The 51914-nt window shown below is 55.3% G+C and carries 51 protein-coding genes, 2 tRNA genes, 1 rRNA gene and 5 pseudogenes (1 of these 59 cut by a window edge); 23 read left to right on the plus strand and 36 right to left on the minus strand.

What is annotated here, in order from left to right; genetic code table 11:
- Positions 1-2: a 2-nt sliver of a glutamate 5-kinase gene (gene proB, locus PanJK_RS12050; RefSeq protein ID WP_256695717.1), read on the minus strand. 1102 nt of this gene lie to the left of the window's left edge; only 2 of the gene's 1104 nt are visible here; its start codon straddles the left edge of the window (only 2 of its three bases are visible, at positions 1-2); its stop codon lies off the left edge, out of view.
- Positions 3-248: 246 nt separating this feature from the next.
- On the opposite strand from proB, the gene ompC reads away from it, so the two are divergent.
- On the plus strand, positions 249-1340 hold the full coding sequence (gene ompC / locus PanJK_RS12055; protein WP_265299907.1) for a porin OmpC: 1092 nt from the start codon (positions 249-251) through the stop codon (positions 1338-1340).
- Positions 1341-1424: 84 nt separating this feature from the next.
- On the opposite strand, the gene crl is transcribed toward ompC, so the two are convergent.
- The 3 genes from crl to gpt form a co-directional block, all read right to left on the minus strand.
- Complete coding sequence (crl, locus tag PanJK_RS12060) at positions 1425-1826, minus strand: sigma factor-binding protein Crl (protein ID WP_256695716.1); 402 nt, start codon at positions 1824-1826, stop codon at positions 1425-1427.
- A 103-nt stretch (positions 1827-1929) separates the two neighbouring features.
- Positions 1930-3177 (minus strand): esterase FrsA, encoded by a 1248-nt coding sequence (gene frsA, locus PanJK_RS12065; protein WP_265299909.1) that lies wholly within the window; start codon positions 3175-3177, stop codon positions 1930-1932.
- A gap of 121 nt (positions 3178-3298) precedes the next feature.
- Positions 3299-3760 (minus strand): xanthine phosphoribosyltransferase, encoded by a 462-nt coding sequence (gene gpt, locus PanJK_RS12070; RefSeq protein ID WP_008108942.1) that lies wholly within the window; start codon positions 3758-3760, stop codon positions 3299-3301.
- A gap of 255 nt (positions 3761-4015) precedes the next feature.
- Between gpt and pepD the strand changes: the two genes are divergently transcribed.
- The 4 genes from pepD to PanJK_RS12090 all read left to right on the plus strand — a co-directional run bounded on the left by pepD (position 4016) and on the right by PanJK_RS12090 (position 9416).
- Positions 4016-5476, plus strand: a complete 1461-nt coding sequence (pepD, locus tag PanJK_RS12075) for a beta-Ala-His dipeptidase (protein ID WP_265300004.1) — start codon at positions 4016-4018, stop codon at positions 5474-5476.
- 347 nt (positions 5477-5823) lie between these two features.
- Positions 5824-7329: a sugar ABC transporter ATP-binding protein gene (locus PanJK_RS12080; RefSeq protein ID WP_265299912.1), complete on the plus strand. Its 1506-nt coding sequence runs from the start codon at positions 5824-5826 to the stop codon at positions 7327-7329.
- The gene (locus tag PanJK_RS12085; protein WP_256695713.1) at positions 7326-8324 is read left to right on the plus strand and encodes an ABC transporter permease; all 999 of its coding nucleotides are present in this window, start codon (positions 7326-7328) and stop codon (positions 8322-8324) included. Before PanJK_RS12080 ends, PanJK_RS12085 begins: the two co-directional genes overlap by 4 nt.
- Positions 8325-8351: 27 nt before the next feature.
- Positions 8352-9416: a sugar ABC transporter substrate-binding protein gene (locus PanJK_RS12090; RefSeq protein ID WP_265299915.1), complete on the plus strand. Its 1065-nt coding sequence runs from the start codon at positions 8352-8354 to the stop codon at positions 9414-9416.
- Positions 9417-9494: 78 nt separating this feature from the next.
- Here the strand turns inward: PanJK_RS12090 and dinB are convergent, their stop codons facing one another.
- Positions 9495-10547, minus strand: coding sequence for a DNA polymerase IV (gene dinB, locus PanJK_RS12095; RefSeq protein WP_265299917.1), 1053 nt, complete (start codon positions 10545-10547; stop codon positions 9495-9497).
- Positions 10548-10638: 91 nt separating this feature from the next.
- On the minus strand, positions 10639-11436 hold the full coding sequence (locus PanJK_RS12100) for an FkbM family methyltransferase (protein ID WP_265299919.1): 798 nt from the start codon (positions 11434-11436) through the stop codon (positions 10639-10641).
- A gap of 315 nt (positions 11437-11751) precedes the next feature.
- Here PanJK_RS12100 and dpaA point away from each other — a divergent pair, with 315 nt between their 5' ends.
- Complete coding sequence (gene dpaA / locus PanJK_RS12105; protein ID WP_154153769.1) at positions 11752-12495, plus strand: peptidoglycan meso-diaminopimelic acid protein amidase; 744 nt, start codon at positions 11752-11754, stop codon at positions 12493-12495.
- Here the strand turns inward: dpaA and PanJK_RS12110 are convergent.
- On the minus strand, positions 12466-13233 hold the full coding sequence (locus PanJK_RS12110) for a class II glutamine amidotransferase (protein WP_008108933.1): 768 nt from the start codon (positions 13231-13233) through the stop codon (positions 12466-12468). The genes dpaA and PanJK_RS12110 overlap by 30 nt on opposite strands.
- A gap of 48 nt (positions 13234-13281) precedes the next feature.
- Entirely contained in the window at positions 13282-13863 is a 582-nt protein-coding gene (lpcA, locus tag PanJK_RS12115; protein ID WP_256695708.1) for a D-sedoheptulose 7-phosphate isomerase, read from the minus strand.
- Positions 13864-14106: 243 nt separating this feature from the next.
- On the opposite strand from lpcA, the gene fadE reads away from it, so the two are divergent.
- Positions 14107-16551, plus strand: coding sequence for an acyl-CoA dehydrogenase FadE (gene fadE / locus PanJK_RS12120; protein WP_265299925.1), 2445 nt, complete (start codon positions 14107-14109; stop codon positions 16549-16551).
- Between the two features lie 36 nt (positions 16552-16587).
- Here the strand turns inward: fadE and PanJK_RS12125 are convergent.
- Together PanJK_RS12125 and PanJK_RS12130 are read right to left on the minus strand one after the other, a co-directional pair.
- Positions 16588-16977 (minus strand): annotated as a pseudogene (locus tag PanJK_RS12125) (IS4 family transposase); the annotation flags it as partial.
- On the minus strand, positions 16929-17069 hold the full coding sequence (locus PanJK_RS12130; protein WP_256695706.1) for a hypothetical protein: 141 nt from the start codon (positions 17067-17069) through the stop codon (positions 16929-16931). The gene PanJK_RS12130 and the pseudogene PanJK_RS12125, both read right to left, overlap by 49 nt.
- 215 nt (positions 17070-17284) lie before the next feature.
- Between PanJK_RS12130 and PanJK_RS12135 the strand changes: the two are divergent.
- The 4 genes and pseudogenes from PanJK_RS12135 to PanJK_RS12150 all read left to right on the plus strand — a co-directional run bounded on the left by PanJK_RS12135 (position 17285) and on the right by PanJK_RS12150 (position 18815).
- Positions 17285-17805: pseudogene (locus PanJK_RS12135) on the plus strand (DUF2778 domain-containing protein).
- The gene (locus tag PanJK_RS12140; RefSeq protein ID WP_256695705.1) at positions 17780-18052 is read left to right on the plus strand and encodes a hypothetical protein; all 273 of its coding nucleotides are present in this window, start codon (positions 17780-17782) and stop codon (positions 18050-18052) included. The pseudogene PanJK_RS12135 and the gene PanJK_RS12140 overlap by 26 nt, the downstream one beginning before the upstream one ends.
- Positions 18053-18544, plus strand: coding sequence for an Hcp family type VI secretion system effector (locus PanJK_RS12145; protein WP_101762526.1), 492 nt, complete (start codon positions 18053-18055; stop codon positions 18542-18544).
- Positions 18545-18587: 43 nt separating this feature from the next.
- A complete protein-coding gene (locus tag PanJK_RS12150; RefSeq protein WP_256695703.1) occupies positions 18588-18815 on the plus strand; it encodes a hypothetical protein in 228 nt (75 codons plus the stop codon).
- Positions 18816-18860: 45 nt separating this feature from the next.
- On the opposite strand, the pseudogene PanJK_RS12155 reads toward PanJK_RS12150, so the two are convergent.
- Positions 18861-19238: pseudogene (locus tag PanJK_RS12155) on the minus strand (IS4 family transposase); the annotation flags it as partial.
- A gap of 9 nt (positions 19239-19247) precedes the next feature.
- Positions 19248-20447: an S-methyl-5-thioribose kinase gene (gene mtnK, locus PanJK_RS12160; RefSeq protein WP_265299930.1), complete on the minus strand. Its 1200-nt coding sequence runs from the start codon at positions 20445-20447 to the stop codon at positions 19248-19250.
- A gap of 105 nt (positions 20448-20552) precedes the next feature.
- Between mtnK and mtnA the strand changes: the two genes are divergently transcribed.
- Positions 20553-21572, plus strand: a complete 1020-nt coding sequence (gene mtnA, locus PanJK_RS12165) for an S-methyl-5-thioribose-1-phosphate isomerase (protein WP_265299932.1) — start codon at positions 20553-20555, stop codon at positions 21570-21572.
- A 56-nt stretch (positions 21573-21628) separates the two neighbouring features.
- Here the strand turns inward: mtnA and PanJK_RS12170 are convergent, their stop codons facing one another.
- Genes PanJK_RS12170 through PanJK_RS12180 form a run of 3 tightly spaced genes read right to left on the minus strand, consistent with a single transcriptional unit; the run spans position 21629 to position 23467 of the window.
- A complete protein-coding gene (locus PanJK_RS12170; RefSeq protein WP_265299934.1) occupies positions 21629-22171 on the minus strand; it encodes a 1,2-dihydroxy-3-keto-5-methylthiopentene dioxygenase in 543 nt (180 codons plus the stop codon).
- 1 nt (position 22172) lies between these two features.
- Entirely contained in the window at positions 22173-22856 is a 684-nt protein-coding gene (mtnC, locus tag PanJK_RS12175; RefSeq protein WP_265299937.1) for an acireductone synthase, read from the minus strand.
- The gene (locus PanJK_RS12180; RefSeq protein ID WP_265299939.1) at positions 22853-23467 is read right to left on the minus strand and encodes a methylthioribulose 1-phosphate dehydratase; all 615 of its coding nucleotides are present in this window, start codon (positions 23465-23467) and stop codon (positions 22853-22855) included. Before PanJK_RS12180 ends, mtnC begins: the two co-directional genes overlap by 4 nt.
- A gap of 131 nt (positions 23468-23598) precedes the next feature.
- On the opposite strand from PanJK_RS12180, the gene PanJK_RS12185 reads away from it, so the two are divergent.
- Together PanJK_RS12185 and PanJK_RS12190 are read left to right on the plus strand one after the other, a co-directional pair.
- On the plus strand, positions 23599-24759 hold the full coding sequence (locus PanJK_RS12185; protein WP_265299942.1) for a pyridoxal phosphate-dependent aminotransferase: 1161 nt from the start codon (positions 23599-23601) through the stop codon (positions 24757-24759).
- A complete protein-coding gene (locus PanJK_RS12190; protein WP_265299944.1) occupies positions 24747-25517 on the plus strand; it encodes an amidohydrolase in 771 nt (256 codons plus the stop codon). Before PanJK_RS12185 ends, PanJK_RS12190 begins: the two co-directional genes overlap by 13 nt.
- Before the next feature lie 45 nt (positions 25518-25562).
- On the opposite strand, the gene katG is transcribed toward PanJK_RS12190, so the two are convergent.
- From katG to hpxU, 10 genes are all read right to left on the minus strand, one after another.
- A complete protein-coding gene (gene katG, locus PanJK_RS12195; RefSeq protein ID WP_265299946.1) occupies positions 25563-27761 on the minus strand; it encodes a catalase/peroxidase HPI in 2199 nt (732 codons plus the stop codon).
- A gap of 171 nt (positions 27762-27932) precedes the next feature.
- Entirely contained in the window at positions 27933-28268 is a 336-nt protein-coding gene (uraH, locus tag PanJK_RS12200) for a hydroxyisourate hydrolase (protein WP_265299948.1), read from the minus strand.
- Positions 28265-28759 (minus strand): 2-oxo-4-hydroxy-4-carboxy-5-ureidoimidazoline decarboxylase, encoded by a 495-nt coding sequence (gene uraD / locus PanJK_RS12205; RefSeq protein WP_265299950.1) that lies wholly within the window; start codon positions 28757-28759, stop codon positions 28265-28267. The genes uraH and uraD overlap by 4 nt, the downstream gene beginning before the upstream one ends.
- 2 nt (positions 28760-28761) lie before the next feature.
- Positions 28762-30027 carry an allantoate amidohydrolase gene (hpxK, locus tag PanJK_RS12210; RefSeq protein WP_265299952.1) on the minus strand — a complete coding sequence of 422 codons (1266 nt, stop codon included), beginning with the start codon at positions 30025-30027 and terminating at the stop codon, positions 28762-28764.
- Positions 30024-31259: a pyridoxal-phosphate-dependent aminotransferase family protein gene (locus tag PanJK_RS12215; RefSeq protein WP_061723594.1), complete on the minus strand. Its 1236-nt coding sequence runs from the start codon at positions 31257-31259 to the stop codon at positions 30024-30026. The genes hpxK and PanJK_RS12215 overlap by 4 nt, the downstream gene beginning before the upstream one ends.
- A 21-nt stretch (positions 31260-31280) precedes the next feature.
- Entirely contained in the window at positions 31281-32012 is a 732-nt protein-coding gene (locus tag PanJK_RS12220) for an amino acid ABC transporter ATP-binding protein (protein WP_007887180.1), read from the minus strand.
- Positions 31993-32649, minus strand: coding sequence for an amino acid ABC transporter permease (locus PanJK_RS12225; protein ID WP_097097590.1), 657 nt, complete (start codon positions 32647-32649; stop codon positions 31993-31995). The genes PanJK_RS12220 and PanJK_RS12225 overlap by 20 nt, the downstream gene beginning before the upstream one ends.
- Positions 32649-33314, minus strand: coding sequence for an amino acid ABC transporter permease (locus tag PanJK_RS12230; RefSeq protein ID WP_061717544.1), 666 nt, complete (start codon positions 33312-33314; stop codon positions 32649-32651). Before PanJK_RS12230 ends, PanJK_RS12225 begins: the two co-directional genes overlap by 1 nt.
- A gap of 3 nt (positions 33315-33317) precedes the next feature.
- Positions 33318-34103 (minus strand): transporter substrate-binding domain-containing protein, encoded by a 786-nt coding sequence (locus PanJK_RS12235; RefSeq protein WP_008105226.1) that lies wholly within the window; start codon positions 34101-34103, stop codon positions 33318-33320.
- Between the two features lie 192 nt (positions 34104-34295).
- Complete coding sequence (hpxU, locus tag PanJK_RS12240; protein ID WP_256698372.1) at positions 34296-35135, minus strand: MurR/RpiR family transcriptional regulator HpxU; 840 nt, start codon at positions 35133-35135, stop codon at positions 34296-34298.
- Between the two features lie 121 nt (positions 35136-35256).
- On the opposite strand from hpxU, the gene PanJK_RS12245 reads away from it, so the two are divergent.
- From PanJK_RS12245 to hpxZ, 4 genes are read left to right on the plus strand one after another with little or no spacing between them, the layout of a single operon-like run.
- On the plus strand, positions 35257-36843 hold the full coding sequence (locus tag PanJK_RS12245) for a gamma-glutamyltransferase family protein (protein ID WP_265299959.1): 1587 nt from the start codon (positions 35257-35259) through the stop codon (positions 36841-36843).
- A gap of 12 nt (positions 36844-36855) precedes the next feature.
- Positions 36856-37041: an oxalurate catabolism protein HpxX gene (gene hpxX, locus PanJK_RS12250; RefSeq protein WP_256695686.1), complete on the plus strand. Its 186-nt coding sequence runs from the start codon at positions 36856-36858 to the stop codon at positions 37039-37041.
- A complete protein-coding gene (locus PanJK_RS12255; RefSeq protein WP_265299962.1) occupies positions 37038-38435 on the plus strand; it encodes an AtzE family amidohydrolase in 1398 nt (465 codons plus the stop codon). Before hpxX ends, PanJK_RS12255 begins: the two co-directional genes overlap by 4 nt.
- 2 nt (positions 38436-38437) lie before the next feature.
- Positions 38438-38821 (plus strand): oxalurate catabolism protein HpxZ, encoded by a 384-nt coding sequence (hpxZ, locus tag PanJK_RS12260; protein ID WP_265299964.1) that lies wholly within the window; start codon positions 38438-38440, stop codon positions 38819-38821.
- A gap of 108 nt (positions 38822-38929) precedes the next feature.
- Here the strand turns inward: hpxZ and puuE are convergent, their stop codons facing one another.
- Genes puuE through PanJK_RS12275 form a run of 3 tightly spaced genes read right to left on the minus strand, consistent with a single transcriptional unit; the run spans position 38930 to position 41369 of the window.
- Positions 38930-39889, minus strand: a complete 960-nt coding sequence (gene puuE / locus PanJK_RS12265; RefSeq protein WP_265299966.1) for an allantoinase PuuE — start codon at positions 39887-39889, stop codon at positions 38930-38932.
- 29 nt (positions 39890-39918) lie between these two features.
- Positions 39919-40650 carry an allantoin racemase gene (gene hpxA, locus PanJK_RS12270; protein ID WP_265299968.1) on the minus strand — a complete coding sequence of 244 codons (732 nt, stop codon included), beginning with the start codon at positions 40648-40650 and terminating at the stop codon, positions 39919-39921.
- Entirely contained in the window at positions 40647-41369 is a 723-nt protein-coding gene (locus PanJK_RS12275; protein ID WP_265299970.1) for a GntR family transcriptional regulator, read from the minus strand. Before PanJK_RS12275 ends, hpxA begins: the two co-directional genes overlap by 4 nt.
- Before the next feature lie 145 nt (positions 41370-41514).
- On the opposite strand from PanJK_RS12275, the gene PanJK_RS12280 reads away from it, so the two are divergent.
- Positions 41515-43008, plus strand: a complete 1494-nt coding sequence (locus PanJK_RS12280) for an NCS1 family nucleobase:cation symporter-1 (protein WP_256695682.1) — start codon at positions 41515-41517, stop codon at positions 43006-43008.
- 180 nt (positions 43009-43188) lie between these two features.
- Here the strand turns inward: PanJK_RS12280 and PanJK_RS12285 are convergent.
- Both PanJK_RS12285 and dnaQ read right to left on the minus strand, forming a co-directional pair.
- Positions 43189-43265, minus strand: a tRNA-Asp gene (locus PanJK_RS12285).
- A 135-nt stretch (positions 43266-43400) separates the two neighbouring features.
- Positions 43401-44132, minus strand: a complete 732-nt coding sequence (dnaQ, locus tag PanJK_RS12290) for a DNA polymerase III subunit epsilon (protein ID WP_256695681.1) — start codon at positions 44130-44132, stop codon at positions 43401-43403.
- On the opposite strand from dnaQ, the pseudogene rnhA reads away from it, so the two are divergent.
- Positions 44086-44653 (plus strand): annotated as a pseudogene (rnhA, locus tag PanJK_RS12295) (ribonuclease HI). The gene dnaQ and the pseudogene rnhA overlap by 47 nt on opposite strands.
- Here the strand turns inward: rnhA and PanJK_RS12300 are convergent.
- Positions 44638-45372, minus strand: a complete 735-nt coding sequence (locus tag PanJK_RS12300) for a class I SAM-dependent methyltransferase (protein ID WP_008105214.1) — start codon at positions 45370-45372, stop codon at positions 44638-44640. The pseudogene rnhA and the gene PanJK_RS12300 sit on opposite strands and share 16 nt — an antisense overlap.
- Before the next feature lie 40 nt (positions 45373-45412).
- On the opposite strand from PanJK_RS12300, the gene gloB reads away from it, so the two are divergent.
- Both gloB and mltD read left to right on the plus strand, forming a co-directional pair.
- A complete protein-coding gene (gene gloB, locus PanJK_RS12305) occupies positions 45413-46168 on the plus strand; it encodes a hydroxyacylglutathione hydrolase (protein ID WP_265299975.1) in 756 nt (251 codons plus the stop codon).
- 71 nt (positions 46169-46239) lie between these two features.
- Complete coding sequence (gene mltD / locus PanJK_RS12310; RefSeq protein ID WP_036648534.1) at positions 46240-47613, plus strand: murein transglycosylase D; 1374 nt, start codon at positions 46240-46242, stop codon at positions 47611-47613.
- A 139-nt stretch (positions 47614-47752) separates the two neighbouring features.
- On the opposite strand, the gene PanJK_RS12315 is transcribed toward mltD, so the two are convergent.
- Both PanJK_RS12315 and PanJK_RS12320 read right to left on the minus strand, forming a co-directional pair.
- Positions 47753-48556, minus strand: coding sequence for an endonuclease/exonuclease/phosphatase family protein (locus tag PanJK_RS12315; protein WP_008105211.1), 804 nt, complete (start codon positions 48554-48556; stop codon positions 47753-47755).
- A 148-nt stretch (positions 48557-48704) separates the two neighbouring features.
- Positions 48705-49629 (minus strand): annotated as a pseudogene (locus tag PanJK_RS12320) (MFS transporter); the annotation flags it as partial.
- A gap of 97 nt (positions 49630-49726) precedes the next feature.
- On the opposite strand from PanJK_RS12320, the gene yafC reads away from it, so the two are divergent.
- Complete coding sequence (gene yafC, locus PanJK_RS12325) at positions 49727-50635, plus strand: DNA-binding transcriptional regulator YafC (RefSeq protein ID WP_265299980.1); 909 nt, start codon at positions 49727-49729, stop codon at positions 50633-50635.
- Between the two features lie 15 nt (positions 50636-50650).
- Here the strand turns inward: yafC and dkgB are convergent, their stop codons facing one another.
- The 3 genes from dkgB to rrf form a co-directional block, all read right to left on the minus strand.
- Complete coding sequence (gene dkgB, locus PanJK_RS12330) at positions 50651-51454, minus strand: 2,5-didehydrogluconate reductase DkgB (protein ID WP_265299982.1); 804 nt, start codon at positions 51452-51454, stop codon at positions 50651-50653.
- Between the two features lie 168 nt (positions 51455-51622).
- Positions 51623-51699: transfer RNA gene (locus tag PanJK_RS12335), tRNA-Asp, on the minus strand.
- Positions 51700-51801: 102 nt separating this feature from the next.
- A 5S ribosomal RNA gene (rrf, locus tag PanJK_RS12340) occupies positions 51802-51914 on the minus strand; the annotation flags it as partial.

The following is a 51914-nucleotide window of genomic DNA, read 5'->3' on the forward strand; positions in this document are numbered from 1 at the left end:
ATGTTTTTCCTGCCATGTAAGAAAAAAATCTGCGAAGGGACGTTTTATCAGGAGTGAGCAAGGAAGCCAACAACAGCAAGGGGAAAAGCACAAAAATCCCCTGACAATGCGGTAGACCAAAAGTTCGCGATTAACAAGAAATCCGAAAAACTGTCATAAAACGTTCATCACCACCCGGTAAAAAGTTCCGTGTTTTACAAAACCTTTCACGGGTACAACAAATTTTACTCATTGGGATTGATAGCAAAATGAAGAAGAGCACACTGGCATTAGTTGTATCAGCGCTGGCACTGGCTTCCACCGCAAACGCCGCAGAAGTGTATAACAAAGACGGTAATAAACTGGACTTCTACGGCCGTGTTAAAGCTGAACACTACTTCAGCGATAACGCGTCAAGCGACGGCGACAAATCTTACGTGCGTATCGGTTTCAAAGGCCAGACGCAGATTAATGACCTGATGACCGGTTACGGTCAGTGGGAATATCAGTACAACGTGAACAACTCTGAAGGTTCAGACGCCAACGCTGGCAACAAAACCCGTCTGGGCTTTGCTGGTCTGAAATTCGGTCAATACGGTTCATTCGACTACGGTCGTAACTACGGCGTGCTGTACGACGTAGAAGCCTGGACTGACGTATTCCCAGAGTTCGGCGGTGACGGTACGGCGCGTACCGATAACTTCATGACTGCGCGTGCAACTGGCGTAGCAACTTACCGCAACAGCAACTTCTTTGGTCTGGTTGATGGCCTGCGCTTCGCGCTGCAATATCAGGGCAAAAACGACTCCACCAGCGCCAACGCCCGTGGCAGCATCACCGATACTTCGCGCCAGAACGGCGACGGTTACGGTGCGTCACTGGGTTACACCATCGCTGACACCGGCATCAGCCTGATGTCTGCCATCACCTCTTCTGACCGTACTAACCAGCAGCAGCTGCAAGCGCTGGGTCGCGGTGATAAAGCGGAATCATGGGGCGCGGGTATCAAATACGATGCTAACAGCATCTACCTGGCTTCTATCTACACCGAAACCCGCAACATGACGCCAATCGGCACGCGTGGTTTTGCTAACAAAGCGCAGAACTTCGAAGTGGTCGCGCAGTATCAGTTCGACTTCGGCCTGCGTCCGTCCCTCGGCTATATCCAGACCAAAGGCAAAGACATCGAAGGGATCGGTGACGAGGATCTGGTTAAATACATCGACGTGGGCATGACTTACTACTTCAACAAAAACATGTCGACCTTCGTGGATTACAAAATCAACCAGCTGGATGACAACAACAAGCTGAACCTAAACAACGATGACGTTGTGGCGGTTGGCCTGACGTATCAGTTCTAAGCTGTAAGCTGTACCCTCGCTGTGTCTATAAAAAAAGAGCCGGCTCATCACCGGCTCTTTCCTGTTTAAACCCTTAAATACTGATTAGGCGCTCAATTTCACCGGCTCTTCTTTAAAGCCTTCCGCCGGACGCAGATCGAGTTTCTGTTCCAGCAGCATCGCCTTCAAGCGCTCATGGAAATTACGCAGCGTGCTTTCCACTTTGGCATTGTTCTCTTTGCCTTTGATGGTTGCCGTGCCCCAATCACCCGCTTTATCAAACAGGCCAAAATGATATTCGTAAGTAAAGTGATCTTCATAGGCTTCCAGCGTCATCCACCAGCCCCAAAACTCACGTAGCTCTGGTGCAGGCTTAACATTGACACACGCTGCCAGGCAATCGAAGAAGAAGCGTGTCTCTTCGCATTTGCCTTCACGGATATACGGCCCCAATTCGGTGAAGCGCTTAAGCAGGCGACTACGGGGGTGACCACTCGGTAATGTCATCTCTTTTCCCTTAACCCTTTAAATTGCACTTCCAGCTTTCCATTAAATTAAAAAATGGAAAATCCCGGATATAAGTAGTAGCAGAGTTCAGGGATTTCGCCAGCTAGCTTTTCAACTGTTTTGCCAGCCAGTCACAAATTTGATTTAGCGCTTTGTCAAAACTGGCAAAAACCGGCTTGGCCGGAATCGCCAGCGTCTTGCCCTGCGAGGAGGAGTTGGCGATCAACTGCGCGTCCGCTTCCGGACCGAAAATATCATCCGGCCAATAAGCTGCCAGCATCGGCGTTGGCGTGCGGCGGCCGAGCAAACCTTGCACCTTCAGAGAGTAGCGATTGAGCTCAATGCGCAGATTGCTGTCCGAAGTTGACGACATACCGAGGCGGCTCGCCAGCATATCCATATACATATCCGGCAGCTGCTGCTGTTGCTGCGCATCGACAAACACGCTGTGCACCATCGCCCCCAGCGTCGCTACCGCGCGGACTCGCGGCACTTCCAGATAAGCCAGACGCGTCGCCACGTTGGCACCGAAACGGTAGCCCAGCAGCGCCACGCGGGTGTGATCGATCCACGGCACATTGCTCAGTTCACGCAGCACCTGCTGATGCACCTGGCTGGTGTCCTGATTGAGCATCCATTTGCTGCTGAAGCCTACCGACGGCATATCCAGCGTCAGCATGGCGATACCGCGCGGCGCGAGATAGTCATGGAACAGGCGATAGTGATCGCTTTGCAGCGAATCAAGCCCACCGCACAGCAGCACCGTGGGATATGGCGCTTCGGCCTGCGCTGGCATGTGCAGGAAGCCGGTTACCGGACTCCCGCCGCTCATGGGGAAGGTCAGGGATTTCAGTTCGCCCGGCAGACGCTGCGTGGCCTCTTCGTAGGCGCGATTGGCCAGCACCTGCGCCTGATCCGCCAGCTCATCGCCTTTAATATAAGGATAAGCCGCGAGGCTGAACAGATTGGCGGCGTGCAACCAATGCTGACCGGCGTCGTCATGGTTCTCGCTTTCTAACGCGCGCTGCTGCCAGATGGCTGCCTGCTTCGACCACTCGTAATTCCAGTTGCCACCGCGATAACCAATCACGGTATCGAGCAGGGCTTCATTGGTGCGCTGAAACTCGCTCACCGCAATACGCGCCAGCACTTCGCTGATCTCCTGCGGCGACAACCCGCGCCACGTCCACAGCAACTTGTTCAGCATGCGATACCAGCCGCGCTGCGTATCGCCTTCGAGGGCGTTGTGCACCTGCACGGCGGCGTGATGCTGGCGGTGCACTAATGAGGAGGTTTCCGGGTGTTTAAAACGCGGTTTGAACAGTTCTTCGCTCAGGTTTTTATCAGACATCTCAGCTATTCTCCTGCCAACAACGTGGCGATGGCTAAGAGTGTACTGCACCCGTGATATGCGCGCGAGGCGCAGAAAGCACAACGCCCGGCATAACCGGGCGTTGTTTGCGATGCATCAATCAGGCGCCTTTAACGATTGGCGGGATGTAAACCACGCCCATGTCCCACGGCTGCTCGATCCAGGTGTTCTGCGGGATATCGACAATGTAGTCGTCCACCAGCGCGCGGCCAGCTGGCTTGGCGAAGATGGTGCAGAAACGCGCTTTTGGATACATATCGCGAATCGCCTGCGCGGTGCCGCCGGTATCCACCAGGTCGTCAATGACGATGAAGCCTTCACCGTCGCCTTCAGCACGCTTCAGCACTTTCATTTCGCGCTGATGATCGTGATCGTAGCTGGAGATGCACACGGTATCGACATAGCGAATACCGAGTTCACGCGCCAGCAGCGATGCCGGAACCAGACCACCACGGCTTACCGCGATGATACCTTTCCACTGTTCCACAGGAAGCAGGCGCTGGGCCAGTTTACGGGCATGGATTTGCAACATGTCCCAGGTTACGACGTATTTTTCGCTCATATAAAGGAATCCCGGCCAAGAAACTTGGCTTAAAAAATATGCAAGGGGGAAAAGGTTGCGCGAGATTATAAGGATCTGACGCCTCAAAAACCAGCATCTGTCTTACTGGTTGCAGGTTTTTAGCGCGCCTGATTACGCACCCGGCGAGAAACAGTGATATTCTCAGGCCCATCACGTCAGATGCTCTGACGACGATTTTTACTGGAAACCCGCGTGCGTGCGGTCTGTCCGCCACGCTGACACAGGAGATGCATGGTGTCTGAATTGTCGCAACTTTCACCCCAACCGCTGTGGGATATTTTTGCCAAAATCTGTTCCATTCCGCACCCTTCTTACCACGAAGAAGCACTGGCCGAATACGTTGTCGGCTGGGCAAAAGAGCAAGGTTTTTGGGTTGAGCGCGATCAGGTTGGCAACATCCTGATTCGTAAACCCGCGACCGCCGGTATGGAAAAACGCACGCCGGTGGCGCTGCAGGCGCACCTTGATATGGTGCCGCAGAAGAACAATGACACGGTGCACGACTTCACCAAAGATCCGATTCAGCCGTACGTTGATGGCGAATGGGTGAAAGCGCGCGGCACCACGCTGGGCGCGGATAACGGCATTGGTATGGCGTCTGCGCTGGCGGTGCTGGCTGATAACAGCCTGATCCATGGCCCGATTGAAGTGCTGCTGACCATGACCGAGGAATCGGGTATGGACGGCGCCTTTGGTTTACAGCCGAACTGGCTGCAGGCCGACATTCTGATCAACACCGACTCGGAAGAGGAAGGTGAGATCTACATGGGTTGCGCCGGTGGTATCGACTTCATCACCACCTTGCCGCTGACGCGTGAAGCAATTCCTGCGGGCTATGAAACCCTGAAGCTGACGCTGAAAGGCCTGAAAGGCGGTCACTCCGGTGCTGACATTCATCATGGTCTCGGCAACGCCAACAAACTGCTGGCACGCTTCCTCGCGCTGCACGCGCGTGAGTTCGATGTGCGTCTGATCGAATTCACCGGCGGTACGCTGCGTAACGCCATCCCGCGTGAAGCTTTTGCTACGCTGGCGATCGACAGCCATAAAGTTGACGAACTGAAATCGGCTGCGGCCCATTTCCAGGCAACGCTGCTGAACGAGCTGGGCGTGAAAGAGAAGAACATCGCCGTTGTCGCTGAGTCGCTGGCACATCAAGGCCTGGCGCTGAACGCTGACAGCCGCGATCGTTTCCTCAACCTGCTCAACGCCACACCAAACGGCGTAATCCGTAACTCCGACGTAGCGAAAGGCGTGGTGGAAACCTCGCTCAACGTTGGCGTGGTGACTATGGATCAGAGCAATGCCGAAATCATCTGCCTGATTCGTTCACTGATCGATACCGGCAAAGATTGGGTGGTTGAAGTGCTGACCTCGCTGGCCGATCTGGCCGGAGCGAAAAGCGCACCAAAAGGCGGCTATCCGGGCTGGCAGCCTGATGCCGATTCACCGGTAATGGCGCTGACGCGTAAAACCTACGAAGCGCTGTTTGGCAAAACGCCCAACATTCAGGTGATTCACGCCGGTCTGGAGTGTGGTTTGTTCAAGAAGCCGTATCCGAACATGGATATGGTTTCGATTGGCCCAACCATCACCGGCCCGCATTCACCGGATGAACAGGTTCACATCGAAAGCGTGGGTCTGTACTGGAAACTGCTGACCGCGCTGCTCAGCGTGGTGCCAGAAAAAGCGTAAAGTTTACGCGATGATGACAACCAGGCTGCGGCCTGGTTTTTTTATGCCTGCGGGTCAAGATTGTTTGGTCACCCTAAATGGCGACCCTACAAAACTGTCGTAGGGTCGCCATTTATGGTGACCGCCTTTTTAATGCCATGCCAATCGCCAGCACAATCCTCTAAGAGTTGTCTTACCACCCGCGCATTTCACCAGCGCTGACTCGCCCGCCAGTTTTAGCTATCGGTATATCCAGATGTCTGGATGGCTAATAACATTCCGTGCTAGCTTATGCCCTTTCGTTCGTTGCCCAGCGTGATGGTTCGGGAAAAAATGCCCCCAACTCAACTAATTAAAGGCCCGGCTCAATGAGTGCAATCAACCGCCTGGAGATGCGTAATATCTCCATTGCCTTTGGCGGTTTCGCCGCGCTAGCGCAGGTGGATTTTCTGACCGAAGGCGGCTCGGTGCACGCGTTAACCGGCGCTAACGGTGCCGGAAAATCCACGCTGATGGCGGTGCTGGCTGGCGCACACGATCATTACAGCGGTGAGATTCTGCTGGATGATGTGCCGGTAAATATTCGCTCGCCGCGCGATGCCAAAAAGCTCGGCATTCATCTGGTGCAGCAGGAAGTGGATGTGGCGCTGGTGCCACAGCTCAGCGTGGCAGAAAACATTCTGCTCGATCGTTTAGCGGAGCCAGGTCACGCCTATAACTGGCGCGAGATTCGCCGCCAGGCGCGTACGTTACTGGCGCAGTTGGAAGTGAACATTGACGTTAATCGTTTAGTGGAGCGCTGCTCGCTGGCGGAGAAACAGCAAATCCTGCTGGCGCGCGCCCTCTCCCATCACTGCCGCTTCCTGATCCTGGATGAACCCACCGCGCCACTCGACCAGCATGAGAGCGAGCGCCTGTTTACCGTGGTGCGCCGCTTGCAATCCAGCGGCATTGGCGTGGTGTTCATCTCGCACCGCATTCACGAACTGAAAGCGATTTGTGACCGCTTAACGGTGCTACGCGATGGTCGTCTGATCGAAAGCAGCCCGATGGCGGCGCTGAGCGGCGAGCAGATCGTGGAGAAAATGCTGGGACATCGGCTCGACGATGTCTTTCCGCCGCGTCGCGCCCGTACGCCGCAGCCGCTGCTGCTGTCGGTGGAAGGCTTACACGACGATCGGTTACTGCAGGATATTTCGCTGCGTCTGCATAAAGGCGAAATCCTTGGCATTGCTGGTCTGGCGGGCGCAGGTAAAACCGAGCTGTGCAAAGCGCTGTTTGGTGCCAGCAAAAGCCGCGTGACGCAGGGTGAACTGCACGGCAAGCCGTGGCGACCGCGTTCACCGCATGATTCAGTAGAAAACCGCATGGCGCTGGTGCCGGAAGAGCGCCGCAAAGAGGGCATTTTCATCGATGAACCGGTGAGCATGAACCTGAGCATCAGCGCAGATAATAGCTTCTCGCGCTGGAGCCTGTTTGGTCATCGTCAGGCGTGGCGTTGGGCGGAAGAGGTAATTCAGCGCCTGAATGTACGCACCACCGGACCGGGGCAAATTCTGCGTCGCCTATCGGGTGGCAACCAGCAGAAAGTGGCGATTGGCAAATGGCTGCGCAACAACGCCGATGTGCTGATTTTTGATGAGCCAACGAAAGGCGTCGATATCAAAGCCAAAACCGATCTGTTCACGCTGATCGATGGCTTAGCGCGCGAAGGCAAAGGCATCATTTATGCTTCGGGCGAGTTTTCTGAATTGGTCGGTCTATGCGACCGCATTTGTGTGCTCTGGGATGGGCGCATTGTGGCAGAGATGGAGGGCACAACAGCCACAGAAGAGGCACTTTTGCTTTATTCCACCGGAGGAACACCTGCGTGAGCAGCAAAGAACTATCCCTAAACCCGCAGCCTTCTCTGCGCCATCAGCTGTTTGATTTCCTCTATAAGTGGGGCATGTTGCTGACGGTGGTGATTCTGATTGCCGCATTTGGTCTCGCTTCGGACAGCTTCCTCGAGCCGACCAACATCATCAACATCCTGCGTTCCATCGCCATCGTCACGGTGATTGCGATTGGCGTGTCGATTTCGCTGACAGTGGGCGGCTTTGATTTGTCGGTGGGATCCACCGCCTCGCTGGCCAACGCGCTGGTGATTTCGCTGTTCGTCTGGCACGGCTTTGGCACCACTGAAGCCATTATCATCACATTGTTGCTGTGCACCCTGGTTGGCTTGTTCAACAGCTTCCTGATTGTGGTGCTGCGCATTCCCGACATGCTCGCCACCCTCGCCACGCTGTTTGTGATTCAGGGCGTGGCGATGACCTACAGCTTTGGCGGCTCCATTACCGAGAATATGGTGCTGCCGAGCGGCGACATGGCCGAAGGCACCATTCCTGCAACCTTTGGCCTGCTCGGCCAGGTGCCGACCATCGTCATTATCATGCTGGTGGTCACCATTGTGGCGCAGCTGGCGTTGTCGCTGACCAAGCACGGCCGTCGTATGTATGCGCTGGGCGGCAATCCTGAAGCGGCGCGTCTCTCCGGCATTCGCACCACGCGCTATCGCGTATTGGCGTATGTGCTGGCCTCGCTGCTGGCTGGTCTGGGCGGTATTCTGCTGGCGTCACGTATCGGCTCTTCGCAGGTGAATGCCGGCGGCGGTTATCTGATGGATGCCGTAGCCGCGGCGTGGATCGGCTTCTCGCTGGCCGGTTCGGGTAAACCCAATGCGCTGGGTACCTTGGTGGGCGCGATCATTCTTGGTGTGTTGCAGAACGGGCTGGTGATGTTGTCGGTGCCCTATTACGCGATGGACATTATTAAAGGTCTGGTACTGGCGCTGGCGCTGGCGATGACTTACATCCAGCGCCGTTAAGGCGCGTTTAATCAGAAAGAGATCATAATGAAAAAAATTACCCGTTCGCTGCTGGCGGTTAGCCTGCTCAACGCCAGCGCCGCCTTCGCCGATGCCACTGTGCCTGCGGTTATCGCTAACCATGAAGGCCCGGTACGTATCGCCATCATTCGCAACCTGGGCTCCGACGATAACACCACGCAGTTTGTTGCCGGTGCGATTCAGCAAGGCCGCCAGCTGGGCTTTAAGGTCAGCACTTTCCTCAGCAATGGCGACGATGCGCGTTTCCAGGATTTCGTTAACCAGGCGATTAGCCAGAAATATGACGGCATTATTCTGTCGCACGGTAAAGATCCCTATTCGACTGCGCTGGTGCAGCGTATCGCCGCTGCGGGCATCAAGCTGTCGGTGTTTGATACGCCGGTTAATACACCGGTAGAAGACGTCACCGTGACGGCGCAGGATGATGCTTCTTTGGCTCAGGAATCGCTGGGACAGATCGTTAAAGATTTCAACGGCAAAGCCAATATCGTCAAGCTGTGGGTGGCAGGTTTCCCACCGATGGAGCGTCGTCAGGTAGTGTATGAAAAAGTGCTCAAGGAGAATCCAGGCATCCATCAATTGGAAACCATTGGTGCCGTTTCCTCTGACGTGCAAGGCGACACCGCCAATAAGATTGGCGCAATTCTGGCGAAATACCCGAAAGGTAAGATTGATGCAATTTGGGGGGCATGGGATGCCTTTAGCCAGGGCGCATATAAAGCCCTGCAGGAGAATGGCCGTACCGAGATCAAACTGTATAGCATCGACGTATCCAATCAGGATCTGCAGTTGATGCACGAGAAAAACAGTCCTTGGGTGCAAACCGTGGCGGTGGATCCAAAAACCATTGGCGCGGTGAATATGCGTTTGGTAGCGAACAAGATTGCAGGCGAAACCACACCGGCGACTTACGAGTTTAAAGCGTCATCAATTTCCCAGCAGCAGCTGAACAGCCAGCAAGGCGCGGTCAATGTGGCGTCGCTGAATAAGATCATTCCAGGCTGGGGCGAGAACAGCGATTTCATTGCGCCGTGGTTTGCGACGCTGGAAGATAAGTACGGTAAGAAGTAGTTTTCCCTCACCCTAACCCTCTCCCACAAGTGGGAGAGGGAACCCATCGGCGCGTTTTGCTTTCAGGCGCGCACATTCTCACAACCCCAATACCAACTGCCGTTCCAGTTGCGGATCCACCATCGTGACATGCAATCCCACCAGTCGTACGCCGCGCCCAGCTCGGCGTTCATCCCATGCCTGGCGCGCAACCGCGATCATGTCGTCCTTATTAAGCACCGGCCAGACGTGCTCCTGCGTGGTTTGCTGGAAATCATTGAATTTGAGTTTCACCCCTTGCCGGGCGATCTGCTTATCCGGCTTGATGGCGGTTAAGCGACGATCCAGCTCGGCATAGAGAAAATCAATAATCTCCAGACACTGTTCCCAGCTGTGAATATCTTCCATCAGTGTGCGCTCAACGCCGAGCGATTTGCGTTCGCGCTCGACCACCACATTGCGCTCATCCACGCCATTGCTGCGCTCCCACAAGATACGGCCAAACTTGCCAAAGCGTTTAAGCAGCAAAGCCAGATCGGCACGTTGCACATCGGCGCAGGTGCGCAATCCCATCTCTTCCAGCTTTTTGGTCGCCACTTTACCCACGCCAGGAATTTTGCTCAGCGGCAGCGTGAGTAAAAAATCAGACATTGCGTCAGGCGTGATCACAAATTGCCCGTTGGGTTTGTTGAGATCGGAAGCGATCTTGGCGAGGAACTTGATCGGCGCGATCCCGGCGGAAGCGGTTAACCCGGTTTCACGCAGAATATCGGCACGAATTGCCTGCGCCATTAATGTGGCCGAACCATGGCAGTGCAGGCTATCTGTCACATCCAGATAAGCTTCATCGAGTGAAAGCGGTTCAATCAACGAAGTGTAACGCGAAAAGATGTCGCGGATTTGGTGCGAGGCTTCTTTATACGCATCAAAGCGGCCAGGCAGCAGCCGCAGATGCGGACAAAGTTTCAACGCCATGCCGGTTGGCATCGCGCTACGCACGCCATATTTACGTGCTGGATAGTTCGCGGTGCTGATCACGCCACGCCGTTCACGGCTGCCGCCAATCGCAATGGGGATATCGCGCAATGACGGATCATCGCGCATTTCCACTGCTGCGTAAAAGCAGTCCATATCGACATGAATGATTTTCACGTTTGCCACTAATCCAGTATCAATCGAGACCTCAATATAGTACTGGATATTTGTACAGATGCAAAAGTATTGGCAATGCTAAAAAGCAAGATTAAAACAGGCGACGAATCTCCATGCCCTTATCGGTTCTCTTTATCTCAAGACGTTTATTTTGCGGGTGCTGAGCGATACCGAGTTCACCGAACATATCGACTTCATAGCCTAAAGCACGCTTTAGCAAATTGAGCAGACGATTACGTTTGGGGATCAGGCCTGGCAGATAATCGCCCCAGACTTCGAACAAAATGGCGGGATAACCTGAGCTCCCCAGCCACAGACGTGCACCTTTAAGCACCTCCAATTCGAGCCCTTCGACATCGATTTTAACCAAGTGCGCCGCGGGCAATTTCAGGCTATCGATGGTAGCAATGCGCACGGATTCACACGTGGTGATGTCAGTGCTGAGCATCTTCTGCTGCGCACGAATATCAGCATCCAGCGACAGCGCCCCAACATTCACTTCGTTTTGCATATCCAATACCGGAACGTCAATTTCCCCATTGACATCACCAATTGCCATCTGCATAGCATGACAGTGAAACAGCTGATTGCTGAACAGATTGGCACACAGTTGATAGTACACCTGGCGTTGCGGTTCAAAGGCATACAAGATGCCACCTTTAGTGCGAATATGATCGCCCATCGGTACCGACCAGGCACCTAAGTTCGCCCCCACATCGACCAATACCGGACGCTCAATACCTTCAATCAGCAATTGTGCAATTTGCAGCATTGTTGGCTCCCATGCTTTGCCGCTGCGTAAGTGTGCATTGATCATGTCAGGACCGGACGACAACATGTAGTGCAGATTTTCCACCTGATAAAGGGACGGGCGAGTGACGAGATCCATGAGTTTTTTACCTGTTGAAAATGACTGGCGCAGTATAGATACGCCATCGTTTTCAACACCCAAGACATGTCTTATTACTCGTCAGGATTAAATCGTTTTGAAGCCAAGCGTAAAAAGGCGATTTTTTTTGTCCATCTAATTAAAGTTTACAAATTAGTGGTCGTATTCCTTTTAGGAACGCGCCATTTTCTCGGACACTGGCTTGATTAAAAGCCAGACAATGTTAATGTTGCGCTGCGATAGCGGATATTTCCGATAATGCAATACCCGGACGCTTAGCGTCATCGTCTCTCTTCAATTCAAGGTATCTACAGAATGGGCAGAATCGCATTAACGCTTGCGATGATTCTTATGCCGGTCCTTAGCTGGGCAATTAACCCCGAGCCGACGCAACCGCTGGCTCCGGTGAGCAAAGAGTTAAAGAAACAACTAATTGGCACCCCCGTTTTTATTCAGATTTTCAAGGAAGAGCGTACGCTGGAACTGTACGGCAAAATCGGTAATGAATATCGTCTGCTGGACAGCTATCGCATCTGTAATTTCTCTGGCGGTTTAGGACCTAAACGTCGTCAGGGCGATTTCAAAAGTCCGGAAGGCTTTTATAACGTCAAGCTGAATCAGTTGAAACCGGATAGCCGTTTCTATCGCGCTATTAATACCGGTTTCCCGAATCAATACGATCGCGCTAAAGGTTATGACGGCAATTATTTAATGATTCACGGTGATTGCGTATCGATTGGTTGCTACGCGATGACAAATGCGTCAATGGATGAGATCTTCACCTACACCAATGCCGCGCTGCGCAATGGCCAGCAGGAAATTCAGGTCAACATCTATCCATTCCGCATGACCGACAGCAATATGCAACGTCATAAATACTCGACGTACATTAACTTCTGGCGTGAACTGCAGCCGGGCTATGCGTACTTTGCCAAGTACCGCGTGCCGCCAACGGTGAATGTGACGGCCACCGGCCAATATGCGGTGAACAGCACACCGGTGATCTCTACACCGGATGCTGCTTCGAAATCATTCCTGGCGCTCACCCAGGCAAAATAACGCCCACTCGCCTGGCACTATCCGGTGCCAGGTTTCATTGCCTGTCAGCGGTTGCGTGGCAATCACCGTCACCACATCTTGCGGCGTCGTCTGCTGCTGAAAATCAATCTCCACATCCTGATCGAGCAGCGTGGCTTTGCCAAACGGCGCACGGCGCGTAATCCAGTAGAGATTGGTCGAACAAAACGCCATCAGGTAGCGCCCATCCGATAACAACATGTTGAACACGCCCTTCTCACGCATTTCCGCTGCCAGCTCGGCAATGTAGCGGAACACCGCTGGCCAGTTGCCCGGCGTGCGTGGATAGCGCTCGGTCAGTTTGTGCAGCATCCAGCAGAACGCTTTCTCGCTGTCGGTTTCACCAATCGGACGGAACGGCCCGGTATCCAGCTGACGGTAACCTTTAAGCTGACCATTGTGTGCGTAGGTCCAGTTGCGGCCCCAAAGCTCACGCGTGAACGGATGGGTATTTTCCAGCGACACTTCACCGCGATTCGCCTGGCGGATATGCGCCACCACCGAATGCGATTTGATCGGGTATTCCTGCACCAAACGGGCAATCGGCGAATTAAAGCTCGGCTGCGGATCTTTGAAGGTGCGGCACCCTTTTCCTTCGTAGAACGTGATGCCCCAACCATCTTTGTGCGGCCCGGTTCCACCGCCACGCTGCACCAGACCGGTAAAACTGAAACAGATGTCCGTGGGGACATTGGCGCTCATCCCGAGCAATTCGCACATAGCAACCGCCTTAAGTTAGATCCTCTCGCACGCGGCGAGAGGAACGCATCATGACTTAACCATCTCTTTTTCAATCAACAGCATCAGGATATGGATCACTTTGATGTGGATCTCCTGAATGCGGTCGGCATAGCCAAAGTGCGGCACACGAATTTCGATATCCGCTGAACCTGCCATCTTGCCGCCATCTTTGCCGGTCAGAGTAATTACTTTCATGCCTTTCGCGCGCGCAGCTTCTACGGCTTTGATGATGTTGGCAGAGTTCCCGGAAGTAGAAAGCCCCAGCAGCACATCGCCTTCGCGACCAACCGCTTCGATATAGCGCGAGAACACATAGTCGTAGCCAAAATCGTTGCTAACGCAGGAGAGATGGCTGACATCAGAAATGGCAATCGCCGGGTAGCCAGGACGGTTTTCACGATAGCGCCCAGTCAGCTCTTCAGCAAAATGCATGGCATCGCAGTGCGAGCCGCCGTTACCGCAGGAGAGCACCTTGCCGCCCGCTTTAAAGCTGTCGGCCAGCAAAACTGCAGCGCGCTGAATCGCGTGAATGTTAGCGTCGTCACTCAGGAAGTTGTTAAGCGTATCGGCTGCTTCATTGAGCTCTGAGCGAATAATGTCCTGATACATAGGGATGTCCTTTAGAGGAAAGATTGACCCGGCAAGTTTAACGGAATGGGACTACGCCGCAAAGCGCCTGCATCCAGTAAAAGCGCGGCGCTTAGAGGAAGTTTGGCAGTTGTTGCGCATCGTGCAACGAATTTGTGAGATGTGTTGTAATTGCGATGTAAACAGATTGATAAATTTTGCCCCATATTCTAAACCTACACCCATAACAGGTCAGACCTCTTACTACTTATGGAGTGGTTCATTATGTTGGTTGCCTCAATCGTTGCGACGCTAATCCTGCTTAGCGTGTTGTTCTACCACCAAATTTCTCTTCAGCTGAGCAGCGTGATTCTGCTGCTGTGGACCGGCGCGCTGGCGGCCGCTGACGTGTGGACACCGTGGATGCTGCTGCCGCTGGCGATCATCCTGCTGCCGTTCAACCTGCCAGTGATGCGCCGCAGCATGTTCTCCAAACCGGCGCTGCACAGCTTCCAGAAAGTGATGCCGCCGATGTCACGCACCGAAAAAGAGGCGATCGACGCCGGCACCACCTGGTGGGAAGGCGATCTGTTCCGCGGCAAACCGGACTGGCAAAAGCTGCATAACTACCCGCAGCCACGCCTGACCGAAGAGGAGCAAGCCTTTATTGATGGCCCGGTGGAAGAAGCGTGCCGCATGGCGAATGACTTCGAGATCACCCATGAAATGGCCGATCTGCCGCCGGAGTTGTGGGCGTATCTGAAACAGCATCGCTTCTTCGCCATGATCATTAAGAAAGAGTATGGCGGCCTCGAATTCTCCGCTTATGCGCAGGCGCGTGTGCTGCAGAAACTGGCGGGCGTCTCTGGCATTCTGGCGATCACCGTTGGCGTACCCAACTCACTCGGTCCAGGCGAACTGCTGCAACATTACGGTACCGATGAGCAGAAAGATCATTATCTGCCACGTCTGGCGCGCGGAGATGAGATCCCGTGCTTTGCGTTGACCAGCCCGGAAGCGGGTTCGGATGCGGGCGCCATTCCTGATACCGGCGTGGTGTGCATGGGTGAATGGCAAGGTCAGCAAGTGCTGGGCATGCGCCTCACCTGGAACAAGCGCTATATCACGCTGGCACCGATTGCCACCGTGTTAGGCCTGGCGTTCAAACTCTCGGATCCGGATCACCTGCTGGGCGATACCGAAGAGCTCGGCATCACTTGTGCACTGATCCCAACGCACACGCCAGGCGTAGAAATTGGCCAGCGCCACTTCCCGCTTAACGTGCCGTTCCAGAACGGTCCGACGCGCGGTAAAGACATTTTTGTACCCATCGATTTCATCATTGGCGGCCCGTCGATGGCCGGTCAAGGCTGGCGCATGCTGGTGGAGTGTCTGTCAGTGGGTCGCGGCATTACGCTGCCTTCGAACTCAACCGGCAGCCTGAAAAGCATTGCGCTGGCAACCGGTGCGTATGCGCACATCCGCCGTCAGTTCAAAGTCTCTATCGGTAAAATGGAAGGGATCGAAGAGCCGCTGGCGCGCATTGCCGGTAACGCTTACGTGATGGACGCTGCCGCGACGCTGATCACTAGCGGCATTATGCTCGGTGAAAAACCGGCGGTGCTGTCGGCGATTGTGAAGTATCACTGCACCCATCGCGGTCAGCGCGCCATTATCGACGCGATGGATATCGCTGGCGGTAAAGGCATTATGCTGGGCGAAAACAACTTCCTGGCGCGTGCTTATCAGGGCGCCCCGATCGCCATCACCGTAGAAGGCGCTAACATCCTGACGCGCAGCATGATCATCTTCGGCCAGGGCGCCATCCGTTGCCATCCGTGGGTGCTGGAAGAGATGAACGCCGCAGCGAAAAACGATCTAGTAACTTTTGATCGCGCGCTGTTCAGCCATATCGGCCACGTTGGCAGCAATAAAGTGCGCAGCCTGTGGCTGGGCTTGACCGGCGGTCGCACCAGCGCCACGCCAACCCGCGACGCCACGCGCCGCTACTATCAGCATATCAACCGTTTAAGCGCCAACCTCGCGCTGCTGTCAGATGTGTCGATGGCGGTGCTGGGCGGCAGCCTGAAACGTCGTGAACGCATCTCGGCGCGTCTCGGCGATGTGTTGAGCCAGATGTATCTTGCGTCGGCTACCTTGAAACGTTATGAGGATGAAGGCCGCAACGAAGCTGATTTGCCGCTGGTGCATTGGGGCGTGCAGGATGCGCTGCATCAGGCCGAAGTGGCGATGGATGATTTGCTGCGCAACTTCCCGAACCGCATGGTGGCCGGTGCGCTGCGAATGGTGATTTTCGCCGGTGGTCATCACTGCCCGGCACCGTCCGATAAACTGGATCACAAACTGGCGAAACTGCTGCAATTACCTTCCGCGACGCGCACCCGTTTGGGCCGTGGTCAGTATCTGACACCAAGCGTACATAATCCGGCGGGTCAGCTGGAGCAGGCGCTGCAGGATGTGATGGCCGCCGAAGTGATTCACGATCGTCTGTGCCAGCAGCAGAAAAAACACCTGTCGTTCACCCGTCTGGATGCGCTGGCGCAGCGTGGTCTGAAAGAGGGCTGGATTGATGAAAGCGAAGCGCAGGTGCTGATCCGAGCTGAGGCCAGCCGCCTGAAAGCGATTAACGTCGATGATTTTGCGCCGGAAGCGCTGGCGGTGCCAAAGACGCAGACGAAAACCAATTCGCGAGCCAGTGAAGCCGCATAAAACACAAAAGCCTCCGCAGGGAGTAATGCCAGTCAGTTAAGCCTGACTGGCATTTTTTCTTTTGGCTGTCGGGTACTTCCAGGGCCTCTCTTTCACCACTCTCGGGAACGACCTCTCCCGTCGCCCCGGCAGTTTGACTATCTGCGCCATCGCGCCCACATTTTTCACCAGTTCCGGGATCCGCCCCGGTAACGCGCCCTCAAGCGTCCAGAGCAGCTTCATTACCCAAGCCGCAGACTCGCTGAAGCTCAGCTGATTAGGCCAGTATCCCTTAAGCGTCGACGCCATTTTTATCATCTGATATCTCACCAGATTATACGCAAGCAGCACGCCCCACAGCTCCTGACGCACCTTCTCCGGTTTTTTGCTGCGCAGCGTCAGCCGGTTATTCTGCAGCCCCTGCTTGATTTCCCGATACCGGAGCTCTCTACTTCGGCGACGGCGCGCACGGCGGCTTCACTGCAGCTGAGTTTGGTGGCGGCGTTCTTAAAATCCTGATCGGTTAGCGTCTGCGACATAACGAATATCCTGTTTGTGTCGCACGTCTTGCGCCAAAGGGGGGGGTTGTTCGTTGAGATTCTATATCTCTCGTTGTTGTTTTAACAACGCCAATGGCAAAGCGTGATCGTAAAAGCTGTATTGATTACCAACTCTAATTATTTCTGGTTCTGACAATATGAGGGATGTAACATAAACCTCAGTTACTACATGGATTAAAGGTTAGGGATTAACGATGCCAATTATCGGTAAGATGATTTTGAACGGCGCAGATTTCGTGCCGTTGAATCTGTATGGCGTGGGCGTCTTCATGGCGTTTTCCGGGAAAGGTGCCTACAGAAATATTCCTGCATGTATGGCCGTCCCAAACGTTGGGCCTATCCCACCGGGTAATACTGGATTGTTGAGCGTGGGAGGGGTGGCCTGCTTTCATGGGCTAAGGCAAAGTCACAGGATTTATATAACCGCGTTTTTAACGGTGCTGAATTTGATCGCGATGAATGGTTTGCTTTATATCGTGACGATCTGAGCATTGATGATGAAACGTGGATTAATGACGTCAGACGCGGATTATTTCGCCTCCATCCCGGCCGCGTATCTGAAGGATGTATAACTCTCCACCTTAATTCAGACTATGCGCTAAGTCGTAATGCCCTTCTGAGAACAGCGCCGATCCCGGTTCCTTGCATGAAAAATTTAATGGCGCGCGGATACATTGAGGTGATTGCCAGTGGTTATTCAAACACTTGCCCGTAGAGCGGCCAAAGTCGCTTGTTTTCTCGCGCTGATGCTAGTTGTCGCCCGTACTCTGGGCCCGCCAGAGTTATGGTTTAACGAACAATTAGCCTTGAAAATCGGCCAAATGATCTACGGGAATGAAGAGATTGGAGCGGATCGTTTTTACGACATCTATTTCTACATGTCCGTATGCACAGTGATTCCCATCACGGTTGTTATTTACATTTTAACAATGAAGTTAATCAAAAAAATAAGGAGCAAATAAATGCCAATTCCTCCGTATATGTGGCTTAAAGACGATGGTGGCGCGGATATTAGAGGTTCTGTCGATGTTCACGAACGTGAAGGCAGCATTGAAATTATCGGCCTGAGCCACGGTATTAACCTGCCGGTAGACACCGCTAACGGCAAAATAACCGGCACGCGCCAGCATTCATCAATGATGATCGAGAAAGAGGTGGATAGCTCAACGCCTTATCTCTATAAAGCAGCGGCCACCGGCCAGACGTTGAAAAGCGCCGAAATTCGTTTCTACAACATCAGCGATGCGGGCCAAGAGGTGTGCTATTACACCGTGCTGATGGAAAACGTGAAAGTCACCGGCGTTAACTGCGGCGTGGCCAACACAAAACTGTCGGGCAATGACAAGCTGAACCACACGGAAAGCGTTAGCCTGCAGTATGAAAAAATCACCTGGCGTATTGTGGATGGTAATATCCAGTACACGGACGCATGGAACGAACGTCCTTCTGCGTAATCCGTTAGTAATTAACTTTCACTCAGCAAATAAAGTTTTTCCAATGAACTTCGAAGAATTTTATGCCTTGCCACAGTCTGAACGTGACAAAATGATCGCAAGCCCTGATGTTTTTAGCATCGACTTAAACGTTCACACCGATAAGATTGTGCGTGGCCGCCTGGATGACATCAACGCAGGGAAAATTACTGTCATTGAATCGTCCCTTCAGCTGTTACCGAATGAGCCGGGTGTTGAATACATCGTTATGAAGCTAAAAAATCCAGCTTAAACGTGAAATAAAAAAAGCCCCGGAAACGGGGCTAATGCCAGTCAGTTAAGTCTGACTGGCATTTTTTCTTTTGGCTGCCGGGTACTTCCAGGGCCTCTCTTTCACCACTCTCGGGAACGACCTCTCCCGTCACCCCGGCAGTTTGACTATCTGCGCCATCGCGCCCACATTTTTCACCAGTTCCGGGATCCGCCCCGGTAACGCGCCCTCAAGCGTCCAGAGCAGCTTCATTACCCAGGCCGCAGACTCGCTGAAGTTCAGCTGATTAGGCCAGTATCCCTTAAGCGTCGACGCCATTTTTATCATCTGATATCTCACCAGATTATACGCAAGCAGCACGCCCCACAGCTCCTGACGCACCATCTCCGGTTTTTTGCTGCGCAGCGTCAGCCGGTTATTCTGCAGCCCCTGCTTGATTTCCCGACACCAGCATCAACCCGCCTGACGAATCCGCGCAATCAGCGCATCCACATCGGCAATATGATCGGCAGCCAGAATCAGCGTGCGTCCTAGCGTGATACAGCTGCGAATACACTCGGTGCGCATGGTCTGATCTTCGATCTGTTTGAAGTCCGCAACGTGAGACATCCCCACCGTGCGGCGAATCAACTCAGTACCGCAATAACCCAAGGTATCGCGCCACACTTTGCGCAGGAAGGATTCGGCATAACCGGGATAAGCCAGCGCCATATCGCGGGTTTTCTCTTTCGCCAATTCCAAAAAGCGGCTGGCAAATTGATTGCACACTTCCTGTACATCGCTCAAACGACGTTCACGCCCTTCTGCCGCCTCACGCGGTGCCAGCAGGCCCGGCAGGCAGCAGTAATTAATCAGCAAATTGCCAATCGCGCTGCCAACGTCAAAACCAATCGGCCCAAAGTAACCGAACTCCGCATCAATCACTTTCAGGCTGCCATCGGCGACAAAGATCGAACCGCTGTGCACATCGCCATGCAGCAAGGCTTCCGCATCAGCGAAGAAGCGATGCTTGAGACCGGCCACGGCGATTTTTAGCGCATCGTCGCTGCGCAGGCTGACCACCAGCGATTCCAGCGCCGCAGGATATTGATTGCGCTCATGATCGATAAACGGATCGTTGAAGAATAGGTCTTCAGTGATTTCGCACATTTCCGGATTAATGAAACGCGCCACTTCGGCTTTTTTCTTATGCGGATGCAGGAAGAAATCGGAGGTATGGAACAGCGTCTGCGCCAGATACTCGCCAACCTGGCGGCCAGCCTGCGGGTAATAAGCGCCCTTCACCAGTTCGCTGCGCCAGATACGATGGCTGGAGAGATCTTCCATCACCATTACCGCCAGTTCGGCATCGTAATGGGTGACGTTGACGGTGTGCTGCGGACAGTGTTTGTAGTGTTCAATCAACGTCTGCGCTTCGAGACGCGCGCGATCCAGCGTCAACGGCCAGGATTCGCCGACGCAGCGCACATACGGCAATGCCTGCTTCACCACCACACGGCTGCGGCCTTGATTATCGAAAATCTTAAACACCAGGTTAAGGTTGCCATCACCGATCTCTTCGGCGCGCACCAGCGCAGACGGATCGTCCACGCCGCCAAATTGTTTCGCATATTCCACAGCATCGGCAGCATTGAACGTACGGTATTGCGACATTGCCTGTTCCTCGATTATCGATAGTAATAAGCCGTTCAGACGTCTATACATCCGTTACGCATGTTGGCACAATAGCCAGCATTAACGCAACAGGGATTTCACACCATGCAAACACTTCGTACCACCAGCCTTGAGGTCCGCGATAATCAACTGTGGATCCTTGACCAGCAAGCGCTGCCACAGCAACAAAACTGGCTGCCTGCGCACAGTGTCGCGCAGTTGGTTGAACATATTCACGCCTTGCGCGTGCGCGGTGCGCCGCTGATTGGTCTATCAGCCAGTTTGCTGCTGGCGCTGCTGGGCGAGCAAGGCGCAGCGCGCACGGAATTAGCGGCAGCGCTGGAGGTGCTTCGCGCAGCGCGCCCAACGGCCGTGAACCTGATGAATAATCTGGATCGCATGAAAGTGGCGTTGGCCGAAAGTGATTTCGTTGCAGCGCTGAGCAGCGAAGCGCTGCGTCTGGTGTCCGAAGATAAGCAACTGTGTGACAACATCGCGCGCGCGGGCAGCACGCTGGTGAAACCGGGCAGCCAACTGCTGACGCACTGCAATACCGGCGGGCTGGCGACTGCGGGCGTCGGCACTGCGCTCGGCGTCATCTCCTACGCTCATCAACAAGGTCTGGTGAAAAATGTCTGGGTGGATGAGACACGACCGCTGCTACAAGGTGGTCGCTTAACCGCGTGGGAACTGGGTGAACTGAACATTCCTTATCAGCTGATTACCGACTCGATGGCCGCCAGTTTAATGGCGCGCGGCGTGGTCGATGCTATTTGGGTTGGTGCGGATCGTATCGCGGCGAACGGTGATGTCGCGAACAAAATTGGTACCTATAGCCTGGCCGTGCTGGCGCACTATCACCGCATTCCGTTCTACGTCGCCGCACCGCACACCACGCTGGATCGGCAATGTCCGAACGGCGATGCCATCCCTATTGAGCAGCGCGCCGCCAGCGAAGTGACCGGCGTATCAGGCAGCTTTGGTAGCGTGCAGTGGGCACCGCAGAATGCGGCGGTTTATAACCCGGCCTTTGATGTGACGCCAGCGGCGTTGATTAGCGGTTGGGTGCTGGATACTGGCGTGGTGACGCCAGCGCAGGTAAAGGAAGGGATTTTTCAGCCGTAGGGTAATGGGTAATGTGCGGTTGAGAAAAAAGGTCGTCATGAATGACGACCCTACAATCACGCTAAGCGCGGATACGCATCGGCAATCTTGTCGCCGGTGAAATTCGCCACCCAACCTTCCTGATTATCGAAAATACGGATCGCGGTAAAGTGCGGCTCAGAACCCATATCAAACCAGTGCGCTGTGCCAGCAGGCACTGAGATCAGATCATTCTTCTCACACAAAATCTGATACACCTCGCCATCCAGATGCAAGCAGAACAGCCCTGAACCTTCAACGAAGAAGCGCACTTCATCTTCGCTGTGCGTGTGTTCGTTGAGGAACCTGGTGCGCAGCACCTCTTTCTGCGGATTATCCGCCCGCATGCTCAGCACATCCCAGCTCTGATAACCCTTCTCGGCCACCAGACGATCAATCGCATGTTGATAGGCTTTGATCACCGTCTCTGCATCGGGATTCGCACCCAGATCGCGATCGGCTTCCCAGCGTTCAAAGCGCACGTTTTTCGCGTTGAGATGATCGCGAATCGCTTCGGCATCGGTGCTGTGCCACACCGGTTGATGGGCTTCGGTATCGGTAAAAATGGTCAATGCACTCATGTTAAATCGACTCCGGTTTAATCTGGGAAAAATCGGTGACCTGGTGATGACGACTGGCGTTATCCGCCTCGCCACGAATTAACTGCACGGTATGCCAGCCCGCATCCGCTGCTGCATCCAGCTCCTGATGAATATCTGACAGGAACAGCAATGACGCAGGCGCAAGGCCGATTTTTTCGGCGATATTGCGATACGATTGCGCCTCACGTTTCGCGCCGACGCCGGTATCAAAATAGCCGCTAAACAGCGAGGTTAAATCACCTTCATCGCTGTAGCCAAATAACAGTTTTTGCGCGGCGACCGATCCCGAGGAATAAACATACAGGCCAATCCCCTGCTGCTGCCAGCGCTCAAAAGCCGGCAGAACGTCGGGATAAAGGTGACCGGTAAACTGGCCTTCCACGTAGCCGGCGCGCCAAATCATGCCCTGCAAGGCTTTAAGGCCCGGCGATTTGCGATCCTCATCGATATAATTCGTGAGCGTGGTAATCAGCTCCTCCAGCGAGGCCTGAGGCGCAGCGGACTCTTCACGTACCGCGTTAAGTGCGGCGGCGACGTTTTCATCTGCGTGATATTCCCGCACGTACGCTGCTAAATGCTGGCGCGCATAAGGGAATAACACCTGATGCACAAACTGGATATCGCTAGTGGTGCCTTCAATATCGGTAACAATGGCGCGAATCATTTGGCCTCCAGCAGGCGACGTTGCAGTTCACATTCAAACAGGAATTCCAAACCTTCCAGATGGCGACGCGCTTCGTTCACGTCCTTGCCCCAGCAGGTCAAACCGTGGCCGCGCAGCAGAAAACCATATTGCAGCGGCGTATCGGCGGCAAAAGCTTCGATGCGCTGCGCCAGTGCCGTAATGTCCTGATCGTTATCGAACAAGGGGATGGCAACGGTATTTAGATGCGTCTGCTGCCCAGCCAGGGTTTTCTGCATCTCATAGCCGCTGAGCAGCAATGCATCGCCCTTCTCCACCCGCGACAGCACCGTCGAGTTGACCGTATGCGTATGCAGCACCGCGCCCGCCTGCGGAAAAAGACGATAAATCAAAGTATGCAGGCCGGTTTCCGCCGATGGCGTGCGGCCCGATGGCACCGCGTTGGTGGCGATCTCAACCTGGATAAAATCATCACGTGTCAGGCTGCCTTTATCTTTGCCGGACGCACTCAGCAGACAATACTCCGCGTCCTGCCGCACCGACATATTACCGCCGGTCGCGGGTGCCCAGCCTTTGCCACCAATCCAGTGGCAGGCGGCCACTAAATGTTCCAGTGGAAGAAAATCCGTCATAGCGATATACAGGCTCCGCAGGTTAGTTTAGACGTCTAAGCGTCTCGATTGCCAAATGTTAACATCCTGTTTATAGTGGCAGCAACACAGGGTTTCTCCGCAACGACATTCGCGCTTAAGGCCACAAAACAATGACGCAGCACAACCTGATCCCCGAGAGCAAATTACCGGCGCTCGGTACCACCATCTTTACGCAAATGAGCGCGTTAGCGCAGCAGCACAACGCCATCAACCTTTCGCAAGGCTTCCCCGATTTTGACGGTCCGCGCTATTTGCAGCAGCGCCTGGCGCATCACGTCAGCGAGGGCGCCAACCAATATGCACCGATGATCGGCGTACTGCCACTGCGTGAAGCGATTGTTGAGAAAACCGCTGCGCTTTACGGCCACACGCCTGACGTTAACAGCGACATCACCATCACCGCAGGCGCGACCGAAGCGCTCTACGCCGCAATTACCGCATTGGTGCGTGTCGGTGATGAAGTGATCTGCTTCGACCCAAGCTACGACAGCTACGCGCCTGCCGTGCAGTTGGCGGGGGGCATGTTGAAACGCATCGCCCTGCAGCCACCGGGTTTCCGCGTTGACTGGCGCGAATTCCGCAGCCTGCTGAGCAGCAAAACCCGCTTAGTGATTCTCAATACGCCGCACAATCCGTCCGCCACGGTGTGGCGCAAAAGCGATTATGCCGAACTGTGGCAGGCGATTGCAGAGCAAGAAATCTACGTGCTGAGCGACGAAGTGTATGAGCACATCTGTTTCGCCGAAGAGGGCCACGCCAGCGTGTTGGCGCATGCTGAACTGCGTCAGCGTTCGATTGCGGTGTCGTCATTTGGCAAGACCTTCCACATGACCGGCTGGAAAGTGGGTTACTGCATTGCACCGGCGGCGATCAGCGCTGAAATCCGTAAAGTGCATCAGTATCTGACCTTCTCGGTGAATACCCCGGCACAACTGGCGATTGCCGATATGCTGCGTCAGGAGCCAGAACACTACCGTGAACTACCGGAATTCTACCGGGCGCGCCGCGATCGCTTTATTCAGAAGCTCTCCGCCAGCCGTTTCAAAGTGCTGCCGTGTGAAGGCACTTACTTCCTGCTGGTCGATTACAGCGCGATTTCCGATCTGAATGACGTGAGTTTCTGCCAGCTGCTGACCAAAGAAGTCGGCGTGGCGGCGATTCCGCTGTCGGTGTTCTGCGCCGAACCCTTCCCGCACAAGCTGATTCGCCTGTGCTTTGCCAAACAGGAAGCGACGCTCGACGCCGCTGCGGAGCGCTTATGTCAGCTTTGAAAATTACCGTTCTGCAGGAAACCCTGAGCTGGATGGATGGCGCAGCCAACCTGCGTCATTTCGATGGCGTGCTAAAAGGCATTGAAGGCCGCGACATCATTCTGCTGCCGGAGATGTTCACCACCGGTTTTGCTATGGAAGCCGCCGAAAGTTCGCTGCCGCAGAGTGAAGTCGTGGCGTGGCTGCACGCGCACGCGCAAACCAGCAACGCGCTCGTCGGCGGCAGTGCGGCAATCCAGACGGAAAAAGGCGCGGTGAACCGCTTCTTGCTGGTCGAGCCGAACGGCACGCTGCATCAGTATGACAAACGTCATCTGTTCCGCATGGCCAATGAGCATCAGCACTATGTGGCGGGCGAAAGGCGTGAAGTGTTTGAGTGGCGCGGCTGGCGTATTCTGCCGCAAATTTGCTACGACCTGCGCTTCCCGGTGTTCTCTCGCAACCACAACGATTACGATCTGGCGCTGTATGTCGCCAACTGGCCGGCTCCGCGTGCGCTGCACTGGCAGTCGCTGCTGTTAGCCCGTGCGATTGAAAATCAGGCTTACGTTGCCGGTTGCAACCGCGTCGGCAGCGATGGCAATCAACATCAATACAGTGGTGACAGCCGCATTATTTCGCCGCTGGGTGAGATTCTGGCAAGCGGTGAGCCTTTTGAGCGTGCGCGTCTTGATGCGGAGTTGTCTCTTGAAGAGCTGCAAGCCTACCGTGAACGCTTCCCGGCATGGCGTGATGCGGATGGGTATACGCTGAAGTAACAAAAAACCCCGGCAAGCCGGGGTTTTTACTTTCTTTGCTGTAGATTACAGCTCAAAGCGATCCAGATTCATCACTTTGGTCCATGCGGCGACGAAGTCGGTGACGAACTTCTGCTTCGCATCGCTGCTGGCATAAACCTCGGCCAGCGCACGCAGGATAGCGTTCGATCCAAACACTAAGTCGGCACGTGTGGCACTGAACTTAACTTCGCCGTTCAGACGATCGCGACCTTCAAACAGCTCTTCGCTCTCGTCAGTGGCTTTCCACACGGTGCGCATGTCGAGCAGATTAACGAAGAAGTCATTGCTCAGTACGCCAACGCGATCGGTGAACACGCCGTGCTGGCCGCCGTCGAAGTTAGTGCCGAGAACACGCAGACCACCAATCAGCACCGTCAATTCTGGCGCGCTCAGCGTCAGCTGCTGTGCTTTATCTAACAGCAGTGTTTCGGTTGAAGAACCTTTCGGGCTGCGACGATAGTTGCGGAAACCATCGGCCAGCGGCTGCAGGAAGTTGAATGACTCAACGTCGGTTTGATCCTGACGCGCATCCACACGGCCCGGCGTAAACGGCACTTGCGTTGCCACGCCAGCGGCTGAAGCGGCCAGTTCGATACCCACGCTACCCGCCAGCACAATCACATCTGCCAGCGACGCTTTGCCGGATTCCTGCTGAATCTTCTGCAAGGTTGGCAGCACATCATTGATTACGCTGGCATTCACCGCCCAATCTTTTTGCGGCGCTAATGCCAGACGCGCACCGTTGGCACCGCCACGTTTGTCGCCGCCACGGAAGGTTGAGGCTGAAGCCCAGGCCACAGAAACCAGCTGACTGACGCTCAGACCTGAAGCGGCAATGCGCGCTTTAATCTCGCTGATATCGGCAGGCGTTGGCTGATGAATCGCCTGCGGTAACGGATCCTGCCACAGCAGATCTTCCTTCGGCACTTCCGGACCGATGTAACGCGCTTTTGGTCCCATATCGCGGTGCGTCAGTTTGAACCAGGCGCGGGCAAAGGCTTCGTTGAACGCCTGTGGATCGTTAAGGAAGCGGCGCGAAATCTTGCCAAACTCTTCATCGAAACGCAGCGTCAGATCGGTTACCAACATGGTCGGTTTACGTTTTTTCTCCGGATCAAACGGATCCGGGATAATCGCTTCCGCATCAACGGCTTCAAACTGGATCGCGCCCGCCGGGCTGTGCGTCTGTACCCATTCGTATTTGAACAGGTTCTCGAAGAAGTAGTTGCTCCACTGCGTTGGGGTTTGCGTCCACACCACTTCCAGACCTGAAGTGATGGCATCTTTACCCACACCGCTGCCGTAGCTGCTGGTCCAGCCAAGGCCTTGCGCTTCAATCGGTGACTCTTCCGGATCAACGCCAACGTGGCTGGCTTCAGCCGCGCCGTGGGTTTTCCCCAGGGTATGACCACCAGCAATCAGTGCCACGATCTCTTCGTCGTTCATGCCCATGTTGCCGAAGGTGGCACGAATCGCCGGCGCCGCTGATTTCGGATCGCCGCTGGCTTCCGGACCTTCCGGGTTGACGTAAATCAGGCCCATTTCGGTGGCACCCAACGGTGCATTGGCGAGCGCTTCTGGATGGCGATGCGCCAGCCATTCGGTTTCGTGGCCCCAATCCACATCCATATCCGGTTCCCACACGTCTTCACGACCGGCACCAAAGCCGAAGGTGCGGAAGCCCGCGTTTTCAAGCGAGACGTTGCCCGCCAGAATGTAGAGATCGGCCCAGGAAATTTTCTGACCGTATTTCTGCTTCACCGGCCACAGCAGGCGACGCGCTTTATCAAGGCTGACGTTATCCGGCCACGAGTTCAGCGGGGCAAAACGCTGCTGACCACGACCAGAACCGCCGCGCCCATCAATGGTGCGATAGGTACCCGCGCTGTGCCACGCCATGCGAATGAACAGCCCAATATAGCTGCCCCAGTCGGCTGGCCACCAGGATTGCGAATCGGTGAGTAGTGCGCGGATATCGGCTTTTAATGCGGAGTAATCCAGCTTGCTGAATTCGTCGCGGTAGTTGAAGTTGTCACTAAGCGGGTTGGAACGGTTGGAGTGTTGGTTTAACAGATCGACGCGTAACATATTTGGCCACCAGTCGCGGTTGGATGTCCCGCCACCGGCGCCGCGCGCCAGAACACTCTTATCTTCAGACGCCCCGTGATGAAAGGGGCACTTGCCTGCGGCTGCTGCATTATCGTTATTGTCGTGCGTGCTCATGTTTATCGGCTCCATTGGCTTCATATTGCTTTCTATTATGCGACTAAGATTAGCCGCACTTTCGCCAGGAATATATTTGGATGAACCGAAGGTTTTGATAGTTGCTGGCTTTCAAGCGCAGCGCGTGATGCGCTTCGCAAAAACAGGTCGCCATGAATGGCGACCCTACAATCAGCTGCCGCGATAGGTTGACCATGACCACGGCGAGATGAGAAATGGCAGATGATAATGGCTGCCTGTGGCACCAATCACGAAATCGATTTGCGCGCTCACGTAAAGCGCATCGCGCCCTTCGGCAGCAAAATAGTCGCCGATCTCTGCCGTCAAACGGTAATGCCCCGGCGCCAGCGGTTCGGGCGTCAGATCTTTGATGCGTCCGTCGCTGTCGGTTTTGCCTTCCACCCGCGGCAGCCAGCCTTCTGGGCTGTTTTGCTCGAGCGAAACCGCCACGCCAATCGCCGGTTTGCCCAGAGCGGTATCGAGAATATGCGTCGTAATGGTGCTCATGTGATGCTCTCCTTCAGCCGCAACAGGGTAATTTCTCGCAGCTGCGCCAGCGCTTCACGCTGTTCACTCGCTGCATCGTTGTTAAGCCGACGCTGCAATTCCGCCAGCATCTCTTCGCCGCTGCGCCCTTTGGCGCGAATCAGAAACACCCGGCCAAACCGCTGCTCATAGGTTTGATTGCCCGCCAGCATCGCCAATTGCAGCGCGCCGTTCGCCTGCTGCATCGCCGACTGCTCACTGCGCGACAGCGTAGCTTCTTTATTCGCGCCTGCCACTTTGTCGCCGATGCGCGGATGGGCACTCAGCGCCTGCTCAAGATCAGCGGCTTGCCACCGCTGCGCCAGGCGATCGGCTTCGGCCTGTAACGCCGCAACGTCGGCATAGGGCCGCGCCGCCACCAGCGCCTGTTGCCATCCGGGAATCGCTACGCAGTGGGCAATCGCCGCCTGCGCGGCTTCGGGTGACAACTGATTAAAACTGACCAAATCCATCTTTATTCCTTAGCGCGTGCAATGTCGCAAACCGCTTGCAGATACGCCTGCACGCCCAGCGCCACATCATCTGTTTGTACTGATTCCGCCGGATGATGGCTGATGCCGCGATGGTTGCGCACAAACAGCATGCCAACCGGCCAGCGCTCGGCGATGGCAATCGCATCGTGTCCCGCGCCGCTTGGCAGCGACAGGCTGCGCCCTTGCACGGTTTCCACCGCGTGGCTCAGCGCCTGCTGCAAGCGCGCATCACAGCCGGTGGCGGCAATCTGGTAATACACGTTGGAGTTGAAGGTTAAGCCGCGACGCAGCGCAATCGCCTGCGCCTGCGTCAGCAGCGTGGAGAGCAAACGCTCCAGCGGCTCATCCTGCGGACCGCGCACGTCGAGCGACAGCTGCACTTCGCCAGGGATCACGTTGACCGCGCCCGGCAAGCAGCTCAGCGTGCCGACGGTCGCCACCAGCTGCGGATCGTGCTCCTGCGTGGTGTGTTCAATAAACACCATCCACTCGGCGGCGGCGGCCAGCGCATCTTTGCGATGCATCATCGGTACGGTGCCAGCATGGCCGGCTTCACCTATAAAACTGCAATTCAGACGACGCGCACCGTTGATTGCCGTCACCACACCAAGCGCCAAATCTTCCTGCTCAAGGCACGGACCTTGCTCGATATGCAGTTCCAGATAGGCGGCGATCTCATTGACATCACGCGCCGCGTCGAGAATTTTCGCTGCATCGAAACCGACATCCTGCATCGCTTCCGCCACCGTGATGCCGTTGCCATCCGGGTGCGTCACCCAGCTTTCCGGCCAGCTGCCGGTCAAGCCACGGCTACCGAGCAGCGTAATGCCGAAGCGCGTGCCCTCTTCGTCGCCGAAGCCGACAATCTCAATCGCCAGCGGCAAACGCTGCTGCCGATCGTGCAGCCACTGCACGGTTTCGATGGCGCTTAACACGCCGAGCATGCCGTCGTAGCGACCGGCGTTACGCACCGTATCCAGATGCGAACCAAGCAGCAGCGCCTGCGCGCCCGGCTGCGCCGCTTCGTAGCGACCGCAAATGTTGCCCACCGCATCCTGCCAGGTCGTCATGCCCGCGGCCTGCATCCATTCGCCGACGCGCGCGTTAGCACGCAGCTGTTCCGGCGACAGATAAACACGGGTCAGGCCATCTTCGCTTTCGCTGATCTCAGCCAGCGCATCACAGCGCGCCATGACGCGAGCGGCGGCGATCTGCGCCTCGCTGGCGGTCATCAGGCTTTTATTCATGCGCGGCTCCCGTAAAGATCCCACGCCGCCTGCATCGCTGCGCCTTGCGTGGTGCGGAAACCAACATGATTCAGCACCGCTTCCAGCGCGCTTAACGTCATCATCACGCAATCTTTACGCGCGTTATAACCCATGGTGCCAATGCGCCACACTTTGCCGTGCAACGGACCAAACGAAGTACCGATCTCGATACCGAAATCTTCCAGCACCAGTTTGCGCACCTGATCGCCATTCACGCCCTGCGGGATCACCACGCCGAGCACGTTATTCATTTTGTGTTGCAGATCGCCGAAGGTTTCGAGGCCCATGCCCTGAATGCCTTTCAGCAGTGCATCGCCGTGCAGCTTGTGGCGCGCAATACCGTTATCCAATCCTTCCTGCATCATCAGGCGCGCACATTCACGCGCCCCGAACAGCGCGGTGGTAGCTTCGGTGTGGTGATTAAGGCGCTCCGGGCCCCAGTAATCCATGATCATGCCGAGATCGAAATAGTTGGAGTAGATCATCTCGTCATCGCCATCCTGATGATCGGCGGTGCGGATCCCCTCTTCCACGCATTTACGTTTGCGGATCACCGCTTCCATCTGTGGGCTCAGCGTGATTGGCGAGGTGCCGGACGGCCCGCCGAGGCACTTCTGCATGCCAGCTGATACCGCATCCAGGCCCCATGCATCGGTTTCCAGCGCATTACCGCCGAGTGATGCGGTGGCATCGGTGTAAAACAGCACGCCATATTTCTGGCAGATCGCGCCCAGCTCTTCCAGCGGCTGCAGCATGGTGGTCGAGGTATCGCCCTGCACCGTCAGCAGCAGACGCGGCTGTACTTTTTTGATCGCATCTTCGATTTGATCCGGCGTAAACACTTCGCCCCACGGCACTTCGATGGTGTGCACTTCCGCGCGGCAGCGGCGGGCGATTTCACACAGCAAATGACCGAAACGGCCAAACACTGGCACCAGCACTTTGTCGCCCGGACGGATCGCCGACAGCAGGATCGCTTCGATACCGGCGCGTGAAGTGCCGTCGATCAGCATGGTCCAGCGGTTTTCAGTGCGGAATACGCCACGGTACAGCGCCATCACTTCGTTCATGTAGTGTGTCATCGCCGGATCGTACTGGCCAATCAGCTGGCTCGACATGGCGCGCAGCACGCGCGGATCGGCGTTGATCGGGCCCGGTCCCATCAGCAGACGCTGTGGCGGATTAATTTGCGAAAATTGGCTGATATCCATGTTGTATTCCTTAAAGAAAACTTAGAGGCGGACCGTGGAGATAAATTGCTTCAGCTCCGCGGTTTGCGGATTGGCGAACAGCGTTTTGCTGTCGCCCTGCTCCCAGACGCGCCCCTGATGCATAAAGACCACGCGATCGCCCACGTCGCGGGCGAAGTTCATTTCATGGGTGACGAGAATCAGCGTCATGCCTTCGGCGGCCAGCTGCTCCAGCACTTTCAGCACTTCGCCGACCAGCTCGGGATCGAGCGCGGAGGTGATCTCATCACAGAGTAAAACTTTGGGCTGCATCGCCAGCGCACGGGCGATCGCCACGCGCTGCTGTTGACCGCCAGACAGATTGGCCGGGTAGTAATTGATGCGCTCACCAAGGCCGACTTTTTCCAGCATCTGCGTCGCCAGTTCACGGCATTCGGCTTCGCTTTTCTTCAGTACGCGGCGCGGTGCCAGCATCACGTTTTCCAGCGCCGTCATGTGCGGGAACAGATTGAAGTTCTGGAACACCATGCCGACCGAACGGCTGATTTCACGCGCCTGCGATTCGCGGTCGGTAATCGTCATGCCGCCGAGTTTGATGCTGCCTTCCTGATAGCCTTCCAGCCCGTTCATGCAGCGCAGCAAGGTGCTTTTGCCCGATCCGCTGCGGCCGATAATCGAGATCACTTCGCCGTGATCGACATCGAGATCGACACCTTTCAAGACGTGGTTGTCGCCGTAGTACTTCTGTACCTGATTAATGGTGATGAGCGGCATTGAATTTTTTCTCCAGGTACTGGCTGTAACGCGACAGCGGATAACACATCAGGAAGTAACCGAGCGCCACCAGGCCAAACACCTTGAACGGCTCATACGTCACGTTATTCAAAATGGTGCCGGCTTTGGTGAGCTCGACGAAACCGATAATCGAAGCCAGCGCGGTGCCTTTAATCACCTGCACGGCAAACCCAACCGTCGGCGCGATCGCGATGCGAATCGCCTGCGGCGCCACCACGCGAAACAGCGTTTGACCAAAGGTCAGGCCGAGACAGCGCGACGCTTCCCACTGCCCTTTTGGCAGGGCGCGAATACTGCCGTACCAGATATCCACCAGAAACGCGCTGGTGTAGAGCGTTAAGGCCAGCGAGGCGGCGGTCCATGGCGCCACATCGATGCCGAACAAGCCGACGCCGAAGAAGGCGAGGAACAGCTGCATCAGCAGCGGCGTGCCCTGAAACAGCTCGGTGTACGCGCGCACCAGGCGCATCGGCCATTTGCGTTTCAACAGGCGCATAAACAGCAGCGGTAAGGTCACCAGCGTGCCGCCAAAAAACGCCACCAGCGAGAGTAAAATTGTCCAGCGCGCTGCCAGCAGCAGGTTGCGCAGGATGTCCCAGTCGGTAAATTGCGTCATCATGCCGGCTGCGCTCCCAACCATTTACGTCCCAGCGCCAGCAGCAGTTGGCGCATGGCGATCGACAACGCCAGATAGATCAGCGTGGTCACGAAATAGACTTCAAAACTCAAAAAGGTGCGCGACTGAATCAGGTTGGCGGCAAAGGTCAACTCTTCGTACGACACCTGCGACACCACCGATGAACCCAGCATCACAATGATGCATTGGCTGACCAGCGCCGGATAAATGCGCTGCAGCGACGGCGGCAGCACCACGCGGATAAAGGTTTGCGTGCGGGTCAATCCCAACACGCGCCCCGCTTCCCACTGGCCGCGCGGCGTCACCTGAATCCCGGCGCGAATAATTTCGGTGCTGTACGCGCCAAGGTTAATCAACATCGCCAGCAGCGCCGCTTCGCCCGCCGTTAGTTTCAGACCCAGATTGGGCAAACCAAACACGATAAAAAACAGCTGCACCACAAACGGCGTATTACGGATCAGCTCGACATACAGGCCCCAGATGCGGCTCGCCCAGCTCGGTTTACCGCTGCGCAGCGCCGCGCCGAGAATCCCGAGGCTGACGCCGCCCACGGTGGCGAGCACGGTGATCTGAATCGTGACCCACAATCCGGCCAGCAACTCTGGCCAGTGCGGCCAGAGATCGGCAAAGTTAAGTTGCGCCATGCTTTATGCGCCGAGGTTGGCTGGCAACGGCGCTTTCAGCCACTCTTCCGACAGCTTGTTCAGCGTGCCGTCTTTGATGCCCTGCTCAATCAGCGCATTCACTTTCTCTTTCAGCGCTGGCTCATCTTTTTTCAGGCCGATGTAGCACGGTGAATCTTTCAGCATGAACTGGGCAACCGGTGCTTTCGCGGCGTTCTGACGCGCAATGGCGGCGACAACCAGGTTACCGGTGGCAACGTACTGCACTTGTCCCGACAGATAAGCCGACAGCGTGGTGTTGTTATCTTCATAACGCTTCACCTGGGCATCTTTCGGCGCGATATCGCTTAACACCATGTCTTCTACCGCACCGCGCGTGACGCCGATGGATTTGCCGCTCAGCGCTGCCGCATCTTTCAGGGTTTCACCTTTCGGGCCAAATACGCCAAGGAAGAACGGCGCATACGCTTGGGTAAAATCGATCACTTTTTCGCGCTCGGCGTTCTTGCCCATGCTGGAGATCACCAGATCGACTTTATCGGTCTGCAGATACGGCACGCGGTTGGCGCTGGAAACCGGCACCAGCTGCAACTTCAGTTTCATCTGTTTGGCGAGATACTTCGCCATGTCGATATCGTAGCCCTGCGGTTGCAGGTCAGTACCCACGGAACCGAACGGCGGGAAATCCTGTGGAACCGCCACGCGGATCACGCCGCGCTTCTGGATATCCTGCAACTGATCGGCCATCGCACTTCCAACCTGCGCCATCAGCAATGCCGCGCCCGCTACCGCTAATAATACTTTTTTCATTATGCACCCCGGTGAGTTTACGTGAAACAAAAGATTCTTGATGAATCATTCTGCAACTAATGTGCCAACCGCAGTGCCGGGAGAAGAAAGGGAAAAAAACGTGGATTTACCGCGTCGCAGGCAGCAAAAACGGGCATCGCGCCCGTTGGAATTAACGATCAAAAACAGTGCATTGCACCATGATGGCGCCCGTTATCGGTGTTCCAGCTCGTCGAGATGTTGATAAAGATCGGCAATTTGATGGATGCGCTGACGGCCCTGCGACAACATTTCATGCAGCAACGCATTCGCCAGCAGGTTTACCAAACTCATGGCGGAGGCGTAGCTATCAAAGGCGGAAACGCTGTCGAGCGGTGCGCAAAGCTGCCAGCGCGCCAGCGTGATAATGCCCTGCGCCTGCGGCTCACACAGCGCCAGCACGGGAATGTTGTTCTGCTGCAGTTGCTGCATCAGCGGACGAATGATGCGTGGTCGGCGGCGAAACGCCATCACCACCACGATATCGTCGGGCGTGATATCCACCAGCTCTTCGCCTAGCGTCTGACCCGGCTGCGGCAGCACATGCACCTGTGGACGCGCCTGCATCAGCTGCTGACGCAGGTGCAGCGCCACCGGATAGGCGTTACGCATGCCGATGATAAACACCCGTTTTGCCGCGCCCAGCGCGCTAATCACCTCGCCAAACTGCTGCGGATCGATGCTGTTAACCCACTGCGTCAGATTGGCCATCTCCTGCTTATAATGCCGCGACAGCAAGGTGTTGCCCTGCACCGCATCGCGGTTGTCGGTAAGCGGCATGCCGCTCTGGCGCAGGATGCGCAGCTCATCGCGCATGTCCTTGTACTTCTCGTAACCGAGACGCTTGAACAAACGGCTAACCGTGGCCTTCGACACGCCGCTCAGCCGCGCCAGCTCGGCGCTGTTGTAGCTGATCAGGTCATCAAAATGGTCAAACACGAAGTCGGCAATGCGCTGCTCCTGCGGCGACAGTTGCGGATAGTGACTACGAAGGCGTTCATCAAGTTGTTTCATCATCGGTCCTGTAACTTTCGTTTCACCACAAGCTAGCATAAATCGATCCAGATTGGTGTCCGACCAAAACTGGAACAGCTCTTGCTTCCTATTAACCACGTACCCAGAAAAAGAGTTCACTATGATACAGAGCAACATGGCGCCGTTAGGCATGGCCGTTACGCCACATCATCTCGCCAGCGAAAGCGCCTTAGCGGTGCTGCGCGAAGGCGGCAATGCGCTGGAAGCGATGGTGGCCGCCGCTGCCACTATCGCCGTGGTTTACCCGCACATGAACGGTTTGGGCGGCGACGGCTTCTGGCTGGTGGTACCGCCAAACGGCGATCCCATCGCCATTGACGCCAGCGGCGCGGCCGGTTCGCTGGCACATCTCGATTTCTATCACGGCGAAACGCATATTCCGCATCGCGGACCCAAAGCCGCCTTAACCGTTGCGGGCACCGTGAGCGGTTGGCAGGAAGCGTTGACGCTGGCGCAGGAACTCGGCGCTACGCCGCTGCCATTAACCCGCTTGCTGCGCGATGCGGTTCGCTATGCCGCCGACGGCATTCCGGTCACCGCCTCGCAGGCCGCCGCTACCGCCGCCAAACAGCACGAGTTGCAGCATCAACCCGGTTTTGCCGCCACCTTTTTACCGGACGGCAGCGTGCCAATTGCAGGCAGCCGCTTCACCCAACCGGCGCTGGCGAACACGCTCAGTATGCTGTGCGATCACGGACTCGAGAGTTTTTATCGCGGTGAACTGGCGCACCATCTGGCGCGCGAAATGAGCGCGCTGGGGATGCCAATCACGCTGGAAGATTTGCAGACGCATAAAGCCCGCCGCTGCACGCCGCTGCATCTGGCGCACAGTGAAGGCGATATCTGGAACATGACGCCACCAACGCAGGGTTTGGTGTCGCTGGCGATCCTCGGCATTACCGATCGGCTCAATATGGCTGACGCCAATGAAGCACAAACCGTGCACCGCATCGTCGAAGCCACCAAAAAAGCCTTTGCGCTGCGCGACAAGCACATCACCGATCCGCGCCACATCGACATTGATGTGCAGAGCCTGCTGGATGCTGAACATCTCAGCACGCTGGCGGCGCAGGTGGATGATCACCAAGCCGCTGCGTGGGGCACAGGACGCGGACCGGGCGATACCGTGTGGATGGGCGTGATGGACAGCAGCGGGCTGGCCGTTTCGTTTATCCAGAGCGTCTATCACGAATTCGGCAGCGGCGTGGTGCTGCCTGGCACCGGCATCACCTGGCAAAACCGCGGTGCGGCTTTCAGCCTGCAACCCGACCATTTGCTGGCGCTGCAGCCGGGCAAACAGCCGTTCCACACGCTTAATCCCGCCGCCGCGCGCCTCAAAGATGGTCGCACCATGGTGTACGGTTCGATGGGCGGCGACGGTCAACCACAAACCCAGGCAGCGATATTCACCCGTCACGTGATTCAGGGGCGTCCGCTGCAACAGGCGGTGAGCGCACCGCGCTGGCTGCTGGGTCGCACGTGGGGACAATCATCCGATTCGCTTAAGCTCGAAGCGCGCATCGCACCGGAAACGGTGCAGCAGCTGCGCGCACTCGGCCATGAGGTTGAACTGCTGCCCGATTTCAGTGAAGTGGTCGGCCATGCAGGCGCGATCGTCAGACACAACAACGGCATGCTGGAAGGCGCGTTCGATCCGCGCAGCAACGGCAGCGCCGCCGGTTTCTAACGGAGATTATTGATGAGTTCACAACCGGACTGGGCCACCTATATCGCCCAAATGGAGCAGATTCTGGCGCTGGAGCTGGATGATGCGCGTCGCGCCGAGCTGCTGACGCAGTTCAACCTTATCGCCGCGATGGCCCAGCCGCTGATGGCGCTGCCGCTCGACGATCGGCTGGAAGTGGCGGGAGTCTTTCATCCATGAAACTGTCGTCTTTATCGATTAACGCGTTGCAGCAGGCGCTGGGCCAGGGCGAGATCAGCGCCCGCGATATCGCGCAACATACGCTGGCGGCGATTGAACAACATAATCCGGCGATCAACGCCTGGACCGAAGTCACCGGTCAGCGCATGCTGCGCGAAGCCGATCAAATCGATCAGCAGCGCCAGCGCGGCGAAACCTTGCCGCCGTTGGCCGGCATCCCTTACGCGGTGAAAAACCTGTTTGATGTCGCTGGACACAGCACCTTAGCCGGAGCCAGCCTGTTCAGCGAACGCGCGGCGGCCCGCGAGGATGCGTGGGCGGTGAGCAAACTGAGCCAGTCTGGCGCGCTGCTCTCCGGCATGCTGAATATGGACGCCTACGCGTACGGCTTTACCACCGAAAACACCCATTACGGCGCGACGCACAATCCGCGCGATTTAACCCGCGTGGCGGGCGGATCGTCCGGCGGTTCGGCAGCGGCGGTGGCGGCGGGTTTGGTGCACTTCTCGCTCGGCACCGACACCAACGGCTCAATCCGCGTGCCGGCTTCGCTGTGCGGCATCTTCGGTCTGAAACCGACCTTTGGCCGTTTATCGCGTAGTGGCAGCCATCCGTTTGTCGCTAGCCTCGATCACATCGGCCCATTCGCCCGTTCGGTTGAAAATTTGAGTCTGGTGTACGACACCTTGCAAGGTGCCGATGCCAGCGATGCCTTCCAGGCCGCGCAGCCCGTTGCGCCAGCCAGCGCCGGGCTTAGCAAAGGCACAGAAGGCGTGCGCAGCGCCGTACTCGGCGGCTTCTTCTCAACCTGGTGCAGCGATGACGCGCGCGCCGCCGTGGCCGTTGCGGCTAAGGCGCTGCAGGCCATCGATGAAGTAACCTTACCGAATGCAGAGATCGCCCGTTCGGCGGCCTTTATCATGACCGCCGCAGAAGGCGGAAATCACTACTTGCCGATGCTGCGCACGCAGCCCGAGCAGTTCGAGCCCAACTCGCGTGAACGCTTGCTGGCCGGTGCGATGCTGCCCTCGGCGTGGTACGTGCAGGCGCAGCGTTTCCGCCGTCACTTCCAGCAGCAGGTGCTGCCGCTGTTTGAGCAGTTCGATGTGCTGATTGCGCCCGCCACGCCCTGCACCGCCACCACCATCGGCCAGGAAACCATTCACATCAACGGCCAGCATTTACCGACACGCGCCAGCATGGGCATGCTGACCCAGCCGATTTCGTTCCTCGGCTTACCGGTCTGCACCGTGCCGCTGCAAACCACCAGCGGCTTGCCGATTGGTTTACAGCTGATCGCCGCACCGTTTAAAGAACATCTGGCACTGCGCGCCGCCTGGGCGCTGCAACAGCAAGGGCTGACACTGCCACAAACCACCTTAATGGACGCCTGAAGATGACACCTGAACATATCGATCGCCCGGCAGTGCTCGCCGAAGTTACCGCCGCCTTTTGCCGCTACGAGCAGGCGCTGATCAGCAATGACGTTGAAGTGCTGGATGAACTGTTCTGGCACGACAAACGCACCGTGCGTTTGGGCGCGGGCGAGAATCTGTATGGCATTGATGAGATTCGCGCTTTTCGCGCGGCGCGTCCGTCGAAAGGGTTGGAGCGCGAGTTACGTAATACGGTGATTACCACTTTTGGCGATGACTATGCGGTGTGCAGCACCGAGTTTACGCGTGAAGGTGTCGAGAAGATTGGACGCCAGCAGCAGACATGGGTGCGATTGCCGTGCGGCTGGCGGATTGTCGCGGCGCAGGTGAGTTTGATGAGTTAAGTTGGGTGCGGTTTGTCCCTCACCCTAGCCCTCTCCCGCAGGCGGGAGAGGGAATGATTAGGTGGTGCGATTTGTTGAATCGGGGCGGGAGAAGGTTGGGATGAGGGGCTAAGCGCTCGGTGCCGGATGCGTTTCGATCCAGTGATCGGCGATCTGCTGCCGCGTACACACCCACACATCTTCATGCTGCTGAATGTGATCGAGGAAGCGCTGCAAGCCACGGAATTTTCCCGGACGTCCCAGCAAACGGCAGTGCATGCCAATCGACATCATCTTCGGCGCGGTTTCGCCCTCTTCGTACAGCACATCAAAGGTGTCGCGCAGATAGGTAAAGAACTGCTCCGCGGTGTTGAAGCCCTGCGGCGAGGCGAAGCGCATGTCGTTGCACTCCAGCGTGTAAGGGATGATGAGATGCGGTTTGACCGTGCCGTCCTGACAAGTGACCTGCGTCCAGAACGGTAAATCGTCGCCGTAATAGTCGCTGTCATAGCTAAAGCCGCCCTGCTCAACCACCAAACGTCGGGTGTTTGGGCTGTCGCGGCCGGTGTACCAGCCGGTTGGCGCTTTGCCGAACAGATCGGTTAACACGTCCACCGCCTGCTGCATATGCTGGCGCTCGGTTTTGGCGTCCATTGCCTGATAGTGGATCCAGCGCCAGCCGTGGCTCACCACGTCGTAATCCGCCGCTTTAATCGCTTCGACGATCTCCGGATGCCGCGCCAGCGCCATCGCCACGCCAAATACCGTTAGCGGCAAACCGCGCTTTTGAAACTCATGGTGAATACGCCAGAAACCGGCACGCGAGCCGTATTCATACAGCGAATCCATCGACATATGACGATCGGCGTAGCTGGCCGCACCGATAATATCGGAAAGAAACTGCTCGGAACCGGCGTCGCCATGCAACACGTTGTTCTCGGCACCCTCTTCGTAATTAAGAACAAACTGCACCGCGACGCGCGCTTTGCCCGGCCACTGCGCATGCGGCGGGTTGCCGGCATAGCCGATCAGATCGCGTGGATAGTTTTTGTTGAAGCTGTACTCTTTCTTTCCAGATACATCATTCATTCTGTAAGTTCCTGTCGCTCAACCAGTGGTTAGTTTAGGTGCTGAAAGGCTCCACTGAGCGGTTTTTCGAGGGGATAATCGAGATCGCCGTGCTTGCTGGTGCCAAAGCCTAACGCCACCAGCGACTCCACCATTTTTACTGCGGCGCTGACGCCGTCGATCACCGGCATGCCCAGCTCTTTGGTGAGATCCTGCGCCAGCGTGGCCATGCCGCCGCAGCCCAATACAATCGCACCGCTGCCATCTTCGCGTTTGGCCTGCATGCAGCGCTGACGGACTTTCTCCTGCGCCACGCCGCTGCCGTCTTCCAGCGCCAGCACCGGCAGATCGATGGCGTGCAGCGCAGCACAATGGTGAGTGAAGCCATATTGCTGCAGCAGATGGCGCGCTATCACCAGCGTACGCGGCAAGGTGGTGACAATCGAAAAGCGCGTCGCCACCAGCGTGGCGGTGTGCATGGCCGCTTCCGCGATGCCAATCACCGGTCCGCTCGCCAGTTCACGCGCCGCCAGCAATCCCGGATCGCCGAAGCAGGCAATGATATGACCGCTCACGCCTTGCGCTTTGCCTCGCTTCACCTGCTCCAGCACACCAATTGCCGCGATGGCTTCATCAAAATGGCCTTCAATCGACTCTACACCGTGCGTTGGACACACCGCCAGAATCTCGGTGCCCGGTGCGGCGACGGCGCGCGCGGCGGCGCCAATGGTTTCCGTCATCGCTAAGCTGGTGTTGGGATTGATAACCTGAATCAGGCTCATGATGCCGCTCCTTTGTTACCGGCAAATAATCGGGTGAAATCAGGCAAGGTTTCGCCGCTGCGCTCAAAGTGCAGGCTGGCAACAATGTGTTCGAAGTGATGCTGCAGCGCCGCCGTCAGCGCCGGCAGATCTTTTTGCCGCAGCAGATCCACCAGCCGATCGTGATGATCGCAACGGCAGCCGCGCTGCCACGGTGCACCGTAAGCGGCAATGACCAGCGACGAACGCTGCGTCAGGCGCGTCACCATATCGGTGAGCACTTCGTTTCCGGAGATCGCTTGCAGCTGAATATGAAAAGCGGCCGAGAGACGAATCGCGGCGGCACCATCGTGCTGGTCGTGTGCTTGCTGCTCTTCTTCAATTAGCACGCCGAGTGCCGCTAAGTGTGGCGCCTGCACGTGGCTCAGCACCGCCGGCAGATTGGCGCATTCTAATAAACTGCGGGTGGCAAAGATGTCGCGGGCTTCATCAACGCCCGGCGTCGCCACCTGTGCACCACGTCGGGGCGACAAGGTGATCATTTGCACCGCGGCGAGGCGTTGCAGCACCTTGCGGATGCCGGTGCGGCTCACGCCGAAGACCTCTGATAACGCTTCTTCCGGCAATTTACTGCCCGGCGGCAACTGATGCTCAACGATGGCGGTCAGCAGCGCCTGATAGATAGGTTCATCGCGATCGTTCAGATCGGCAGCCGTTTTCTGGCCTGTTTCACTCTTCATTACCTGCTCCGGTAAGTGACTGTGTGTTGCACATCGTATACGTGAAATTAAATTTTTGTATACAAGAAATCAATTCTGGCCTGGATCCTGCAATACCGTTTCACGCTGTGATTATTATTCCATGATGTAGAGAGGAGCAGGTTTCATGCCAAATCATTCTGAAGTGACCTCTGCGGTGGCCTCTGAAGCCAACGCGCAATACAGTCCACGCCTGTGTAATGAAGATCTGGCGCCGACGCGCGACCAGAACTGGTCGTGGTACAACATCTTTTCTTTCTGGATGTCGGACGTGCACAGCATGGGCGGCTATGTGGTGGCCGCCAGCTTCTTTACCCTTGGACTGGCGAGCTGGCAGGTGCTGCTGTGCTTGTTAGTGGGCATCTGCATTGTGCAGCTATGTGCCAATCTGGTGGCCAAACCGAGCCAGATGGCGGGCGTGCCCTACGCGGTAATTTCGCGCCAGGCCTTTGGTGTGTTCGGCGCGAATATCCCGGCGATTATTCGCGGGCTGATCGCTTTCGCGTGGTACGGCATCCAGACTTATCTGGCGGCCAACGCGCTGATGCTGGTGCTGCTGAAGTTCTTCCCCACCCTGAGCAGCATGACGCAAAGCAGCTGGCTCGGCTTATCACAGCTGGGCTGGTGCTGTTTCGGCGTGATGTGGTTGCTGCAGGCGATGGTGTTCTGGCACGGCATGAGCGCGATCAAACGCTTTATCGATGTCGCCGGTCCGGCGGTGTATGTGGTGATGGTGGCGCTGGCGGGCTGGATTGTATACAAAACCGGTTTTGACGGTATCTCCTTCACGCTGGCCAGCAAGCAGTTGAGCACCGGCGAGCAAACCTGGCAGATGATCACCGCCACCGCGCTGGTGGTCTCCTACTTCTCCGGTCCGCTGTTGAATTTTGGTGACTTCTCACGCTATGGCAAAAGCATGGGCGAAATTCGTCGCGGCAACCGCTGGGGCTTACCGTTCAACTTCCTGCTGTTCTCAATTGTGACCGTGGTAATCGTGTCGGGTACGCAATCACTGTTCGGCAGAATGATCACCGATCCGATTGAAACCGTCAGCATGGTGGGTAACGACGTGGCGGTGGCGATTGGCCTGCTGACCATGATTATCGCCACTATCGGCATTAACATCGTGGCGAACTTTGTCTCGCCAGCGTTCGACTTCTCTAACTGCTCACCACAGAAAATCAGCTTCCGCACTGGTGGCATGATCGCTGCGGTCGGATCGGTGTTACTGACGCCGTGGAACCTGTTCCAGTCGCCAGAACTGATTCACTACACGCTGGATGTGCTCGGCTCGTTTATTGGGCCGCTGTTCGGCATCCTGATTGCTGATTTCTATCTGATTAAACGCAGCAAAGTCTACGTTGATGATCTGTTTGATGACACGCCGAAAGGCCGTTACTGGTATCGCGGCGGCTTTAACCCGAAAGCAATTGCTGCGCTGCTGCCGTCGGTGGGCATTTGTCTGGTGATCAGCTTTATTCCTTCACTGCATGCGGTGGCGAACTTTAGCTGGTTTATCGGCGTGGCGCTGGGTGCAGGCTGCTATCGCTGGCTGGCGCGTGCTGATCGCGAAGAGTCTGTGGCGGCGTATCGCGCGACGGTGGCGGTGCAGGAGGATTAAGTTGGGTGCGCGCTGGCCCTCATCCCAACCTTCTCCCGCAGGCGGGAGAAGGGGCAGTCCGCGCGCTATCTCCCTCTCCCATGGGGAGAGGGCCGGGGTGAGGGGCTCAGACCGCAACCATCTATAAATGACAAAAAGCAAAAAGCCGATGCATTTCTGCATCGGCTTCTTTAAATAGATTGGCGGAACGGACGGGGCTCGAACCCGCGACCCCCTGCGTGACAGGCAGGTATTCTAACCAACTGAACTACCGCTCCGCGCTTTGTTCCCCGTCGAGAACGAGGCGCATATTAATTGCAGCTCTCGTACCCGTCAACGCTTTTTATGTGGGAATGTTTCGTTTGGCGTTTTTTTCAGCTTAACGTCGATTTTCCACGCAAAATCAGCCGTTTTTACACACGCCACAGGCAGCTACCGCCCTTCTTCTGCACTAAATCCAGACGACCTTCATGCGCAATAATCTCTTCATCGCTGGCGCTGACCACGCGCAAACCTGAACTCGGACGCACAATGCGCTGAATATTCTCACCGCCGCCCTGATTGTTCTGCTCACCATCAAGTGAAAAAGCCAGCGAGGTTTGACCACCGGTCATCATCAGGAACACTTCGGCCAGAATCTCGGCATCTAGCAGTGCGCCGTGCAGCGTACGCTTGCTGTTGTCTATCTCATAACGGTTGCACAATGCATCGAGGCTGTTGCGCTTGCCGGGATACATCTTACGTGCCATCGCCAGGCTATCGGTGATCTGGCAGAAGGTGTCGGTTTTGCCGATATCCCGCTTCAGCATGCCGAATTCGTAATCCATAAAGCCGATATCGAACGATGCGTTATGGATCACCAGCTCCGCGCCACGGATGTACTCGAGAAATTCGTCGGCGATATCCGCAAACATCGGCTTATCGAGTAGGAATTCATCGGCGATACCGTGAACGCCGAACGCTTCCGGATCCACCAGCCGATCGGGCTTCAGATACATGTGGAAGTTGTTGCCGGTCAGGCGACGGTTGATCACCTCAACCGCACCAATTTCAATGATGCGATGTCCTTCATAATGCACACCGATCATGTTCATGCCGGTGGTTTCGGTATCGAGGACGATCTGGCGGTTATTTGCAGTGCTCATAGGACTCGTTTTATGTCAGACTTGGCGTTTTGTCAGAAGGAAGTCTACCAGAGATGCGCAAACAGGTAGAAATATTCACCGATGGATCTTGCCTGGGCAATCCCGGTCCCGGCGGCTACGGCGCCATTTTACGTTATGGCGCGCATGAAAAAGAGTTCAGTACGGGTTATCGCCTCACCACCAACAATCGCATGGAAATGATGGCGGCTATCGTGGCGCTTGAAGCGTTAAAACAGCCGTGTGAGGTGGTGCTTAGCACCGACAGCCAATATGTTCGTCAGGGCATCACCAGCTGGATCCACAACTGGAAGAAGCGCGGCTGGAAAACCGCCGATAAAAAACCGGTGAAAAATGTCGATCTGTGGAAACGCCTCGATGTGGCGCTCAGCAACCATGAAATTAAGTGGGAATGGGTAAAAGGTCACGCGGGGCATCCGGAGAACGAACGCTGCGACGAACTCGCGCGCAGCGCGGCGGGAAATCCTACTCAGGATGATATCGGTTATCAGGTTGAATCCTGATCCTTCACTTCACGAAACTGGCGCGTAACGTTAACCGTTTGCCGTAGCTGGCTTTGACTGAGATTCTTCTTCATTTTGGTGGGCGTTAACGGGAACGTGCGTTTACGTGCCACCACAATGTTCAAACAACCGAGCGCCGGTAAATGCGCGCTGATCACCCTGCCGCCCTGCCGATGCCACGGCACCACCTGAAAACGCGTGCGGTACACCACTTCATAATTCAGCAGGCTCAGCCAGTCGAGCAGCCGCACCTGGCTGAACATGCGTCCACTCCATGGCGCGCGCGAGTGCAAACCCGGAATGCCTTTGCTGATCCCTAATAGACTGAAAGGATTGAAGCCGCTGATGATCATCCAGCCATCATCGATCAATACCCGATCGACTTCACGCAACACGCGGTGCGGATCCTGACTCCACGCCAGCGTATGCGCCAGCAAACAGGCATCAACGGATTTAGATTCAAAGGGTAATTGCGTGTTATTGGCGATAACCTGTAACTCATCGCCCTCAATGCCCACATTCACCTGATGCGATATGGCACACTGGCTGGTGTTGATTTCTGCGCTGAGGCTGCCAATTTTAAGCATATGGAAGCCATACAGCTTGCCGAGATAAGGCTGCAGTTGCTGAGTGAGCGCATCGCGAAAATAGTCTCCCATTGGCATATCGCGCCAGGAGCGCGGTGCAGTCAGGATTTGGCGTGTTTTAGCCGGCTTCATGCTCTACCATTTTCCTTTTTCTACGACCTGAGAGGTGTTTATGAATCTTATCAGCATTCCCGCATTGCAGGATAACTACATCTGGACACTGATAGATGATGACAATAAGTGTTTGATTGTCGATCCCGGCGAAGCACAGCCCGTGCTGGATAAAATCAGGGCCAATCATTGGCAACCCGTGGCGATTTTGCTGACGCATCATCATCACGATCACGTCGGCGGCGTGGATGAACTGCTGCAGCACTATCCCGATTTGATGGTTTTCGGTCCTCAGGAAACGGCAGATAAAGGAGCAAAGCGTATTGTGGCCGAAGGCGATGAATTTGCCGTCCTTGGGCTAAATTTCCGTGTCATCGCAACACCCGGTCACACTTTAGGACATATCTCATATTTCAGCTCACCTTATCTTTTCTGTGGAGACACCATGTTTTCCGGTGGCTGCGGGCGTTTATTTGAAGGCACTGCGGAACAAATGTTCGAATCATTTCAAAAACTTAATCAACTCCCTGCAGATACGCTTGTTTGCTGTGCGCATGAGTACACTTTATCCAATATGAAGTTTGCTGCGGCTATTCTGCCCCATGACCCTAAAATTTTGGCAAGGTATCAGCAAATTAAGGACTTACGCGCAGAAAACCGCATTACTTTACCGACAAAACTGGCCTTAGAGCGGGAAATAAATTTATTTTTACGCACGCAAGACACTGATTTAAAAAAGGCTTTAGGCACTAATGTCTCATCGTCAGCGTTATGGCAAACTTTCGCTGTTCTACGCGAGAAGAAAGACCGCTTTTGATATTTGAGGTTGTGTTGTGATGGACCGTCACGTATAGTTGCTCGTCTTTTAAGCGAACTATTGACACACACATGAAGGCTAAAGCGATCTTACTCGCCTCGGTCTTGCTGGTAGGATGTCAGGCATCAAGGAATGACGCCAATATCCCCGTACAGCATGCACAGAGTCTGTCTTCAGCTGGTCAAGGTGAAAATGGAAAGTACGGAGATCGATTGTTATCGCCGCGATGGCAGGATGATGGAACAAGCCTCGCAGAAGATACTGATCTCTGGAATCACATTAGTGACGAGTTGAAGATGGGGATTCCGGAAAACAGCCGGATCCGCGAACAAAAAACAAAATTTTTAAAAAATAAGAGCTATCTCCACGATGTAACATTACGGGCAGAGCCGTACATGTACTGGATAGTCGAGCAGATACAGAAACGTAAAATGCCGATGGAACTGGTACTGCTACCCATAGTGGAGAGCGCTTTTGACCCACACGCAACATCTTCTGCGAATGCCGCCGGCATCTGGCAGATTGTTGCACAAACGGGCAAAAACTATGGTTTGAAACAGAACCAATGGTACGACGGACGCCGCGATGTGGTGGCCTCGACCAAAGTCGCGCTGGATATGATGCAGCGTCTGAACGGTATGTTTGACGGTGACTGGTTACTGACCATCGCCGCCTACAACAGCGGTGAAGGACGTGTGCTGAAGGCGATGAAACAGAATAAGGCGCGCGGTAAGCCGACTGATTTCTGGAATTTATCGCTGCCACGCGAGACTACGGTTTACGTACCTAAAATGTTGGCCTTGAGTGAGATTCTCAAGAACAACAAGCGTTACGGTATCAAATTGCCGACCCCGAATGAGAGCCGTGCATTAGCTCGAGTAGAGGTGGGACAGCAGATTGAACTGACGCAGGCCGCCGATATGGCCGGTATGTCTCTCAGCAAGCTGAAGACATTTAATGCCGGTTATAAAAACGGAGCCACAGCGCCAAATGGACCGCACTATATAATGGTGCCGAAGTCCAACGTTGCTAAGTTGCGCGATTCACTGGCTTCCGGTGATATCGCTTCCGTGCAGCCTACCGAGATGGCGAAAGTCAGCGCGGCAGGAAACAGCTACACGGTACGCAAAGGCGACACCTTGTCTGGTATTGCCAGCAAGCTTGGCGTAAGCGTCAGTGCACTGAAACAGCAGAACAATCTGCGCAGCGCTTCTGTTCGTACCGGTCAGACTCTGACCGTGAGCGGCAAAGCGAGCACGCAATTGGCTGATAACGGCAACAGCATCACCTACCGTGTACGTAAGGGTGATTCTTTTGCCAGTATTGCAAAACGTCACGGTGTGAATACCAAAGACGTTATGCGCTGGAACAGTGACGCTAAAGACATTCAGCCGGGCGACAAGCTCACGCTGTTTGTCAATAATAGCGCAACACCTGATACCTAATGCCCCGAAAAGGCTGACATTTGTCAGCCTTTTTCATTTTCTGCTTCCGCTAAATTCTGCATATCGCCTGCTCAGGCACTAACTGCCCCTTCGCAGTATGACTTCGATTGTTGCTAGATGGGAGCTAGAGCGTATTGGCTTAACGCTCGATACCATAGAGAGAGTTGAATTCAACCAATAGCGGATTGTGATCTGATGCGCGCGTCACCAGCACTGAAGCTTCACTGACCTTCATATCACGATAGAAAACGAAATCCAGTGGGCGACCGAAGGCTTTGCGACGATGGTCATCGGTGAAGTTCACTTCACGCAGTGACATCTCCCGCGCAAAGCGATACAGCGCATTCATACGCTGACGGCTCCAGGCGTTAAAATCTCCCGCCATGATCACCGGTCCGCGATGATGCTGAATCTGTTCGCCAATCGGCCCGAGCTGTTTGCTGTAGACATCGACACCCAGACTGAAATTGACCGCGTGAATGTTCACCACCATCAGCATTTCGCCCGTAGGCAACGGATATGCCGTTACCAGCGCAGATTTAGCCAAACGCAGCAGCGGCTCGCGCTCGCGCAGTGGGCAGCAGTAGACAGGATGCGCAGACGCCAGCGTCATGACGCCAGAAGGATGTTGCGGTAAGACAAAGGCTGGCACCTGATCGGCCGCGAGATAGTTACTGGTGGCGAATTTGACCAGTTCGGGCGTAGCTTGCGCCTCCTGCAGCAGAACAAGGTGGGCATCTTTGCCAAAACCTTGCAACACCGACATCCAGTCTGCGCGCTGTTGCTTGAAGATATTCCAGACTAAAACTCGCAGCGTGGGATCGGCTGGCAAAGGTGCGCCAGGCGGTAATGCCTGCCCAAGATGCAGCATTGCCCCCGGCGGAAATATCCGCTCTGCTGGCTGACCTGCTACATAACGCATTGAATAAGTTTTTTTCCGCACTTTCCCGCCTGACTGGTTTACGACTCGTACTTCACCTGACTGTTATAGGGATTTTAGCGCGGGGTTTCAATTGGTGTTCTTGATTGTCGGAATTCGCCTCACAGCATACCAATGCAAAAGCCTGCCAGTTGGCAGGCTTTTGCGCGTGTTATTCCATCGCTATCGCCGTTTGAGGTTTATCGAGTTGACCACTCAATCGCACCAGCAGCAGCGCGCCAAGCACAATCACCGCACCAACCCACGGCGTTTGCGCCAGTCCGTAATGCTCGACAATATAACCACCTACCGTGGAACCCAGAGCGATACCGATATTGAAGGCCGCAATATTGAGGCCTGATGCAACATCTACCGCACCTGGGGCATAATGCTCAGCTTTCTGCACCACGTAAACCTGCAACCCCGGCACGTTGGCAAAGGCGAAGATACCCATAACTAATACTGTTGCCACTGACATAAAGTGCATGCTGGCGGTGAACTGGAACACCATCAGCAGAATGGCCAGCGCCATAAAGATCAGTGTCAAAGCAGGCACCGCGCCACGGCGATCGGCAAGTTTCCCGCCCCAGATATTACCGATGGCGACCGACACACCATAACCCAGCGCGGTAATCGCATAAATCAGCAGCAGACGTGGATTGATCATCACACGCGCTTGCTGGGCGAATGTTGTTGCCAGCGGCTGAGCAATATTACGCGGGATAAGCAGTTGGCTTGCCACCAGAGCAATGACACAGCCAGGAAACTTTCACGCCAGCCAAAGTGTTGCCCGATGAGCGTACCCAGCGGCACGCCAGTCACCAACAGCCAAACATGATGGCAATGGCACTCGCTGCCTTCTCTTTGCTTACGAGGTTGGTCGCTATCGTGGAATCGACGGAGAAGAACACATCGTGAGCAAGGCCGGTAATCAGTCGGGCAATGATCAGCGTTTCATAGTTTGCTGCCAGCCAGGCAACCAGGTTGCCAACGGTGAAGAGCACCATCAAACCCATTAATAATTGCTTACGCGCTAACTTACTGGTCAAAGCAGTCATCACCGGCAACGCCCAGAGCATAAATAGAGAGTGGCATGATTAACTCCCATGAAGTTTTGATGGCCGTTAGTATTGCCTCATGCTTTAATGACAAAAAGATGCAAAGTGAGAATTGACTTTTGCTTTTGGAGGGATAATGAAGGCATCGTCCGATGAGCTTAAGGTGTTTATCGCTGTGGTGGAGAGCGGCAGCTTTAGTCGTGCAGCAGCACAGTTGCAGATGGCCAATTCAGCGGTAAGTCGCACGGTTAAAAAGCTGGAAAATAAGCTGGGTGTCTCGCTCTTAACGCGTACTACGCGTCAGCTAGCACTTACTCATGAAGGCGAGCACTATTTTCGCCGCGTGCAAAAGTTGATGCAGGAGATGTCGACTGCCGAGAGCGAGCTGATTGAGCGGCAGCTGGCGCCTCAGGGCGTGCTGCGCATCGATGCAGCTACGCCCGTGATTCTGCATCTGTTGCTGCCAATGATTAAACCTTTTCGTGAGCGCTATCCAGACGTCACGCTATCGCTGGTCTCTTCGGAGAGCTTTATTAATCTCATCGAACGCAAAGTCGATGTGGCGATTCGCGCCGGCAATTTGACAGATTCTACGTTGCGCGCTCGTCTGCTCTTTATTAGTTATCGCAAATTAGTGGCCACGCCGGCTTATCTGGCGAAATATGGCGTACCGGTATCGGCAGCTGATTTGGCGCTGCATGAATGCCTCGGCTTTGTTGAAACGCCACGCTTAAATCGCTGGCCTGTCACAGATGAAGGTGGCGAGCTTTATGACATCACGCCGGGTATGTCATCTAACAGCGGCGAAACGCTCAAACAGCTAGTGCTAGGCGATCAAGGTATCGCGTGTTTATCAGATTTTATGGTGGATAAAGAGATAGCGGATGGCACTTTTGTTGAACTGCTAGCTGAACAGCGCGTACCAGTTGAAATGCCTTTTAATGCGGTCTATTACAGTGACCTGGGAGTTAGTCAGCGCGTTCGGGCGTTTATTGATTTTCTAAGTGAATGGGTTAAAGATCAGCCCTGGCGAGTGCAGGGCTGAAGAGGTAAGTCGCGATTAATCCCAGTTTGGTGCCAGACCTTCAGGACTTACTAAACGCTGCTGACGATCCAGCGCGGCAATATTTGCCATATCTTGATCATCTAACTGCAGATCAACTGCTGCCATGTTGCTCGCCAGGTTTTCACGTTTGGTGGATGACGGGATCACCGCGTAACCTAACGTCATCGCCCATGCCAGAACCACCTGAGCTGGAGTGGCTTTGTGCTTCTGTGCAATTGCGTTGATTACCTGATCTTTCAGCGCGTCGCCATAAGCCAGCGTCATGTAAGAAGTGATGTGAAGATCATTCTTTTGAGCAAATTCAACCACCTGCCGGTTCTGCAGGAAAGGATGCAGCTCAATCTGGTTAGTGGCAATATTTTCCGCACCAACCGCGTCAATCGCCTCTTGCATCAAGGCGATTGGGAAGTTTGAGATACCAATCTGACGCGTCAGGCCTGCTTCTTTTGCTGCCATCAATGCCAACATGCTCTCTTTCACTGATACCGCCCCTTCTGGAGAAGGCCAGTGGATCAAGGTGAGATCGACATAGTCGGTGCGCAGTTTTGCCAGGCTCTCTTCCAAGCTGGGAATCAACTTCTCAGCCGAAAGATTCTCAATCCAGATTTTGGTGGTAACGAACAAGTCGCCACGTGCTACGCCACTTTCAGTGATCGCCTGACCCACAGCTGCTTCATTTTCATAGATTTGCGCGGTATCAATTGTGCGATAGCCAAGTTCCAAAGCTGTTTTAACTGAAAGGATTACAACATCGTCTTGCAGACGGAAAGTACCTAAACCAAAGGCGGGGATTGTCATGATTTCCTCATCGGATAGCGTTGTGTTCGATGGGAAATATTCTGGCAGGTTTATTGTTGATGAAAAATCCGCTTATAAGCAGAAGAATTTTGATTTTTTATCAACAATATTAGCGGAATTACAGACATGAAAAAGCCCTGACTTTGCAGTCAGGGCTTATCAATTAAGTGGCGGAACGGACGGGGCTCGAACCCGCGACCCCCTGCGTGACAGGCAGGTATTCTAACCAACTGAACTACCGCTCCACCGATTCTGTACTGATATCAGACAATCGTTCTGATTTCAGGTGTTTCGCCCTTTCCGCGTCACTGGGAAGGTCACGACCCGATAATGGGTCTTAATTTGATGCCTGGCAGTTCCCTACTCTCGCATGGGGAGACCCCACACTACCATCGGCGCTACGGCGTTTCACTTCTGAGTTCGGCATGGGGTCAGGTGGGACCACCGCGCTAAAGCCGCC

This window comes from Pantoea sp. JK, from assembly GCF_026130245.1.
Lineage (GTDB): Bacteria > Pseudomonadota > Gammaproteobacteria > Enterobacterales > Enterobacteriaceae > Pantoea > Pantoea trifolii.

What these genes read in the sequence shown, in the direction of transcription:
- dnaQ (WP_256695681.1), bottom strand. Translation starts at nt 44,132, where the DNA reads ATGAGCACTGCAAATAACCGCCAGATCGTCCTCGATACCGAAACCACC.
- lpcA (WP_256695708.1), bottom strand. Translation starts at nt 13,863, where the DNA reads ATGTATCAGGACATTATTCGCTCAGAGCTCAATGAAGCAGCCGATACG.
- dkgB (WP_265299982.1), bottom strand. Translation starts at nt 51,454, where the DNA reads ATGACAATCCCCGCCTTTGGTTTAGGTACTTTCCGTCTGCAAGACGAT.
- fadE (WP_265299925.1), top strand. Translation starts at nt 14,107, where the DNA reads ATGTTGGTTGCCTCAATCGTTGCGACGCTAATCCTGCTTAGCGTGTTG.
- frsA (WP_265299909.1), bottom strand. Translation starts at nt 3,177, where the DNA reads ATGTCTGATAAAAACCTGAGCGAAGAACTGTTCAAACCGCGTTTTAAA.
- PanJK_RS12110 (WP_008108933.1), bottom strand. Translation starts at nt 13,233, where the DNA reads ATGTGCGAATTGCTCGGGATGAGCGCCAATGTCCCCACGGACATCTGT.
- PanJK_RS12170 (WP_265299934.1), bottom strand. Translation starts at nt 22,171, where the DNA reads ATGAGTGCATTGACCATTTTTACCGATACCGAAGCCCATCAACCGGTG.
- PanJK_RS12080 (WP_265299912.1), top strand. Translation starts at nt 5,824, where the DNA reads ATGAGTGCAATCAACCGCCTGGAGATGCGTAATATCTCCATTGCCTTT.
- PanJK_RS12245 (WP_265299959.1), top strand. Translation starts at nt 35,257, where the DNA reads ATGATACAGAGCAACATGGCGCCGTTAGGCATGGCCGTTACGCCACAT.
- PanJK_RS12220 (WP_007887180.1), bottom strand. Translation starts at nt 32,012, where the DNA reads ATGCCGCTCATCACCATTAATCAGGTACAGAAGTACTACGGCGACAAC.
- crl (WP_256695716.1), bottom strand. Translation starts at nt 1,826, where the DNA reads ATGACATTACCGAGTGGTCACCCCCGTAGTCGCCTGCTTAAGCGCTTC.
- mtnK (WP_265299930.1), bottom strand. Translation starts at nt 20,447, where the DNA reads ATGTCGCAATACCGTACGTTCAATGCTGCCGATGCTGTGGAATATGCG.
- mtnA (WP_265299932.1), top strand. Translation starts at nt 20,553, where the DNA reads ATGCAAACACTTCGTACCACCAGCCTTGAGGTCCGCGATAATCAACTG.
- gpt (WP_008108942.1), bottom strand. Translation starts at nt 3,760, where the DNA reads ATGAGCGAAAAATACGTCGTAACCTGGGACATGTTGCAAATCCATGCC.
- PanJK_RS12090 (WP_265299915.1), top strand. Translation starts at nt 8,352, where the DNA reads ATGAAAAAAATTACCCGTTCGCTGCTGGCGGTTAGCCTGCTCAACGCC.
- PanJK_RS12235 (WP_008105226.1), bottom strand. Translation starts at nt 34,103, where the DNA reads ATGAAAAAAGTATTATTAGCGGTAGCGGGCGCGGCATTGCTGATGGCG.
- hpxK (WP_265299952.1), bottom strand. Translation starts at nt 30,027, where the DNA reads ATGAATAAAAGCCTGATGACCGCCAGCGAGGCGCAGATCGCCGCCGCT.
- mtnC (WP_265299937.1), bottom strand. Translation starts at nt 22,856, where the DNA reads ATGATTCGCGCCATTGTTACCGATATTGAAGGCACCACTAGCGATATC.
- gloB (WP_265299975.1), top strand. Translation starts at nt 45,413, where the DNA reads ATGAATCTTATCAGCATTCCCGCATTGCAGGATAACTACATCTGGACA.
- PanJK_RS12185 (WP_265299942.1), top strand. Translation starts at nt 23,599, where the DNA reads ATGACGCAGCACAACCTGATCCCCGAGAGCAAATTACCGGCGCTCGGT.
- hpxA (WP_265299968.1), bottom strand. Translation starts at nt 40,650, where the DNA reads ATGAGCCTGATTCAGGTTATCAATCCCAACACCAGCTTAGCGATGACG.
- mltD (WP_036648534.1), top strand. Translation starts at nt 46,240, where the DNA reads ATGAAGGCTAAAGCGATCTTACTCGCCTCGGTCTTGCTGGTAGGATGT.
- PanJK_RS12180 (WP_265299939.1), bottom strand. Translation starts at nt 23,467, where the DNA reads ATGACGGATTTTCTTCCACTGGAACATTTAGTGGCCGCCTGCCACTGG.
- PanJK_RS12230 (WP_061717544.1), bottom strand. Translation starts at nt 33,314, where the DNA reads ATGGCGCAACTTAACTTTGCCGATCTCTGGCCGCACTGGCCAGAGTTG.
- hpxZ (WP_265299964.1), top strand. Translation starts at nt 38,438, where the DNA reads ATGACACCTGAACATATCGATCGCCCGGCAGTGCTCGCCGAAGTTACC.
- PanJK_RS12190 (WP_265299944.1), top strand. Translation starts at nt 24,747, where the DNA reads ATGTCAGCTTTGAAAATTACCGTTCTGCAGGAAACCCTGAGCTGGATG.
- katG (WP_265299946.1), bottom strand. Translation starts at nt 27,761, where the DNA reads ATGAGCACGCACGACAATAACGATAATGCAGCAGCCGCAGGCAAGTGC.
- uraH (WP_265299948.1), bottom strand. Translation starts at nt 28,268, where the DNA reads ATGAGCACCATTACGACGCATATTCTCGATACCGCTCTGGGCAAACCG.
- hpxX (WP_256695686.1), top strand. Translation starts at nt 36,856, where the DNA reads ATGAGTTCACAACCGGACTGGGCCACCTATATCGCCCAAATGGAGCAG.
- dpaA (WP_154153769.1), top strand. Translation starts at nt 11,752, where the DNA reads ATGGGCAGAATCGCATTAACGCTTGCGATGATTCTTATGCCGGTCCTT.
- PanJK_RS12150 (WP_256695703.1), top strand. Translation starts at nt 18,588, where the DNA reads ATGAACTTCGAAGAATTTTATGCCTTGCCACAGTCTGAACGTGACAAA.
- PanJK_RS12145 (WP_101762526.1), top strand. Translation starts at nt 18,053, where the DNA reads ATGCCAATTCCTCCGTATATGTGGCTTAAAGACGATGGTGGCGCGGAT.
- PanJK_RS12275 (WP_265299970.1), bottom strand. Translation starts at nt 41,369, where the DNA reads ATGAAGAGTGAAACAGGCCAGAAAACGGCTGCCGATCTGAACGATCGC.
- PanJK_RS12255 (WP_265299962.1), top strand. Translation starts at nt 37,038, where the DNA reads ATGAAACTGTCGTCTTTATCGATTAACGCGTTGCAGCAGGCGCTGGGC.
- PanJK_RS12225 (WP_097097590.1), bottom strand. Translation starts at nt 32,649, where the DNA reads ATGACGCAATTTACCGACTGGGACATCCTGCGCAACCTGCTGCTGGCA.
- PanJK_RS12100 (WP_265299919.1), bottom strand. Translation starts at nt 11,436, where the DNA reads ATGGATCTCGTCACTCGCCCGTCCCTTTATCAGGTGGAAAATCTGCAC.
- PanJK_RS12300 (WP_008105214.1), bottom strand. Translation starts at nt 45,372, where the DNA reads ATGAAGCCGGCTAAAACACGCCAAATCCTGACTGCACCGCGCTCCTGG.
- PanJK_RS12280 (WP_256695682.1), top strand. Translation starts at nt 41,515, where the DNA reads ATGCCAAATCATTCTGAAGTGACCTCTGCGGTGGCCTCTGAAGCCAAC.
- PanJK_RS12215 (WP_061723594.1), bottom strand. Translation starts at nt 31,259, where the DNA reads ATGGATATCAGCCAATTTTCGCAAATTAATCCGCCACAGCGTCTGCTG.
- ompC (WP_265299907.1), top strand. Translation starts at nt 249, where the DNA reads ATGAAGAAGAGCACACTGGCATTAGTTGTATCAGCGCTGGCACTGGCT.
- uraD (WP_265299950.1), bottom strand. Translation starts at nt 28,759, where the DNA reads ATGGATTTGGTCAGTTTTAATCAGTTGTCACCCGAAGCCGCGCAGGCG.
- puuE (WP_265299966.1), bottom strand. Translation starts at nt 39,889, where the DNA reads ATGAATGATGTATCTGGAAAGAAAGAGTACAGCTTCAACAAAAACTAT.
- hpxU (WP_256698372.1), bottom strand. Translation starts at nt 35,135, where the DNA reads ATGAAACAACTTGATGAACGCCTTCGTAGTCACTATCCGCAACTGTCG.
- PanJK_RS12130 (WP_256695706.1), bottom strand. Translation starts at nt 17,069, where the DNA reads ATGTCGCAGACGCTAACCGATCAGGATTTTAAGAACGCCGCCACCAAA.
- yafC (WP_265299980.1), top strand. Translation starts at nt 49,727, where the DNA reads ATGAAGGCATCGTCCGATGAGCTTAAGGTGTTTATCGCTGTGGTGGAG.